Source organism: Leisingera sp. SA215 (assembly GCF_055902035.1).
In genome coordinates this window covers 1-57,253 of record NZ_JBVVXU010000022.1, presented here as the reverse complement: position 1 = coordinate 57,253, position 57,253 = coordinate 1, and the positions used below count along the sequence as shown (strand labels likewise).

Annotated in this window: 46 protein-coding genes, 3 pseudogenes and 1 riboswitch; of the genes and pseudogenes, 9 read left to right on the top strand and 40 right to left on the bottom strand. The window is 64.1% G+C overall.

The features are described from left to right. Positions 1-415 precede the first annotated feature (415 nt). The 3 genes from AC0KW6_RS18405 to AC0KW6_RS18395 all read right to left on the bottom strand — a co-directional run bounded on the left by AC0KW6_RS18405 (position 416) and on the right by AC0KW6_RS18395 (position 4,058). A complete protein-coding gene (locus AC0KW6_RS18405) occupies positions 416-2,257 on the bottom strand; it encodes a peptidoglycan -binding protein (protein WP_474035627.1) in 1,842 nt (613 codons plus the stop codon). Positions 2,258-2,260: 3 nt separating this feature from the next. Further along, positions 2,261-3,451 carry a biopolymer transporter ExbB gene (locus tag AC0KW6_RS18400; protein ID WP_474035626.1) on the bottom strand — a complete coding sequence of 397 codons (1,191 nt, stop codon included), beginning with the start codon at positions 3,449-3,451 and terminating at the stop codon, positions 2,261-2,263. Between the two features lie 76 nt (positions 3,452-3,527). Next, positions 3,528-4,058 (bottom strand): gamma-glutamylcyclotransferase, encoded by a 531-nt coding sequence (locus AC0KW6_RS18395; RefSeq protein ID WP_323775817.1) that lies wholly within the window; start codon positions 4,056-4,058, stop codon positions 3,528-3,530. A 67-nt stretch (positions 4,059-4,125) separates the two neighbouring features. Here AC0KW6_RS18395 and AC0KW6_RS18390 point away from each other — a divergent pair, with 67 nt between their 5' ends. Continuing rightward, the gene (locus tag AC0KW6_RS18390) at positions 4,126-5,124 is read left to right on the top strand and encodes a DUF2125 domain-containing protein (protein WP_474035625.1); all 999 of its coding nucleotides are present in this window, start codon (positions 4,126-4,128) and stop codon (positions 5,122-5,124) included. A 191-nt stretch (positions 5,125-5,315) separates the two neighbouring features. Here AC0KW6_RS18390 and AC0KW6_RS18385 read toward each other — a convergent pair whose 3' ends face one another. From AC0KW6_RS18385 to AC0KW6_RS18365, 5 genes are all read right to left on the bottom strand, one after another. Continuing rightward, entirely contained in the window at positions 5,316-6,137 is an 822-nt protein-coding gene (locus AC0KW6_RS18385) for an extensin-like domain-containing protein (RefSeq protein WP_323775819.1), read from the bottom strand. Beyond that, complete coding sequence (locus AC0KW6_RS18380; RefSeq protein WP_474035624.1) at positions 6,134-7,066, bottom strand: prephenate/arogenate dehydrogenase family protein; 933 nt, start codon at positions 7,064-7,066, stop codon at positions 6,134-6,136. Before AC0KW6_RS18380 ends, AC0KW6_RS18385 begins: the two co-directional genes overlap by 4 nt. Then, positions 7,063-8,148 (bottom strand): histidinol-phosphate transaminase, encoded by a 1,086-nt coding sequence (gene hisC, locus AC0KW6_RS18375; RefSeq protein WP_323775821.1) that lies wholly within the window; start codon positions 8,146-8,148, stop codon positions 7,063-7,065. Before hisC ends, AC0KW6_RS18380 begins: the two co-directional genes overlap by 4 nt. 126 nt (positions 8,149-8,274) lie before the next feature. Then, positions 8,275-9,921, bottom strand: a complete 1,647-nt coding sequence (locus tag AC0KW6_RS18370) for a peptidoglycan-binding protein (RefSeq protein WP_323775822.1) — start codon at positions 9,919-9,921, stop codon at positions 8,275-8,277. A 197-nt stretch (positions 9,922-10,118) separates the two neighbouring features. Next, positions 10,119-11,543, bottom strand: a complete 1,425-nt coding sequence (locus AC0KW6_RS18365) for an aminotransferase class V-fold PLP-dependent enzyme (RefSeq protein ID WP_474035623.1) — start codon at positions 11,541-11,543, stop codon at positions 10,119-10,121. Positions 11,544-11,647: 104 nt separating this feature from the next. On the opposite strand from AC0KW6_RS18365, the gene AC0KW6_RS18360 reads away from it, so the two are divergent. After that, on the top strand, positions 11,648-12,109 hold the full coding sequence (locus AC0KW6_RS18360; RefSeq protein ID WP_323775824.1) for an Lrp/AsnC family transcriptional regulator: 462 nt from the start codon (positions 11,648-11,650) through the stop codon (positions 12,107-12,109). Between the two features lie 85 nt (positions 12,110-12,194). On the opposite strand, the gene AC0KW6_RS18355 is transcribed toward AC0KW6_RS18360, so the two are convergent. The 4 genes from AC0KW6_RS18355 to AC0KW6_RS18340 form a co-directional block, all read right to left on the bottom strand. Then, a complete protein-coding gene (locus AC0KW6_RS18355; protein ID WP_474035622.1) occupies positions 12,195-12,764 on the bottom strand; it encodes a PA14 domain-containing protein in 570 nt (189 codons plus the stop codon). 150 nt (positions 12,765-12,914) lie between these two features. Continuing rightward, positions 12,915-13,535: a 30S ribosomal protein S4 gene (gene rpsD, locus AC0KW6_RS18350; RefSeq protein WP_024089222.1), complete on the bottom strand. Its 621-nt coding sequence runs from the start codon at positions 13,533-13,535 to the stop codon at positions 12,915-12,917. Between the two features lie 216 nt (positions 13,536-13,751). Then, positions 13,752-14,813, bottom strand: a complete 1,062-nt coding sequence (locus AC0KW6_RS18345; RefSeq protein WP_474035620.1) for a Hint domain-containing protein — start codon at positions 14,811-14,813, stop codon at positions 13,752-13,754. A gap of 196 nt (positions 14,814-15,009) precedes the next feature. Further along, positions 15,010-15,927, bottom strand: a complete 918-nt coding sequence (locus AC0KW6_RS18340; protein WP_474035619.1) for a LysR substrate-binding domain-containing protein — start codon at positions 15,925-15,927, stop codon at positions 15,010-15,012. Between the two features lie 208 nt (positions 15,928-16,135). Between AC0KW6_RS18340 and katG the strand changes: the two genes are divergently transcribed. Further along, positions 16,136-18,343, top strand: coding sequence for a catalase/peroxidase HPI (gene katG, locus AC0KW6_RS18335; protein WP_474035618.1), 2,208 nt, complete (start codon positions 16,136-16,138; stop codon positions 18,341-18,343). A 112-nt stretch (positions 18,344-18,455) separates the two neighbouring features. Here katG and AC0KW6_RS18330 read toward each other — a convergent pair whose 3' ends face one another. From AC0KW6_RS18330 to AC0KW6_RS18305, 6 genes are all read right to left on the bottom strand, one after another. Next, a complete protein-coding gene (locus AC0KW6_RS18330; protein WP_474035616.1) occupies positions 18,456-18,833 on the bottom strand; it encodes a cytochrome C oxidase subunit IV family protein in 378 nt (125 codons plus the stop codon). Between the two features lie 9 nt (positions 18,834-18,842). Beyond that, complete coding sequence (locus AC0KW6_RS18325; protein ID WP_024089217.1) at positions 18,843-19,559, bottom strand: heme-copper oxidase subunit III family protein; 717 nt, start codon at positions 19,557-19,559, stop codon at positions 18,843-18,845. A 12-nt stretch (positions 19,560-19,571) separates the two neighbouring features. Then, positions 19,572-20,270 (bottom strand): cytochrome c oxidase subunit 3, encoded by a 699-nt coding sequence (locus tag AC0KW6_RS18320; RefSeq protein WP_323775831.1) that lies wholly within the window; start codon positions 20,268-20,270, stop codon positions 19,572-19,574. Then, positions 20,267-22,039 carry a cytochrome c oxidase subunit I gene (locus AC0KW6_RS18315; protein WP_323775832.1) on the bottom strand — a complete coding sequence of 591 codons (1,773 nt, stop codon included), beginning with the start codon at positions 22,037-22,039 and terminating at the stop codon, positions 20,267-20,269. The genes AC0KW6_RS18320 and AC0KW6_RS18315 overlap by 4 nt, the downstream gene beginning before the upstream one ends. A gap of 190 nt (positions 22,040-22,229) precedes the next feature. Further along, on the bottom strand, positions 22,230-23,063 hold the full coding sequence (locus AC0KW6_RS18310; RefSeq protein ID WP_474035615.1) for a cytochrome c oxidase subunit II: 834 nt from the start codon (positions 23,061-23,063) through the stop codon (positions 22,230-22,232). Positions 23,064-23,281: 218 nt separating this feature from the next. Further along, complete coding sequence (locus tag AC0KW6_RS18305; RefSeq protein WP_474035614.1) at positions 23,282-25,747, bottom strand: CoA transferase; 2,466 nt, start codon at positions 25,745-25,747, stop codon at positions 23,282-23,284. A 108-nt stretch (positions 25,748-25,855) separates the two neighbouring features. On the opposite strand from AC0KW6_RS18305, the gene AC0KW6_RS18300 reads away from it, so the two are divergent. After that, complete coding sequence (locus AC0KW6_RS18300) at positions 25,856-26,791, top strand: LysR family transcriptional regulator (RefSeq protein ID WP_474035613.1); 936 nt, start codon at positions 25,856-25,858, stop codon at positions 26,789-26,791. 61 nt (positions 26,792-26,852) lie between these two features. Here the strand turns inward: AC0KW6_RS18300 and AC0KW6_RS18295 are convergent, their stop codons facing one another. The 6 genes from AC0KW6_RS18295 to AC0KW6_RS18270 all read right to left on the bottom strand — a co-directional run bounded on the left by AC0KW6_RS18295 (position 26,853) and on the right by AC0KW6_RS18270 (position 34,677). Continuing rightward, positions 26,853-28,682, bottom strand: a complete 1,830-nt coding sequence (locus tag AC0KW6_RS18295) for a BCCT family transporter (protein WP_323775836.1) — start codon at positions 28,680-28,682, stop codon at positions 26,853-26,855. Between the two features lie 77 nt (positions 28,683-28,759). Then, positions 28,760-29,770 (bottom strand): Ldh family oxidoreductase, encoded by a 1,011-nt coding sequence (locus AC0KW6_RS18290; RefSeq protein WP_474035612.1) that lies wholly within the window; start codon positions 29,768-29,770, stop codon positions 28,760-28,762. A 12-nt stretch (positions 29,771-29,782) separates the two neighbouring features. After that, positions 29,783-30,430, bottom strand: coding sequence for a DUF3726 domain-containing protein (locus AC0KW6_RS18285; protein WP_474035611.1), 648 nt, complete (start codon positions 30,428-30,430; stop codon positions 29,783-29,785). Next, a complete protein-coding gene (locus AC0KW6_RS18280; RefSeq protein WP_474035610.1) occupies positions 30,427-32,139 on the bottom strand; it encodes a hypothetical protein in 1,713 nt (570 codons plus the stop codon). Before AC0KW6_RS18280 ends, AC0KW6_RS18285 begins: the two co-directional genes overlap by 4 nt. Positions 32,140-32,144: 5 nt before the next feature. Continuing rightward, a complete protein-coding gene (locus tag AC0KW6_RS18275; protein ID WP_474035609.1) occupies positions 32,145-33,128 on the bottom strand; it encodes a membrane dipeptidase in 984 nt (327 codons plus the stop codon). A gap of 103 nt (positions 33,129-33,231) precedes the next feature. Continuing rightward, entirely contained in the window at positions 33,232-34,677 is a 1,446-nt protein-coding gene (locus tag AC0KW6_RS18270; protein ID WP_474035608.1) for an aldehyde dehydrogenase family protein, read from the bottom strand. A gap of 105 nt (positions 34,678-34,782) precedes the next feature. On the opposite strand from AC0KW6_RS18270, the gene AC0KW6_RS18265 reads away from it, so the two are divergent. Further along, positions 34,783-35,670, top strand: coding sequence for a LysR family transcriptional regulator (locus AC0KW6_RS18265; protein ID WP_323775842.1), 888 nt, complete (start codon positions 34,783-34,785; stop codon positions 35,668-35,670). 10 nt (positions 35,671-35,680) lie between these two features. Here the strand turns inward: AC0KW6_RS18265 and AC0KW6_RS18260 are convergent, their stop codons facing one another. Continuing rightward, positions 35,681-35,971, bottom strand: coding sequence for a type 1 periplasmic-binding domain-containing protein (locus AC0KW6_RS18260; protein ID WP_323775845.1), 291 nt, complete (start codon positions 35,969-35,971; stop codon positions 35,681-35,683). Between the two features lie 220 nt (positions 35,972-36,191). Between AC0KW6_RS18260 and AC0KW6_RS18255 the strand changes: the two are divergent. The 4 genes and pseudogenes from AC0KW6_RS18255 (at position 36,192) to AC0KW6_RS18240 (ending at position 37,551) form a co-directional block, all read left to right on the top strand. Next, positions 36,192-36,648: pseudogene (locus tag AC0KW6_RS18255) on the top strand (tripartite tricarboxylate transporter TctB family protein). Between the two features lie 8 nt (positions 36,649-36,656). Next, the gene (locus AC0KW6_RS18250; RefSeq protein ID WP_323775843.1) at positions 36,657-36,794 is read left to right on the top strand and encodes a hypothetical protein; all 138 of its coding nucleotides are present in this window, start codon (positions 36,657-36,659) and stop codon (positions 36,792-36,794) included. 224 nt (positions 36,795-37,018) lie between these two features. After that, positions 37,019-37,264: pseudogene (locus AC0KW6_RS18245) on the top strand (hypothetical protein); the annotation flags it as partial. Next, the gene (locus AC0KW6_RS18240) at positions 37,228-37,551 is read left to right on the top strand and encodes an AMP-binding enzyme (RefSeq protein WP_416361471.1); all 324 of its coding nucleotides are present in this window, start codon (positions 37,228-37,230) and stop codon (positions 37,549-37,551) included. The pseudogene AC0KW6_RS18245 and the gene AC0KW6_RS18240, both read left to right, overlap by 37 nt. A 440-nt stretch (positions 37,552-37,991) precedes the next feature. On the opposite strand, the pseudogene AC0KW6_RS18235 reads toward AC0KW6_RS18240, so the two are convergent. From AC0KW6_RS18235 to AC0KW6_RS18165, 15 genes and pseudogenes are all read right to left on the bottom strand, one after another. Next, a pseudogene (locus tag AC0KW6_RS18235) lies at positions 37,992-38,502 on the bottom strand (ABC transporter ATP-binding protein); the annotation flags it as partial. After that, positions 38,499-39,548, bottom strand: a complete 1,050-nt coding sequence (locus tag AC0KW6_RS18230) for a FecCD family ABC transporter permease (protein WP_474035607.1) — start codon at positions 39,546-39,548, stop codon at positions 38,499-38,501. The gene AC0KW6_RS18230 and the pseudogene AC0KW6_RS18235, both read right to left, overlap by 4 nt. Further along, entirely contained in the window at positions 39,545-40,555 is a 1,011-nt protein-coding gene (locus tag AC0KW6_RS18225) for an ABC transporter substrate-binding protein (protein ID WP_323780750.1), read from the bottom strand. The genes AC0KW6_RS18230 and AC0KW6_RS18225 overlap by 4 nt, the downstream gene beginning before the upstream one ends. 142 nt (positions 40,556-40,697) lie before the next feature. Continuing rightward, a riboswitch (cobalamin riboswitch) is annotated at positions 40,698-40,890 on the bottom strand. 126 nt (positions 40,891-41,016) lie between these two features. Continuing rightward, positions 41,017-42,066: a permease gene (locus AC0KW6_RS18220; RefSeq protein WP_474035606.1), complete on the bottom strand. Its 1,050-nt coding sequence runs from the start codon at positions 42,064-42,066 to the stop codon at positions 41,017-41,019. A 54-nt stretch (positions 42,067-42,120) separates the two neighbouring features. Next, positions 42,121-42,438, bottom strand: a complete 318-nt coding sequence (locus AC0KW6_RS18215; protein WP_323780747.1) for an ArsR/SmtB family transcription factor — start codon at positions 42,436-42,438, stop codon at positions 42,121-42,123. 247 nt (positions 42,439-42,685) lie between these two features. Next, entirely contained in the window at positions 42,686-43,492 is an 807-nt protein-coding gene (gene dmdD, locus AC0KW6_RS18210; protein WP_474035605.1) for a methylthioacryloyl-CoA hydratase, read from the bottom strand. Between the two features lie 56 nt (positions 43,493-43,548). Next, positions 43,549-45,321 (bottom strand): acyl-CoA dehydrogenase, encoded by a 1,773-nt coding sequence (locus tag AC0KW6_RS18205; protein ID WP_323780744.1) that lies wholly within the window; start codon positions 45,319-45,321, stop codon positions 43,549-43,551. A 308-nt stretch (positions 45,322-45,629) separates the two neighbouring features. Beyond that, positions 45,630-47,597 carry an oxidoreductase gene (locus tag AC0KW6_RS18200; protein WP_474035604.1) on the bottom strand — a complete coding sequence of 656 codons (1,968 nt, stop codon included), beginning with the start codon at positions 47,595-47,597 and terminating at the stop codon, positions 45,630-45,632. A gap of 26 nt (positions 47,598-47,623) precedes the next feature. Next, positions 47,624-48,241: a cupin domain-containing protein gene (locus tag AC0KW6_RS18195; protein ID WP_474035603.1), complete on the bottom strand. Its 618-nt coding sequence runs from the start codon at positions 48,239-48,241 to the stop codon at positions 47,624-47,626. A 326-nt stretch (positions 48,242-48,567) separates the two neighbouring features. Beyond that, on the bottom strand, positions 48,568-50,058 hold the full coding sequence (locus AC0KW6_RS18190; RefSeq protein ID WP_474035602.1) for an NCS1 family nucleobase:cation symporter-1: 1,491 nt from the start codon (positions 50,056-50,058) through the stop codon (positions 48,568-48,570). Positions 50,059-50,154: 96 nt separating this feature from the next. Then, positions 50,155-51,615 (bottom strand): dihydropyrimidinase, encoded by a 1,461-nt coding sequence (gene hydA, locus AC0KW6_RS18185; protein ID WP_474035601.1) that lies wholly within the window; start codon positions 51,613-51,615, stop codon positions 50,155-50,157. A 5-nt stretch (positions 51,616-51,620) separates the two neighbouring features. Next, positions 51,621-52,871: a Zn-dependent hydrolase gene (locus AC0KW6_RS18180; RefSeq protein ID WP_474035600.1), complete on the bottom strand. Its 1,251-nt coding sequence runs from the start codon at positions 52,869-52,871 to the stop codon at positions 51,621-51,623. Positions 52,872-52,926: 55 nt separating this feature from the next. Then, entirely contained in the window at positions 52,927-54,246 is a 1,320-nt protein-coding gene (gene aptA / locus AC0KW6_RS18175) for an omega-aminotransferase AptA (protein WP_474035599.1), read from the bottom strand. 32 nt (positions 54,247-54,278) lie between these two features. Beyond that, on the bottom strand, positions 54,279-55,718 hold the full coding sequence (locus AC0KW6_RS18170; protein WP_474035598.1) for an NAD(P)(+) transhydrogenase (Re/Si-specific) subunit beta: 1,440 nt from the start codon (positions 55,716-55,718) through the stop codon (positions 54,279-54,281). A 15-nt stretch (positions 55,719-55,733) separates the two neighbouring features. Then, positions 55,734-57,253: Re/Si-specific NAD(P)(+) transhydrogenase subunit alpha (locus tag AC0KW6_RS18165; protein ID WP_474035597.1), on the bottom strand; the 1,520-nt coding region annotated here is incomplete at its 5' end.

The following is a 57,253-nucleotide window of genomic DNA, read 5'->3' as shown; positions in this document are numbered from 1 at the left end:
GCCCGGCCACGCCGCCTCCCGCCTCCCCGTTTCCCGCCCCGCGGTGGCCGGTCTCAAAGGAGCAGGCCCTGTGAAGCTGCGCCGCCGCAGCGGCCGGGGCGCAAGCTCTGGCCGCTGCCGGGCCCAACGGGTGCGGCTGCCCTTGCGGCGGCCGGCGCCGGGCGGGAGCCGCCGCCTGCGGTTTCCCAGGCCGGGCCCGTGCCGCATGTTCCGGGGCCGGGATTTGATAACTCCCGAATTTGCAATAGATTTAAAGGGGCCCTGCTGCCCGGCGGGGCCGCAACCCGTGCGTAGCTAGTAGCTTGTCTCCATTGGTGAAGCGGGTTGCACCCTGCCGGGAGCGGTTTTGCCGGCAACGACGCGCAGATGACCGGCCGCAGCCGCCGCGGCGCATGCCCCGCAACCGCAGCCCCGCTTATTTTTCCGTGAACTTCAGCTCAATCCGCCGGTTCTGGGCACGCGCCGCGGGGGTGTCCGCAGGGTTCACCGGCTGATACTCGCCAAACCCATTCGCCGCCAGCCGCGACGGCGGCACGCCAAGCGCCTCCACCATATAACGCACCACCGACAGCGCCCGGCCCTGGCTGAGCTCCCAGTTGTCGGAGAATTTCGAGTGTCGCAGCAGCGGCGAGGTATCGGTGTGGCCATCCACCCGGATGATCCAGTTGATCTCCTGCGGGATCGCTGCCACCACGCTTTGCAAAATTGAAACCACCTTGGCAATTTCCACCTGCCCCGCAGGTGACAGGGTTGCACTGCCCGGTGCAAACAGCACCTCGGAGGCAAAGACAAAGCGGTCGCCCTGGATGCGCACACCCTCCTGATTGCCCAGCAGATCCCGCAACCGGCCAAAGAACTCCGAGCGGTAGCGCTCCAGATCCTGCGCCTTGCTGGCCAGCTCCGCAGCCTCTGCTTCCAGCCTCTTGCGCTCCTGCTCTTCCAGCAAGCGGCGCTTGCGCTCCTCCGAGGCCGCACGCGCCAGTGCAGCGTTCAGATCCTGGCCCAGGTTTTGCAACTGCACCTGCTGGGCGGTGTCGCGGGACTGATAGTCATCCAGAATGGCCTGCAGCCCGCCGAGCTGTTCGCGCAGCGCCGCAACCTGCTGGTTCAGCAGCGCGGTTTCGCGGCGGGCTTCTTCGGAAATGGCCTGCTCCTGCGACAGGGAGGCCCGCGCCTGCGCCAGCAGAGCCGCGCGTTCTTCGGCGAGGCTCAGCCGGTCCGCGGCGCTGGCCTCGGCGGTTTCCTGTGCCGTCACCGCCGCCAGCAGCCGCTGGCGCAGCACGTCCAGCTCGCCTGCCTGGATCTTCGCTGCTGCCAGGGCGGCCCTGGCTTCGGCCAGCTCTGCCGCCAGCTTGCCGGCCTCCGCATCGGATCCGGCGCGGGCGGCCTCCAGTTCTGACAGCTGCGCATCCAGCTGCTTTTTCGCAGCCTTGGCTGCCGCCAGCAGGGTCAGCGTATCCTCCGCCTCCTGGCGCTGCGCCTCCAGGGCCAGTGTCATAGCGGTGAGTTCGGCGTCGGCATTCTGCAGTTTGTTTCGCAGGGCTTCGGCTGCCGCGGCCTCGGCCAGGCGGGCGGATTCCTCGGCGCTAAGCTGCTCTTGCAGTTCGGAAATCCGGGCGGTCCGTTCGCTGCCTTCCGCCTCCAGACCTGCGATCAGCGCCTCCATTGCTTCGCGCTGCGCCGCCGCAAGCCGGGCGGCCTCCATCTGCAGATCAATCTCGCCGCGGGCTTGCGCCAGGGCACGGGTCAGGGCCTCCTGTTCGCTCAGCAGTTCGGCGCGCGCGGTCTCCAGGTTTTCGCGCTCGGCATTCAGGTCCGCAACCCGCGTCTCGGCGGCATTGCGGCTGGCGATCAGGGCCGCCACCTGCGCCTCAAATCCAGTGATCCGGCCGGCAGCCTCGGCCAGTTCACCTGCCTGCCGGTCGCGCTCTGCGGTCAGGGATGTGATCAGGCTGCGGGCCTGATCCAGATCCTGCTCAGCCGTGTTGAGGGTGGACGTCAGCGCCCCAAGCCGGGCGGTCAGCTGGTTGTTCTCGCGCTCCTCCAGCCCCAGCGCCGAGGCCAGCGCGCTGACCTCTTCCGACAGCTCATCCAGCTGGCTTTCCTGCCCGGTGATCGTCTCGCGCAGCACAAATTGCACCACCATGAAAATGGTCAGCACAAACATCAGCACCAGCAGAAGCCCGGTCATCGCATCGACAAACCCCGGCCAAATCGAGGCCTGGAACCGCTGTCCTGTGCGCCGGGAGAGGGCCATTGGTTATTCCTCCGCCTCGCGGCCGGATCGACCGCCGCGGGACAATCCGCGCGGGCGGGCAAAGGCCCTGACCATAAGGTCGATATCCTTGCGCAGCTCGCTCAGGCTTTCCTGGCGGCCAGCCGAGATTTCCTCGAGAATGCGCAGCATCTGCACGTCAATCGAGCGCAGCCGCATCCGGCTTTCGGCGTCGATGCCGCCCTGTTCGCTATGGGCGCGCAGGATCTCGGTCAGGGCTTCCTGCCCGACGGCCACCCGGTCAAGCGCTGCGGTGACGGTGCCGGTCCGCTCCTGGCGGCGGTTCATTTCCTGAATGGTTTCCACCAGATCGCCCAGTTTTTGATCCACCGCCGCGCGGCCTTCGGAGGTTTCGGCAAACATGACCTGCAGCGCGTCCATCTGCTCGGCCATATTGTCGAGCACCTGAGAGACCACGCCGCTGTCGCCGGCGCCATCCTCGCCCGAGGAGAAGCTGACGCGGGTGATCGACGACAGCCATTCCTCCAGCTCGCGGTAGAACCGGTTCTGGCCGTGGCCCGCAAACAGCTCAAGCAAGCCGACAATCAGCGAGCCGGCCAGGCCAAGGAGAGATGAGGCAAACGCCACGCCCATGCCGCCCAGCTGCGCCTCCAGCCCGGTCATCAGGCGGTTGAAAACGGTGATACCTTCCTCGCCCTCCTGCGGGGCCAGGCTGCGGATGGTGTCGACCACAGCGGGAACGGTGGTGGCCAGGCCATAGAATGTACCCAGAAGACCGAGGAAAATCAGCAGGTTGACGATATACCGGGTAATCTCGCGGTCTTCATCGATGCGGTTGGCGACCGAGTCCAGAATGGAGCGGGTGGAGGCCGACCCAAGCTGCATCCGCGCACTGCGCGACCCCAGCAGCGAAGCCAGCGGCGCCAGCATCGACGGCGGGCGGCGGTGCTCCTGGCTGTCGCCGGAGGCAAAGCGTTCGATCCAGCGCACCGAGCCGATCAGCTGCACCACCTGCCAGAAACAGGCCAGCACCCCGATCACAAAGACAAAGACGATAAAGCCGTTCAGCCAGGGGTTGGCCTCGAACACCGGCAGCACCCGCGGCAAGGCCACAAAGGCGCCAAAGGCTGACAGCGCCAATGCGATCAGCATCATGATGATCTGCCGCACCGGCTGGGAAAACTGCGGCCGGGTTTTGCGGTCTGGCTGCGCCATATTGCTTGGCTCCTGACACGTTGACTGCTCTTATTGGGTCGCAGCCTATAAGCAAAGTGTCAAAAGCGCCAAGGCTTTATGCGGTGATTTCCCGCACCCGGCTTGCCAGCCAATCCAGATCCTGGTCATGCAGGCCGATCTCGGCCAGATGGCTGGCAGTGTTATATAGATATTCGCTATTGGGACCGCGCCCGCCCACCGCATGGGCAATCATCTGCGCCTGTTTCTCCAGGCTGAGGCCGCCGCAATACTGCACATGGTGCGGGTCGATCACATAGGTGACGGCGGTGACAATGCTGCCATCCGCCAGTTCCACCTCCAGATCACGCTCAAGATACGCCGAGGAGATCAGCTCGCGCGCGCGCAGTTCAGCCAGGGTCTGTTCTTCGTGGCCGGGCTCAACCGACAGGGCCAGCCCCTTGCAGTGGGCGCCTTCGGTCTCGTCCAGCGCCAGCACCAGGCCGGGGTGGTCCTCGGTGCCGCGGTGATGGATCGAGGTCATGCAGAAGGACCGCGCATAGCGATGCAGCACCGCCACCTCGCGGCGTGCCACCGGGAAACCCGGGTTCCAAAGAAGCGATCCGTATCCGAATACCCACATGGTCATGTCGTCTGGCCCTTTCTGCTGCCCCTCTATAAACAGCAAACCTGATCCGGACAAAAGAGGCTAACCGATGCGCCTGGCAAAACTGGTGATTGCCGCCCTGATGATCTGGAGCCTTTATTGGGCGGCGGCGGCCTGGGGGCTGCGCAGCGGCGTTGCATCCTGGTTTTCCGAACAGGAGCGCCGGGGCTGGCAGGCTGAATTTTCCGCGCTTGAGACCAGTGGCTATCCGTTCCGCCATATGACCCGGATCCTCCGGCCCGTGCTGGCCGATCCCGGCACCGGCGCAGCCTGGCGGGCGGATTGGCTGGAACTGGCAAGCCCGGCTGCCTGGCCCGGCAAGCTGGACCTGCACTTTCCGGCCACGGCGCAAAGGCTGTCCTATTTCGACCAGACGGCGGTGATCACAGCGCGGGGCCAGCAAGCCAGCCTGCATCTGGCGCCAGGAGCGGCGCTGGAGTTGCGGGGGCTGTCGCTGGCCGCGGGGCCCTGGCAGATCGCCCGGAGCGGCGAGACGGTGCTGAGCGGCGCGGCGCTGGTTCTGCGCATGGTGCAATCAGACAGGCCCGAGATCTACCGGGTTACGGCAGAAGCTGCCGGGTTTGCCCCGCACGCCGCCTGGCGGCGTCTGCTGGCGGCCAGTTCGGCGCTGCCGGACCGGTTTGACACGCTGGCGCTGGAGCTGACGGCGGCGTTTGATGCGCCCTGGGACCGGGCCGCGCTGGAGCAACGGCGGCCGCAGCCGCGCCGGATCGATCTGAAACTGGCCGAGGCCCGCTGGGGCGATCTGCGGCTGAAGGCCGCCGGAGCGCTGACGGTGGACGCCCAGGGCCTGCCGGAGGGCGAGATTGCGCTGCAGGCGGAAAACTGGCGCGGGCTGGTGCTGATGGCAGAGCGCAGCGGCGCGCTTGCACCCAGCCTGCGCGGCACGGTTGAGCGGGTGCTGGGCCTTTTGGCCGAGACAAGCGGCAATCCGCGGAACCTGGATATCACGCTGGGGTTCTCCGATGGCTACGTGACGCTTGGCCCCCTGCCCCTGGGCCGCGCCCCGCAGCTGGTCATCCGCTGAAACGGCCCGCGCGCGCAGCGCGCCCGGCCCAAGGCTGTAATGTGCCCTTGGGCACCTTCAGGCACGGGAGCACGGCTGCGCATGTGCCCGGCTTCGTTTTCAGCAAGCGGGCTGTGCGAGGCTTTGCCGCGCGCTCCGGGATAATCTCCGGCCTGAAGCAAGGAAGGCGATACCGCATCCGGCTGATGGCTTCAGCGGCAATAAGATCCGCCGCGGTGCCGGGCCACGTCCAAGTGGAAGTGGTCGCGGTGATAGCGGTCCGCCTCCGGCCCCAGCACGGTTCCAAAGGGACCGCAGGCTGCGCGCCAGACTTTTTTCAAGGTCTTGCGGGTCTTGCGGGTCTGCCAGCCTTTCAGCACCGTCACTGTCTCGCCGCTGGCCAGGGTGAAACCGGAGATATCGATGGCCCGCCCCTTGCCATGCTCCGAAATCCTGGCACCGGGGCGGTTGTTGCGGGTGCGGCACGCATAATGCGCGGCCACCCGCAGGGAGACTACCTTGTTGCGGCGGCCGAAAGCGGTTTCCACCTCGCGGTTGATCCATGTCTTCAGCGCGCGGGCCGTGTTGCAGGTCATCAGCGCGGCCTGGCTAAGCCGCACCCCGGCAATTTCGCGCACCCGCACCGCATCCTTGGCGCCGCAGCCGGGCAGCGTGCCGGAGACATGGCCAACGCTGTCGCCCTGGATATCAAGATCGCCGCAGACCGATCCCTTGCGCCGCTTGCGGCGCTTGAACAGGGCCTGCTCTGCCAGGCTGTCCGGCCGCGCAAAAGGCAGCAGCGAGGCGTCCGGCCCCAGCAACGGCAGACCTGAGGGGCGCACCGCTGCCGCCAGGATCTGTTCGGATTGCGGACGCGCGGCCGGGCGGCTGCCGGGCGCGGGGGCAGTGGCGGAAATCCCGGCGCCTGGCGCTGCCGCCGGACGCGCGGCGGGGTGCAGCGATGTTTCCGGTGCTGCGGCCGGCGCGGCCCCGCCCAGCAGTGTTGCCAGCAGCAGGGTGCCCGCGCGGATCATTTCTTCTGGCCCCGGCCGAAGTCCGGCGCATCGGTGTCCTGGCCGGCCTCGATGATGCCGCGCCGGATGGCGCGGGTGCGGGTGAAGTAATCGTGCAGATGCGCGCCATCGCCGGTGCGGATGGCGCGCTGCAGGGCAAACAGTTCCTCGGTGAAGCGGCCGAGGATTTCCAGCGTGGCGTCCTTGTTGGTCAGGAATACGTCGCGCCACATGGTCGGGTCCGAGGCGGCGATGCGGGTGAAGTCGCGGAAACCGGCAGCCGAATACTTGATCACCTCGCTGTCGGTCACCCGGCGCAGGTCATCGGCCACGCCCACCATGGTATAGGCAATCAGGTGCGGCGTGTGCGAGGTGACGGCCAGCACCAGGTCGTGGTGATCGGCGTCCATCTCGTCCACATTGGCGCCCATGCCTTCCCACAGCGCGCGCAGTCGGGCGGTGGCATCCGGGTCGGTGCCCTCAACCGGCACCAGCAGCGACCAGCGGTTGTCGAACAGCTCGGCAAAGCCGGATTCCGGGCCGGAATGCTCGGTGCCGGCCAGCGGGTGGGCGGGCACGAAATGCACGCCTTTGGGGATATGCGGCTGCACGGCGTCGATCACATGGCGCTTGACCGAACCGACGTCCGACACCGTGGCGCCGGGTTTCAGCAGCGGCGCGATGTCTTTCATCACCGGGCCCATGGCGCCGACCGGCACGCAAAGCACCACCAGATCGGCGTCCTGCACCGCCTCCTGCGCGCTGTCGCAGACGCGGTCGCACAGACCGATGCGGCGGGCGGTTGTGCGGGTTTCTGCGCTGCGGGCATAGCCGGTGACCTCAGCTGCCAGCCCAGCGCGTTTCATTGCCCAGAACATCGAGGAGGCAATCAGGCCCAGCCCGATCAGCGCCACGCGGCCATAGACCGGCCCGTTATTCCGGCCGCTCATGCCTGCCGCTCTTTGAATGCTTTGACCGCCTGCGCCAGGCGGCGGCAGGCGTCTTCGTCGCCGATGGTGATGCGCAGTGCGTTCGGCAGGTTGTAGCCCGCCACCCGGCGCACGATCAGACCCTGCGACTGCAGGTAGCTGTCGCAGGCTTCGGCCTCGGCCTGGCTGGCAAAGCGCGCGAGGATGAAATTGGTGCTGGAGACATCCGAAGGCACGCCCAATTCACCCAGCGCATTGGCCAGCCATGTGCGCCATTTGGCGTTTTCTGCCCGGCACTGTGCGACGTAATCCGTATCCCGCACCGAGGCTTCCGCGCCGGCCAGCGCGGTGCTGGAGACGTTGAACGGCCCGCGCACCCGGTTCAGAACGCTGATGATCTCTTTGGGGCCATACCCCCAGCCGATCCGCGCACCGCCCAGACCGTAGATCTTGGAGAAGGTGCGGGTCATGAAGACGTTGCTGCGCGCGCCTGCCGCTGCAGCGCCGGCATCAAACCCTTCGACATATTCCGCATAAGCGCCATCCAGCACCAACAACGCGCCTGCCGGAATGCCTTCGGCCAGCCGGGCCACCTCAGCCTCGCTGATCATGGTGCCGGTGGGGTTGTTCGGATTGGCGATGAACACCAGCTTGGTCCTGGCGGTGCAGCCTGCCAGCAGCGCGTCCACATCGGTCACCCGCTCGCGTTCTTTGACCTCTACCGGTGTGGCCCCGGCTGCCAGCGCGCTGATGCGGTACATGGCAAAACCGTGTTCGGTATAGAGCACCTCGTCGCCCGGACCGGCATAGGCCTGGCACAGGAAGGCGATGATCTCGTCACTGCCTGCGCCGCAGATGATCTGCTCCGGTGCCAGCCCGTGCACCTCGCCGATTGCCTGCCGCAGTGCCGCGTGATCCGAGCTGGGATAGCGGTGCATGCCGGCCGCCGCGTCCTGCATCGCCTGGATGGCGCGCGGGCTGGGCCCAAAGGGATTCTCGTTCGAGGAGAGCTTCACAACATTGCTCACCCCTTTCACATGGGCAGCCCCGCCCTGATAAAGGGCAATGTCCATGATACCGGGCTGCGGTGTGAGTTGGGTCATAATACGGGCTCCTTAATTCCTGCCCGTTCTAGCGGCCCAAAGGCTTGTGGGGAAGCGCCAAGATGACGCTTCCCCCGTGCTGCCGTCCCCCCCGGGCAGCAGCCCCCAATGACGGAGCAGCCGGCGTTAATGCGCCGCTGCCGACTTGGGCATCTTGCGTTTGGCTTCGGCCATGATGATTTTCTGGATCTTCTTGCGCAGCTCCATGTCCTTGCGCATCGCCTCATTGGCCTGCTTCTGCATGGTCGAGGCCGATTGCGAGCCGTCCGAGCTGGTCAGCACCTCGCCTGCGTATTTGCTGAATGACTTGCCGGAGATCTGCTTGGCAATCTCGCCATAGATCGCGTCGCCGTGCAGCTTGATGAAATCCTCGGTCGCCTTGGTGCCGTATTTGGCGATCAGATCCTTCTTGACCGCGCCCTCCATGGCAGCGGGTGCCAGTTTGGTCTTGAGGAATTTTTCGGCCGCACCGGTGAAGCCCGAGGAGAATTTGTCCAATGCCTTGCCTGCACCTGCCGACATGATGCCCGCGGTCAGGATCTTGGCAACGCTTTCCTTGATCTCCTTGGTGTTCGGCGGACGGCCCTTTTCGATCAAGGGCTTGGCCAGGCCGATGGTTTCCTTCAGCGCCTCGGTCACCATGGCCTCGCCGGCCTTGGATTTCAGGAACTTCTCGAAGAAAACCTTTACCGCCTTTTTCGGGAATTCGCGCGAGAGTTTCGAGGCTGCGGCTTTGGCCAGATCGTCGGCGAGCCCTGCCGACAGCTTGGCGGTCAGCTTGCCGCCGGCAGCCCCCGCAAGACCAGCAATGAAACTGTCGATGAAGACTTTCTTGGCCGCCCCGTCCCAGGTCACCTTGTTGCCCGCCAGATGCTCGCCCAGCTGGCCGGCGCTGGATTTCAGTCCCTCGGTGCTGGCCGCGGCGATGGCGTGGGCCTTGGCCGGGGACATGCCCTTGGTCGCCACCAGACGGGCCGTCATATAGGTTTCGACCACGGCAAAGGAGACCTCGCGCACCACCTCCAGCTTCCAGACGATGCCGCCGGCCGTGGCGATCCGCTGATCGATGAATTTCTTGAAGGCCTTGCCGCCGGTGTTATAGGCTTTGGAAGCCTTAACATCCTGTTTATAGACTTTTTTCCAGTCCGGCTTCTTTTTGCTGACAAATGTTTTCAGCAGGCTGGATTCAGACCGCGCGTTCAGGATCGGCGTCCAGGGCGGGTCGGTCTTGTCGTTGACCACGCTGACCGCGAATTCCGTCAGCGCGTTCAGGAAGGTATCGTTGCCCTGGCGGGTGCTTTCGACCTCGTTGCAGAAATCAACCCAGGATTCCGCCTGGCCGTACATCATGTTGGCCTTGGCCAGCAGCTTGCGCCGCAGCTCCTCCTGCCCGGCTTCGAACTCGGCCACGGTGATCAGCTTGGTCTTGCCGTTCTCGACAACTTCAATCCGCTCCACCTTGGTGTCGGCGGAATGCTGCGCCGCCAGTTTTGGCAGGCCCGCATTCCAGGTGCGCATGCCGGGGTCGACAATGCCGTCGGGCTTTTTGAAACCCAGTTTCTTTTTCTGAAAATCCTTGATCGTGCTGATCAGCCCGGCGTCGCATTTGGTGCTGACTTCAATGGAATAGCCGTTTGCCTTAAGCATCAGGCGGACCAGCTCAACATCTGCGGGGGCGTTTTTGACCGGCTTGAATTTGCTCTCGCCGGTCTTGGGGTCTGGTTTGGTGATCCGTTTCTTGTCACCAACCGGGGCGGAAAGCTTAAGGGCCATAACAGTGCTCCAATCAATAAAGTACGGTTTCAGCGTGCCACGCATCCGTCCGCGCCGTCGCGGGGGATTTGACCTGCATATTCCCCTTTAATAACTGCGAGTCGATACCTACGTATTAACGGCATGCGAGGTGCTTTCCTGACCCGGTAAAGCACCCCGTTTGTTCGGGCCCAGGCGGCCAGCCCGTGTGTTTGAACCTAGGCGACCAGCGCCTGGAACCGCGCGGTTTCCGGATCGGCATCGTAGCGGGCGGCAAGCGCCCCTGCCCTTTGGGTCAGATCGTTGACGCAATCAATAACGTATTGCGCGGTCTCCTCCTCCATCAGATATGAGAAGTTGAGCCGGACCCAGCCGGGTTTCTTCATTTCCTCGCCGGCCTTCAGATCAGCAAACAGCCTTTCCGATTCCGGCTGGCCAATGCCCAGCAACCGGTGTGCATAGGGTCCTGCGCAGGCGCAGCCGCCGCGGGCCTGGATGCCGTAGACGTCGCTCAGCATCCGGGTGAACAGCTGCTGGTGCAGCGGCCTGCCCGCCCCGTCCGAAACCAGGAAGGAGAAGATCGGCAGCCGGTGCGCATCGCGGTGGCCCAGGATTTGCAGCTGCGGATTGCCGGACCAGCCCGCCCAGGCCATGTCAGCGAACTTGGCTTCACGGGCTTCGATCTGCTCCTGGCCGACGGCTTCTTTCACCAGAAAGGCCAGCGCTGCGCGGATGTCGCCGATCACATTCGGCGTGCCGGCCTCTTCGCGGGTCGCCAGGTCCAGGCTGTATTCATGCTGCCACGGCGACACAAAGCTGACGGTGCCGCCGCCCGGCCAGGACGGGCAGCGGCGGCGCACTGCGCCTGCGTTGACCACCAGCACACCCGAGGCACCGGGGCCGCCCGGAAACTTGTGCGGCGAGACCACAACGGCGTCTTTGCGCGCCGCCCCGCCCTGCCCCATGTCGATTGGCAGATACGGCCCGCCGCCGGCATAGTCCCAGACCGCCAGTGCGCCATGCGCGTGCAGCAGGCGGCTGATGGGATCGGGATCGGTCAGGATGCCGGTGACGTTGGAGGCAGCCGAGAAACTGCCGATTTTGAGGTCGCTGTCCGCGTGCTGTTTCAGGGCGCGTTCCAGAGCTGCCAGATCCGCGCCGCCCGCGGCGGCCTCGGGGATTTCCACCACCTCCGCCTTGCTTTCGCGCCAGGGCAGGATGTTGGAATGGTGTTCATAGGGGCCGATGAAGACAACCGGGCGGACGGCCTCGTTCACGCCGAACAGGCTGACCAGCCGGTTGAGCCCCGCGGTGGCGCCCGATCCGGTGAAAATCACCGCATCCTCCGCGGTGGCACCGGTCATGCGGGCGATCTCGCTGCGGGCCTCGCGGCGCAGGCGGGTCATCCGGGTGCCGCAATAAGACGCCTCGGTATGGGAATTGGCATAAAAGGGCAGCACCTGGCCTGCCACATATTCCTCGACCTGGCGCAGCGCCCGGCCGGAGGCGACATAGTCGGCATAGACCAGCGGCACCTCGCCATCGAGACCGGAAATCATCACCCCGTCGCCGATCACGCTGCGGCCCAGGGCGCCGCTTTGGGCCGCCTGCCGGATGGTGGTTTTGAATGCTGCCAGGGTCATATCGCGCCTCCGTAATCTGTTGAGGCATAATGAACTGGCTTTAGCGGATAAACTTAATCATTCACTGAATTGCTTACGTAATTTTTGTGTCATATGATCACCATATGAGAAAAAAATCAGATCAGATTGACATCGCCATCCTGCGCGCGCTGCAGCAGGACGCCAGCCTGTCGCAGCGGGAATTGGCCGACCGGGTGGGGCTGTCGCAGAACGCCTGCTGGCGGCGGCTGAAGGCCCTGAACGACAGCGGGCTGCTGAAGGGGTCCACCGCGCGGCTGGACCGCAAGCAGCTGGGGCTGGATCTGGTGGTCTTCGTTCTGCTGCGCACCCGGCATCATTCGGCGGACTGGCTGCAAAAGTTCCGCCGCCATGTGCTGACGATTCCCGAGGTGGTGGATTTTCACCGTATCGGCGGCGACTACGACTACCAGCTGAAAGTGGTGACCGAGGATATGGCCAGTTATGACAGGGTGTATCAGCAGCTGATTTCAGGGGTCGAACTGGACAGCGTGACCTCTTATTTTGCGATGGAGGCGATTGCCGAAGGGCGGCCGCTGCCGCTTTAGCCCGCGGGCCGGACAAGGGGGCGCTGCCCCCCTCGGCCTGCGGCTTCCCCCGGAGCATTTCAAACCAGAAAGACGCGGCGGCCGGTCAGTGCCCGAAGGCGCTGTCCTTCATCCATTTCGGCCGCTTGCCGTCCGGCCCCATGCGCATGTGCAGGCAGGCGGTGCCAAGGCGCTGGAAGTAAAGGATGTCCACCGGGTACCAGCCTGCCGAGGGCACCTCCACTTCGGTCAGGATGGTGCTGTCGCAGGACTGGCGGCCATCGAATTCGCCCACCACCTGGCCGCCGACCCTGGCGCGCAGCCCGTCATTGGTGAGAAAGTCGATAGTGTGGACGCCCGGCTGGTCGATCTTCACATAGCCGGTGATCCGGGCCACCACGTTCAGCGCCTGTTTGGAGGTAAGCGTTTTCTGCCCCTCTTGCGTGTCGCGGTTGTCGAGGCCCGCAAGGGGCCGGCCCGGCTCGCTGGAGATTTTCAGTGCCGAGGACGCCTCGGCCAAGGTTTTTACATCGTTCGGATAGGCATAGACGACGGCCAGCCCCGGCGTGACACTGGCGGGCTGCGGCTCTGCCGGCGTCAGCTTCAGCGGTGCAGCGCCTGCGGCGGCGGCGGTCAATACGGCAATCGCAGCGGCGGCTTTCAGATAGGTTTTCATCACTCACTCCCTGTCGCTTCACAGGCAGGATAGTGGCCGGCGGCGCGCAGGGCTACCGGGTTTCACCAAAACGGGCGCCGGGCCGGGGGAAACGGAAAAGGGCTGCCCCGCAGGACAGCCCTTCCGCCATGTGCCGTGACGGCAGCAGGCTTAGTTTTTGGCGTAGAATTCGACGACCAGGTTCGGCTCCATCAGAACCGGGTACGGCACGTCGCCCAGGGCGGGGGTGCGCACGAAGGTTGCCTTCAGCTTGGAGTGGTCGGCTTCGATGTAATCGGGAACGTCGCGCTCGGCCAGCTGGGTGGCTTCCAGAACGGCAACCATCTGCTTGGACTTGTCGCGGACTTCGATCACGTCGCCCTCTTTCACCCGGTAGGAGGGGATGTTGACGCGCTTGCCGTTCACGGTCACGTGGCCGTGGTTCACGAACTGGCGGGCCGCAAAGACGGTTGCAACAAACTTGGCACGGTAGACAACGGCGTCCAGGCGGCGCTCGAGCAGGCCGATCAGGTTTTCACCGGTGTCGCCGTTCACACGCACGGCTTCGCCGTAGATGCGGCGGAACTGTTTTTCGGTCAGGTCGCCGTAGTAGCCCTTGAGCTTCTGCTTGGCGCGCAGCTGGATGCCGAAGTCGGACAGTTTGCCCTTGCGGCGCTGGCCGTGCTGGCCGGGGCCGTAGTCGCGGCGGTTGACCGGGGACTTCGGACGGCCCCAGATGTTTTCGCCCATGCGGCGGTCGATCTTGTACTTGGCAGACGTGCGTTTGGTCACGGCTGATCTCCTTCGTTTATAGTTTCGAAGGGCGTTGTCCTCTTGCCTTGCGGCATGACAGGAAACCCCTTACGGGGTCCACCAACACCAATGAAGCCGCGCTTATATAGGGGGAGGGGGCAGAGTCAACATGGCTTGGGCAGGCCAGGTGTGAAAACTTGCACCCAGGGCGGCTCCAGGCCTGAAATAGCGCTTAGGCCCCCTGCGGCCAAGGGCTCAGGCTGCCTCGCAGCCCAGAATCGCAGCCTCGGAGGCGCTGAGGTTGCGGCGGGCATAAGCGCCGTAGGCGAGCGGGTTGCGTTCCAGCCCGGGGTGCAGATGGAACAGCCGCGCCCGGTCGCTGCTGCTGAGCGCCGTCAGGGCTGCATTGGAGGGGTGGAAGCTTTCGGTTTCGACCCCATTGGCCCAAAGCACCTGGTGGTTCGCCAGCATGATGTGGATATAGGTTGCCTGCCGCACCGAGGCATCGGGCAGGATTGTGCGGCCATTGACCAGATCGCCGGCCGCCACCAGAACTTCGGGGGTGTTGAACAGCGCCCGCACCCGGTCGCCGCGCAAGAGCATCCGGTGATCCGGCGAGACCAGCAGCTCCTGTTCCGGCCGGTCGATGCCCAGGGCGCCGGCATGAATGCGGATCGGGCGCAGCTGCGGCATCACATACAACCGGGCGCCGCTGATCCGGCGGGAGCCGATCCACAGGATTTCCTGAGCGCCGTTGTCGCGGGTCTGCACCTTTTCACCCTCGCGCAGCGCCTCGACCCGTTTCGGGCCGCCAGGCGTTGCAATCAGGGTGCCTGGGGTAAAGCAGACCACACCGGTTTCGCCTTGCGGACGGTCCGCGCCGGCGGTGCTCAGCGAATGATGCACCACCCACAGGTCAGTGCCGCGCGGCGGCAGGGCGCCGACGAACATCAGCAGCGGCGGTTGACCCGGCCCCGCCTCTATCAGTGTCACGGTGAAACTTTGGACCCCGTTGGTCACGGTAAAGCTGCTGTCCATCAGCGGCTCGTCCACCTCGGCCGCATCGGCATCGGTCCGGTTTTGGACCGCCGCACCGACCAGCCGCCGCACCGAGCGCGCTGCCCGGCGGCGCAAATCTGCCTCGCCATCTGCAATCTCCAGCCGCAACAGCTCTAACGCCCCATCCACCCGCACAGCATCGCCATGCCAGGACCAAACTGCCCCCACATCAAGAGCCTCAACCGGTGCCGCCGGAAGGCCGTCAATCTCGGTTTGCGACCAGGAAACGACAAACGTGCCACCAAAGCCCGTCTTCATCTGCCTGCCTGCCTATGTTCACCTTTATTAACGAAGGATTAACAACGCATCTTCCGGCCTGAAACAGCAGTGCCGTAAAATGGCTGTGAACGTGCCCTTTACGCACCAATCCTCATCCGGTAGCGGCGGATTTGACGGTGCTCAATTGTTGGAAAACGGGGCGGATGTTTACCCTCGAACGCGCGACAAAGCGGTTTCAGATCAGCGGGCTATAGCTGGAGCGCAAGGCCTGCGCGGCCTGGCGCACCACCTCTGCCACCTGCAGCAGCTGCCGCGCAAGCGGGTTGCTGCGGCGCCAGATCATGCCAATGCTGCGGGCCGGCTGAGGGTCCTGGAAGCGCGCGACCGAGACAACGGCCGAGCGGGTCTCGACCGGGACGGCCATTTCGGGAATCAGCGTGACGCCGATTCCGGCGCTGACCATCTGCACCAGAGTCGACAGCGAGCTGCCGTCCAGCAGCTCGCGCGGGGCCGCTGATTGCATGTTGCAGAACGACAGCGCCTGATCCCGGAAGCAATGCCCCTCCTCCAGCAGCAGCAGCCGCATTTCGCGCAACCCCTCGGGTCCGGGAACCGGCTTGCCGCTGTCCTCGCCCGGGCGCACCAGCACAAAGTCCTCCTCGAACAGCGCGACTTCCTCAAAGGCGGGTTCGGAAACCGGCAGCGCCACGATCGCGGTATCCAGCCGCCCCTCGCCCAGTTCCTCGAGCAGTTTCGGTGTCACGGTTTCGCGCACACGGATGTCAGCCTCCGGGTACTGGCGGGTCAGGTTGGCGACGATGGACGGCAGCAGATACGGCGCGATGGTGGGAATCACCCCGATCCGCAGCCGCCCCGCCAGCCCGTCGCGGGACGCCCGCGCCAGCTCGCCCAGCTCATCCACCGAGCGCAGGACACCGCGCACCCGCACCGCCAGATCCTCGCCCAGGCTGGTGAGCCGCACCTGGCGGGCGCCGCGCTCGACCAGCTGCACCCCCAGCGCTTCCTCCAATTCCTTGATCTGAACCGACAAAGCGGGCTGCGACACGGCGCAGGCATCTGCCGCGCGGCCGAAATGGCGGTGCTGGGCCAGCGATTCGAAATAACGCATCTGGCGAAGGGTCACGTTTATCATAGGATTTCATTATCACTGCGATGAATAAATGCAACTTAATCCAATGGGATTTCCCTGCTAGCCTCCTCTGCAGGAAGACAGGGAATCCCGGCAACTGCAGACTTGGCGCCAAATGCATTTGCAGGCGGCGCGCCGGCTGCTGGAGCGATCCGGGAACGTTACTGCCGCGAGGCAGTTCAACAATTTGAAGCCACGATCGGAGACACAAATGGACGGAAATACACCTGCAGGAAAATGCCCGGTGTTTCACGGCGCAGCCGCAGCCGGCGGCACCAACAACAAACATTGGTGGCCGAACCTGCTGAATCTGAATGTGCTGCACCAGCATGCGCCCAAGTCGAACCCGATGGGGGCTGATTTCAACTACGCCGAGGAATTCCAGAAGCTGGATCTGAAGGCGGTGAAACAGGATCTTTTCGCGCTGATGACCGACAGCCAGGATTGGTGGCCCGCAGATTACGGCCATTACGGGCCGCTGTTCATCCGCATGGCCTGGCACAGCGCCGGCACCTACCGCAGCGCCGATGGCCGCGGCGGCGGCGGCACCGGCAACCAGCGCTTTGCGCCGCTGAACAGCTGGCCGGACAATGGCAACCTCGACAAGGCCCGCCGCCTGCTGTGGCCGGTGAAGCAGAAATACGGCAACAAGATCTCCTGGGGGGATCTGATGATCCTGGCCGGCAACTGCGCCATTGAATCAATGGGCGGTCCGGTGTTCGGCTTTGGCGGCGGCCGCGAAGACGTTTGGGAGCCGGAGGAAGATGTCTACTGGGGCTCTGAAACCGAATGGCTGGCGACCAGCGATCAGCCGAACAGCCGCTATTCCGGCGAGCGGGATCTGGAAAATCCGCTGGCGGCGGTGCAGATGGGGCTGATCTACGTGAACCCGGAAGGCCCTGACGGCAATCCGGACCCGATCGCCTCGGGCGTGGATGTGCGCGAGACCTTTGCCCGCATGGGGATGAACGACGAGGAAACCGTGGCGCTGGTTGCAGGCGGCCATACCTTCGGCAAGGCGCATGGCGCCGGCGATCCCGAGCTGGTCAGCGTTGAACCGGAAGGCGCGGATATCGAACACATGGGGCTTGGCTGGCTGAACTCTCACGGCAAGGGCAATGCGGCCGATACCACCACCAGCGGCATCGAAGGCGCCTGGAAGCCGAACCCCACCAGCTGGGATATGGGCTATTTCGACGTGCTGTTCGGCTATGAGTGGAAGCTGGTCAAAAGCCCGGCGGGCGCCAATCAGTGGCAGGCGCAGGACGTGAAGCCCGAGCATATGGTGGCCGACGCCCATGAGCCCGGCAAGACGCACCCGCCGATGATGACCTCCGCCGACATGTCACTGCGCATGGACCCGGTCTATGAGAAGATCTCCCGCGGTTTCCACGCCAATCCGGAAAAATTCGCCGACGCCTTTGCCCGGGCCTGGTTCAAGCTGTGCCACCGCGACATGGGGCCGAAATCGCGCTATCTGGGCAGCGAGGTGCCCGCTGAAGACCTGATCTGGCAGGATCCGCTGCCGCCGGTGGATCACGCGCTGGTGGACGAACAGGATACCTCTCAGCTGAAGGCGAATATCCTGGCAACCGGGCTGTCGGTTGCTGAGCTGGTCTCCACCGCCTGGGCCTCGGCCTCGACCTTCCGCGGCTCGGACAAGCGCGGCGGGGCCAATGGCGGCCGCATCCGCCTGGCGCCGCAAAAGGACTGGGAGGTGAACCAGCCGGAGCAGCTGGCCAAGGTGCTGAACACCCTGGAAGGCGTCCAGTCCGAGTTCAACGCAAGCGCAGCCGGCGGCAAAAAGATCTCGATGGCGGATCTGATCGTGCTGGCGGGCGGCGCCGGCGTGGAGGAGGCTGCCAAGGCGGCAGGCCACCCGGTTTCGGTGCCGTTCACACCGGGCCGTACAGACGCATCCCAGGAGCAGACCGACGCCGAGGGCTTTGCCGTGCTGGAGCCGGAGGCCGATGGTTTCCGCAACTACCAGAAGGCCGCCTATAGCGTCCCGGCTGAGAAGATGCTGGTGGACCGGGCGCAGCTTCTGACCCTTGGCGCGCCGGAAATGACCGCGCTGATCGGCGGCCTGCGGGTGCTGGGTGCCAATCACGGCGGCTCCGGGCACGGCGTGTTCACTGACCGGGCCGGCGTGCTCAGCACCGACTTCTTCACCACTATTGTCGATATGGGTGTGGAGTGGAAACCGGCAGAGGACGGCACCTATGAAGGCCGTGATCGCGCCAGCGGGGCGGTGAAATGGACCGGCACCAGGGCCGATCTGGTGTTCGGCTCCAACTCGCAGCTGCGGGCATTGTCGGAGGTTTATGCCCAGGCGGATGGCGAAGCCGCCTTTGTGCAGGACTTTGTGGCGGCTTGGGTCAAGGTGATGAATGCGGACCGGTTTGATCTGGCTGCGTAAGCCGGTTCATGGTTAGGAAATCAGGCGCTCCGGGAAACCGGGGCGCCATTTTCGTTGCCATCTCTTGAACACAGAACGGAGGGCAGCGCCTGAGCTTGGCCGGGCGGTTCAATTACTCTTCTGCAGCAGGGACCGCCCCCTGCCCGAATTCGATCACCCGGGTTTGAGCCGTATAGTCCGACTCGATGATCAATATTGCCAGCAGCCCGATCACCGCCAGCGGCGGCAGCAGGATTGCATAGATCAGCGCCAGACGCTCCCAGGCCATATGCATGAAAACGGCAATGATCAGCCCTGCCTTCAGCGTCATGAAGATCAGGATCAGACTCCAGCGCAGCAACCCCTGCAGCTGGGCATAATCCACCCAGTAAGAGGCGGCGCTGAGGACGAACAGCAGCCCCCAGACAACGAAGTAGAGTTTGATGGGATGCTGCTGGCCTTCTTCGTGCGCCATCTCTCCGGCCTCGATGGTTTGCGGTGAATGTGTCATGGCTGCCCCCTACCACAGATAGAAGAATGCAAAGATGAAGACCCAGACCAGGTCGACGAAGTGCCAGTAAAGCCCCATGATCTCCACCGCCTCGTAATCGCCGTTGCCTGCCGACATCCAGCTGCGCTGGTCGCGGTCGAAATCGCCGCGCCAGACCCGGCGGGCGACGATGATCAGGAAGATCACCCCGATGGTGACATGGGTGCCGTGAAAGCCGGTGATCATGAAGAAACTGGCGCCGAATTGCTCGGCCCCCCAGGGGTTGCCCCAGGGGCGCACGCCTTCGGAGATCAGCTTGGACCATTCAAACGCCTGCATGCCGACAAAGGCCGCCCCCAGCGCGGCGGTGGCCAGCATCAGCACGGCGGTGGCCTTGCGCGCCTTGCGGTAGGCGCAATTGACCGCCATCGCCATGGTGCCGGAGGAGGAGATCAGCACAAAGGTCATGATGGCAATCAGGATCAGCGGCAGGTTCGCACCGCCGATATGCAGCGCAAACACCTCGCTGGCGTTGGGCCACTCCACGGTGGTGGAATTACGGGCGTTCAGATAGGCGACAAGGAAGCAGGCGAATATGAAAGTGTCGCTAAGCAGAAGGATCCACATCATCGCCTTGCCCCAGGAGACCTTCTTGAAGGCGCGCTGGTCCGACCCCCAATCGGCGGCAAAGCCGCTGTGGCCCTGCTGCTGCAGCGTCTGGTCCTGGCCTTGCAATGGGTGTTCCATCGGTTTCCCTCCTCAACTCACAACCGCGCGGCACAGCGCCAGAAACGCATTGCCCCAGCCCTGCAGCAGCGCAAACAGCATCAGCCAGAAGGCCAGCAGCGCGTGCCAGTAAAGCGCGCAAAGCCGGACCCCCGGCAGCAGCGCCCTGACGTTGCCGGTCCCGGCATGGCGCGCGCAGATCACCGCCAGCGCAATGATACCGCCCAGCATGTGCAGCCCGTGCAAGCCGGTGATCAGATAAAAGAAGCTCGCCGCCGGGGTGCCATCCAGCGGGTAGCCGCCATCGGTCAAGGTGATCCACACCTGCACCTGCCCCGCCAGAAAGGCGACTGTGGCGATGCTGGCGGCAATCAGGCTGCCGCGCAGCCAGCGCTGCGTGCCTGCCCGCGCAGCAATCACCACAAATTGCAGGCACAGGCTGGCCAGCAGCAGCAGCGCAGTGTTCAGCCAGACCCGGCCCGGCAGCGGCACCAGCTCCCACGGGGTTTCTTCGATCTGCATGACAAAGGCGCTGCCCAGCATGGCAAACAGCCCGCCGATCACCGTTACAAAGACCGCGATGAAAATGATGCCCGGCGCCCGGCCCGGACCATGGCCCGCCAAGGGCGCAATTCCGGTTTCCAGCCAGGGCTTGGAGGCCAGGTGCTGCTGCGACAGCCATAGCCCCGCGGCCAGCGCCACCAGCGCCAGGAAGGCAAGGATGACCGTCACAGCCGCCGCCCCGCGCCATCCGGCACCCAGGGATCATTCTGGGCAACATAATCCTCGGCCGCGCCGGGCACGCTGTAGTCATAGGCCCAGCGGTAGACATTGGGCAGCTCGTCCCAATTGCCATGCCTGGGCGGGGTTTCAGGGGTATGCCATTCCAGCGAGGTCGCCCGCCAGGGGTTGCCGCCAGAGACGCGCCCGTGGCGCAGGCTCCACAGGATGTTGAACAGGAACAGCAGCTGCACCGCGCCGACAATCAGCGCGGCGGAGGAGATGAAGGCATTCAGCCCGCCCACCGGCGCGGTGAGGAACTCCGGCTCGCCGATCTCAAAATAGCGCCGCGGCACGCCGACAAGGCCGACATAATGCATCGGAAAGAAGATTGCATAGGCGCCGATGAAGGTGACCCAGAAATGGATCTGCCCCATTGCCTGGTTCAGCAGCCGGCCGGTCATAAGCGGATACCAGTGATAGATCGCACCGAAGATCACCATGATCGGCGCCACCCCCATCACCATGTGGAAATGGGCCACCACAAACATCGTGTCCGACAGCGGCACATCAACCACCACATTGCCCAGGAACAGCCCCGTCAGCCCGCCGTTCACGAAGGTCACGATAAAGCCCAGCGCAAACAGCATCGGGACGGTCAGATGGATGTCGCCCTTCCACAGGGTCAGCACCCAGTTGTAGACCTTGATCGCAGTTGGAATGGCGATGATCAGCGTGGTGGTGGCAAAGAAGAAACCGAACCACGGGTGCATGCCGCTGACATACATATGATGCGCCCAGACGATAAAGCTGAGCGCCCCGATGATCACGATCGCCCAGACCATCATCCGGTAGCCGAACACAGTCTTGCGCGCATGCACGGCAATCAGATCGGAGACGATGCCAAAGGCGGGCAGCGCGACGATGTAAACCTCGGGGTGGCCGAAAAACCAGAACAGATGCTGAAAGGCGATCGGGCTGCCGCCGCCGTAGCTGAGCTTCTCGCCCAGCTCCACCAGCGTCGGCATGAAGAAGGAGGTGCCCAGAAGCCGGTCGAACAGCATCATGACACAGGCGACAAACAGCGCCGGAAACGCCAGCAGCGCCATCACGGTTGCGGTGAAGATCCCCCAGACCGTCAGCGGCAGCCGCATCATCGTCATGCCGCGGGTGCGGGCCTGCAGCACGGTGACCGCATAGTTCAGCCCGCCCATGGTGAAGCCGATGATGAACAGGATCAGCGAAAGCAGCATCAGGATGATGCCGCCCTGCGCCCCGCCCGGAGTGCCGGACAGCACCGCCTGCGGCGGGTACAGCGTCCAGCCCGCGCCGGTGGGGCCGCCGGGGACAAAGAAGCTGGCCACCAGCACCAGCACCGCCAGCAGGTAGATCCAGTAGCTGAGCATATTGACGAAGGGAAACACCATGTCCCGCGCGCCGACCATCAGAGGGATCAGGTAGTTGCCGAACCCGCCTAGAAAGATCGCAGTCAGCAGATAGACCACCATGATCATCCCGTGCATGGTGACAAACTGGTAATAGGCCTCGGGCGTGATGAAATCGAACACGCCGGGAAAACCCAGCTGCAGCCGCATCAGCCAGGACAGCACCAGCGCCACCATGCCGATTGCAATGGCGGTGCCGGAGTATTGGATGGCGATGTATTTGGCATCCTGCGAAAAGACGTACTTGCCGATCCAGCTGTGCGCATGCGGCGGCATCACATCGGCAACTTCACGCGGCGGCAGATTGCTGTCTGGCTCAGGCAAGTAGTCGGTCATTGCGGTCCTCCCGGGGCGTTCAGGTCAATTCCGTGCAATCCTTGTATCGTTCCATCCGGCGGCACACCGGGCCGCGCCCGTCCGCCCCGTCAAACCGGAGGGTTGCCTCCGGCACACCGAAGCGGGCGCTTTGCTTCCGGCCGCGGTCTGCCCCGCCCTCAACCCATCCAGGCCTGTTCGGCCTTGGCATCTATTGGCGTTGCGCAACGCGGGTTGTTTCCATGCCCTGCGCAGTGTTTGCGTATTCTTCAAAAGTCAGCTGCTCCTGCAGCCACTCCTGGTACTCCTCCTCCTCCACAACGCTCACATAGCCGCGCATGAAGGGATGCGCCGTGCCGCAGTATTCGGCGCAAAGCACTTCGAACGCGCCGGTTCGGGTGGGGGTGAGCCAGATGTAGGTGACCATGCCCGGAACCATGTCCATCTTGGCGCGGAACTCGGGCACGTAGAAATTGTGCAGCACATCAATCGAGCGCAGCAGCAGTTTCACCGGTTTGCCGACCGGCAGGTAAACCTCGCCGCCCTCGATGATGAGGTCATCCTTGCCGAAACGGTCATGCGGATTGACGCCCAAGGGGTTTTCGCCGTTCACCCATTCCGCATCGGCGGTGCCCAGCACCCCGTCAGCGCCAGGCAGGCGGTAGGCCCAATTCCATTGCTGGCCGAAAACTTCAAGTTCAGTGGCGTCTTCGGGCACGGTTACGAACTGCTTCCACACAAACAGCCCGGGCACCAGCATCGCGGCCACACCCACAGCGGTCACCCCGGTCAGCCACAGCTCCAGCCGCTTGTTTTCCGGGTCGAATTCCGCCTTGTGCCCGGGCCGGTGGCGGAATTTCCAGACGCAATAGGCCATGAACAGGACCACCGCGGCAAACACCGCGCCGGTGATCCAGAAGGTTATAACCAGCGTATCGTCGATATAGTCCCAATTCGACGCGATCGGCGTCCACCACCACGGACTTAACAGGTGGAACGCAACAGATCCCGCCACGATCAGCACAAGCACGACCGCAATCAGCATCCCGCCCCCTTTCCCCGCTGCCCGGACTTTTCCGCTGGCCCGGCACACAGGTTCATTTGGCATGAGAGGCCACTATATTACGGTTTCACAAATTAATCCAGAATCCGGTCGTTTTACGCCTTTTGCGGCAGAGGAATTCCATTTCCCCGCATTTCCGGCAGGGACAATGGGCGCCCGGCCCGGGCCCCCGATCCCCTGCAAGACCGCGGTTCCGGGGCCTATTCCGGCAGGTAATTTTCCGACCACGCCTGCCCCGCGGCACCGCAGGCAATCATCGCATCGGCTTGTTCGGGCCTGTATCCCAACCGCGCCAGCACGGCCCGGGTGTGCGCGCCGTATTTCGGCGCAGGCCCCGGAATGGTGATCCGGCCTGCGTGCGGGCGCACCGCATTCGGCGCCACCAGATCGCACCAGCGGCCCATCGGATGCCGGTCATGGCGAATCACCCGGAAGGTCGCCTGCTTCAGATCGATGCTGCCGGCGCTTTCCAGCTGCAGCGCCGCGTCGCGGGTCTCGTGCAGCGACGACAGCGGCACTGCGGCGGCAGAGGTTCCGGCAAAGGCTGCGCGCCAATAGGCCAGCGGCTGGGCGGCAAAGCGTTCGGACAAGGCGCCATGCAGCTGATCCTCCGGCAGCGCGGCCAAATCCGCCAGCTCTGCCACCCGCGCCAATGCGGTGCCGCGGTCAGTTGGAGCAGCAAAGAAGAACCAGCCGTCCGCAGCCTGATAGCAGTGATAGAACGGCCCCCAGCCCAGCGCCGCGCGGCCGGAGGGCTCGTCAAAGGGCGCCCTGCCCTCGTAATCATACATGAACGGCGCCTGAATCAGGTTGCCGGCCGCTGCCAGCGATGCCCGTGCCACCCCGCCCTTGCCGGTCCGCTTCAGCCGCAGCAGCGCGCCGCCAAGCGCCACGCAGGCGCAGAAACCTGTCAGAACATCGATGGTGCCGAAATGGGCGTGCTCCTCGGGCGTGTCCATACCGCCGCCAAAACGCAGCATCACGCCGGTTGCCGCCTGCGCCAGGTCGTCATAGCCCAGGTGATCCGATTTCGGCCCGCGCATGGGGCCGCCAAAGGCGTCGAGCTGCACCAGGATCAGGCGCGGGTTGATTGCGGCCAGCCGCGCCGGAGACAGGCCCAGCTTGTCCCGCTGCCCGTCCGTGCCATTCATGGTGATCACGTCAGCTCCGGCAATCAGCTTGGCCAGCGCCTCCTGCCCCTCATCGGTGCGCAAGTTCAGCAGGATGCTCTCCTTGCCGCGCTGCGCGTGGATGCCGAAAACAACAGTGTTCCATGGATCGACCGACGGCTCCACCGGCTGCACCAGCGTCACCTCGGCGCCGAACCGCGCAAGCGTCGAGCCGATGGTCGGCCCGGCAATCACATTGGTGAGATCGACGACCTTCAATCCGTCGAGCCACCCCTTGCCCGCCCCGCCGATGCCATTGCCGCGCACAGGCTCCGCCAGCAGCGCCGCCAGATCAGCTGTGGCTGCGCCGGCCTTCTGCACCGCACCGGTGTCACCGGCCAGCCAGGCCACATTGCCCATCTGTTGCATAAGCCCGTGTTTTGCGTCCGCCACTTGCAGGATCAGCCCGGAGGCCAGCGCATGCGGGTCACAAAGCCATTCCCTGGTGAACCGCTGCGCCGTGGCAGGTGCCTTGGCGGCGCCAAACAGCTCTTCCCATTCATGCGACGGCTTCGTCAGGAAGGCGGCCTTCATTGCCGAAGACACCCGCGCGCGGTCAGACGGCCCCACCGGGTAATTGCGCATCGACCATTCTGCGGGCCAGTCCTTGGTATCCAAGTAAGCCGGGAAATCCGGCAGCTCGTCGGCCAGATCCTTCAGACCCAAAGTCTCCAGCACCCGCCGCGGGTGGGTGGCGACCGAGCCGGCCACCACATAGAACCCGCGCCCGTCGGCGCAAGTATAGGTACGGTAGAACGGGTCGAGGAACTCCGACAATTCCTCAAACTTCATGTTCATCGGCAGGCCTTCGGCCGTGCGGCGGTCCAGCTCCACCTCGCGCGGGGATTTGTAGCGTTCGGGATAGTCTTCGATCTGTTCGCAGTTATAAACCAGCCCTTCCAGCAGGGCGGCGGCCAGCGGCACCTCGATATGGTCGCCGCCGTTCTGTTCACGCGCGTTCAGGGCAAACAGCACCGACATAGCGCCAAAGCTGGCGCCGTAGGCCGAGGCCAGCGCCAGCGGCGAAAACGACGGGTTGATGCCCATCAGGCGGCGGTTCAGCCCCATGTCGGTGAACTGGCCGGTATAGGCGGCGATCACTGCCTCCCAGGCCGGCAGGTCCGCCAGGTCCGCATCGGTGGAGGCAAAGCCCGGCAGGGACAGATAGACCAGCTGATCATTGGCAGCCCGCAGCACCTCCGGCCCCAGGCCGAGACGGTCCATGACGCCGGGGCGGAAATTTTCGATCACCGCATCGGCGCGTTTGGCGAGCGCAATTGCGGTGGCGCGGCCCTCCTCCGATTTCAGGTCCAGCTCCAGCACCTGCTTGCCCCGTGACAGCATATCAAAGGCCGGGCCGTCAAAACCGGTGCCGCCGGGCGGGGTGATGCGGATCACCTCAGCCCCCATATCGGCAAGCATCATGCCGGTCAGCGGGCCGGCTAGGTAATGGCCGAAGTCGAGAACGCGAATGTGTGAGAGGGGGCGCTGCGGCATGGGAGTGGTCTCTGTCTGTTACCGTTCGAATCTCTGTCCGCCACAGGTTATCTTTGCTCCGGCCTTTATCCACTGGCCAAAAACGCATGCAGTCCATAACATTTCCCTATGGAACGCGCGATACGCCCCACTGCTGGTTCGCTGAATGCCCTTTTGGTGCTGGAAGTGGCCGTGCGCCATGCCAGCCTCTCGCGCGCCGCGGCGGAACTGGGGCTGAGCCAGCCTGCCGTCTCACGCCATATTTCCACGCTGGAGGACCGGCTGCGTCAGCAGTTGTTTGAACGCAATAACAACCGGATCACCCCCACAGCCAATGCGGACCGGCTGGCGGCAGCCGTAGCGCTGGGTCTGGGCCATGTGGATCAGGCCTGGAGCGAGGTTCTGGCCGCGCCGGAGACCAACGAGGTGACGCTGGCCTGCACCTTTGGCTTTGCCGATCAATGGCTGATGCCCCGCTATTCGGACCTGCGCGCCTGTTTGGGCGGCGGCCGGGTGCGGGTGGTAACCACCGATCAATTGGGTGACATCGACCTCAGCCGCTTGGATGCAGCGGTGGTCTGGGACCCGGCGCGGATGCCGGAGCGGCCGTATTTCCCGCTGATCGCGGCAGAAACCTTCCCGGTCTGCAGCCCCCGGTTTCTGGAGGCCCATCCGGAGGCAGCGGCGGATATCACGCTGCTTCCGCCGGAGCTGTTTCTGCACTTCGACACCGGCAGCTCCGGTTTTTTGACCTGGGAGGGCTGGTTCGCCAAGGCCGGCCTGCCGCAGCCGCAGTTCGGCACGGCGGCAGAATTCGACGCCTACCCGTTCCTGCTGCAGTCGGTGCGCCGCGGCGAAGGCATCGGGCTGGGCTGGAGCGGCATCGCCGACCACGCGCTGGCCTGCGGCGAGGTGCTGCGGCTGGGGCCTGTGGTCTCGGACCGGCCGCACAGTTACTTCCTTCAGCACCGTGTGCCCGGTGCCGCCGGCAGCGCGCTGGCGCGGATGCTGGAGTGGTTCAAGCAACAAGCGGATCCCCGTTACGTCCCGCCCGGAACGAACTGAAAAGGGCCGGAGGGATTTCTCCCTCCGGCCCCTTTACCACCTTGTTGGGCGGCTAAAGTTTTTACTCGGCAGGTGCGCGCTCTCCAGCGTTCTCACGCTGACCGTCACGGAACAGCGCCTTGGCCAGCGAAACACACATCAGGCCCATCACCATGGTGAACGGCAGGGCGCCGATGATCATCGCGCTTTTCAGCGCTTCCATCGGGTCGGCCCCGCTGTTCTGCTTGCCAGCAAACAGCAGCGTGCCGATCACAGCAGTCAGGATCAGGCCCCAAACGATCTTATGCTTGTTGCCGACGTTCTGGTCGCCGCCGGACATGATGGTGTTCATCACCAGGATGCCGGAGTCTGCCGAGGTGACCAGGAAGGTCATGATCAGCACCACGCACATGATGGTGATGCCCGACAGCAGGCCGCCGTCGATCATGCTCTGCAGGGTCACGAACAGCTTGGCCGTGTTGGAGGCACCGATGATTGCGCCTTCTGCCGCACCGTTCAGTTCCAGGTCGATGGCGGTGCCGCCGAGGATGGCCATCCAGGCAAAGCAGACCATCGCCGGTGCGAACACGCAGCCGATGATGAATTCACGCACCGAACGGCCGCGGGAAATGCGGGCCAGGAACAGGCCGACAAAGGGCGAGAACGCAATCCACCAGGCCCAGTAGAAGGTGGTCCAGCCTGCCTGCCAGCCGAATTGACGCTGCGGTTCGCCCGCTGCATAGGCTGCCGACAGAACGTCATCGGACAGCGCCGCCGCTTCGCCTTCCAGGCCGGACTTGAAGCCGTCGAAAGAGCCCCAGGCGTTGGTCGCACCGCCGCGCAATGCATCCGCATACGGGGCTGCCTCGGCAGGCAATGCCGCCGCGAACTCAGCTGCCGGCTGCGGGCCATAGGGACCGAAGCTGAGCGATGTGAAATGCAGGATGTAATCCACAAAGGCCGTCGCATAGGTGGTCATGGCAAACATGAACGAGCCGAACACCACGAAGGTCAGCAGCAGGACGATCGACAGCACCAGGTTCAGGTTCGACAGGTATTTCACGCCGCGGCCAACGCCGGAGACAGCCGAGATGATCGACAGGCCCATGATGGCAAAGAGACCTGCCAGCAGGCCGACAGTGCTTGGTGCCGGCGCGTCGCCGGTCATGTCCATCATCCATTCCATGCCGGTCACGGCATAGACGCCGTCAACAAACTGCGACACGCCGAAGCCGATGGTCACGGAGACACCCAGGATGGTGGCAACCACGCCCAGCACGTCAACGACATGGCCCAGGAAGCCGTTCATCAGCTTGCCGAACAGCGGTGTCAGCGCGGTGCGGATGGTCAGCGGCATGTCGCGGGTATAGGCGTAATAGGCCAGCGACAGGCCGGTCACCACATAGATCGCCCAGGCATGGAATCCGTAATGCAGGAACGTGTAGCGGAAGCCGGACTGAATGGCTTCTTCGGTGTTCGGAACCACGTTCTGCGCCAGCACTTCCGGGTTCGAGCCCCAAAGGCCAAGCGGCTCGGCGGTGGCGAAAACCATCAGGCCGACACCCAGGCCGGCGCCGAACATCATCGAGAACCAGGAGAAGTCCGAGAACTCCTTGCCCTGGCCCGGCGTCCCCATGATCCGCTTACCGGTTTGCGGCAATGCGGCGACCACAAACAGGAAAAAGGCGAAGAAGCCGACGATGACGATATAGAAGGCGTTGAAGTCTTCCAGAATGCGCCAGTTCAGGCTGCCCAGAACGCCGGTGGCGTTTGCCGGCCAGACCAGTGCCCAGAGAACCAGAGCGACCATGATCCCCTTGCTGAGCAAGGCGATCTCAAGGCTGTGCCCCTTATAAAAGCCACCGTCGGAGGTCTTAATCTCCAGATCGGTGAACGGTTGCTTAATTGACATGCGTTTCCTCCCGTTTCGCACGTGCCGCACCGAAGTGCGGATTTTCCGGCGGTTCGCGCAACCGCCGGAGTCTGGCGTCAGCCCAGCAGGGCTTGGATCCTGTTCAGCGTTGCTACGCTGACCGCGACGCCATCTGTCCGGGCCTTGAGCCGCTTGCCGCGGCGCCCGTCGCCCGGCAGATGTGCGCCTGTCTGCGCGCGCACTGCTTCCACGATTCCGACCATTCCTGAACGGAAACTGTCATTTGAGGTGGCAACCGGGTCGATTGCGATGAACATTTGGCCGGTTTTGGGCGGTCCGCCTGCGGTGCCGGAAAACGGCGAGGCGTTGATACCCAGGGTCGCACCGGTCAGGGCGGCGGCCATGATTTCGGTCAGCAGCGCGACACCAACGCCCTTGTAGCCGCCCGACGGCGCCATCGAGCCCTTGAGGCCCGCATCCGGGTCGGTGGTCGGGTTGCCATCGGCGTCCAGCGCCCAGCCCAGCGGGATCGCCTTGCCTTCGCGGGCGTGTTTCATCACTTCGCTCTTGGCGATGGTGCTGGCGCTCTGATCGATCAGCAGCTCAGGCTCGCCGTCTTCGCCCGGCACCGCCACCGAAAACGGATTGGTGCCGACAACCGGCCTGGCGCCGCCCGAAGGCGCAATCGAGGCCGGCGCGTTGGTGAAGCCCAGCCCCACCAGCCCGGCGCGGGCCAGGCGGGCGGTGTGATAGCCCAGCACGCCGCAGTTATAACTGTTGCGGACTGCCAGAACTGCGGCACCCTGTTCGCGGGCCGCCGGCCTCAGCGCCTCGAACCCCAGGTCGATGGCGGAATGGGCAAAGCCGGTGGCGGCATCCACCGCCACCACACCGGGACGCGGGCGCGCCAGTGCCGGAACCGCCTGCCCGTCCACCTTGCCGCATTGAACATGCTCGGCATAGATCGGGATATAGGCCAGGCCGTGGCTGGCGACGCCATCCGCTTCGGTTGCCGCGGTGGCAACAGCCAGCGGCCGGGCGTTGGCCTCGGAGGTGCCGGCCGCCACCAGGGCGCGGAAGGACAGATCCTCGATCTCGGCAAGGGTCAGGGTTTTGGTTTCGGTCATAGCGGCGCCTTTTCAGTCGTTGTCGGACAGCCCGGCACCTGCGCCGCGCAGTCGCGAAGCTTCGGTGGCGGGCGCATAAGTGCGGTGGGCAAGAACGCCAAGGCGGTCCCAGGCCGCGGCCGGGGCGCTGCCGCGCAAGACCGGCTTCCGGCGTTCTGTCATTTCAGCAGGGGCGGTAAAGGCCACCCTATCCGCCAGCATGGCGGCATAGGCATCCGGGGCGCCCTGGGCGCAGAGCTGGCGGCCATCCGTTGCCAAACGGGCACCGGCCCATTCCACGGCAACCGGCGTTTTCAGCCGCAAAGCGGCCCCCGCCGCAAAGGGAACCAGCAGCAGCGGCACGCAGACACGCTCCATTTCGATCCGGCCCGCGTCCATCAGCTGCACCGCGCAATCGCTCAAGGCGGCGCCGGCGATCAGCGGGCTCATCCGTCCCGAAGGCGCGGTCCACACGCCGGCCAGCGCCGAGGGGGCGAAATCGGCAGGCGGCAGCCGGTCGTTCAGCTCCAGAAGCGCCGCCAGCAGCTCCGCCCCCGGAAAGCCGAAGGCAGACAGCCAGCGTGTGCCTTTGGCGGCTTCCTCGGCCAGACCCCAGGACAGGCCGGCGCCGCGGGCAGCGCGTTTGCACATCGCTTCGATTTCATTCAGCGAATGGTTCATTCCGGTGCCCCCTCTTCGAGCCTGGGATAAACCCAGAATTCCGCATTCTCCTGCGAAAGATCCTGCGGATAGGGCGCGTTGCCGTACATGCAGATCCGGACCCAGCGGTCAGAGCGGGGATCAAACTGCGTGGCGCCGAAAAAGGCGAGTTTGCAGCGCAGCATGTCAATCGGCAGCACGTCATGCGCGATCGTGTTGTCGCGGATCTCGGCATAGGGTGCGCGGCCCGCGATCTGGGCGCGGCGTACCGTATGGCGGTACTCAGGGTGGCGCAGCAGAAACTCGGCGACGCGGGTGCCGCCCTGCCAATGCGCCAGCGCGTTGAACAGCGCCGCAGCATCCCGGCCGGGGGCCAGCGGCTGCTCGTATTCTTCCACCGGCTCCTCAAACCGTTCGCCCAGGCGCGGCTCCAGCTTTTCTTCCGACACATACCAGGCGCGGGCGCGGTTTTCCGGCTTTTGCCAATCCATGCCAATGGCCCATTCATAGACCCGCGTCAGAAGCCCGCGCAGTTCCTCAATGGTCATCGCCCCCGAGATACGGAACGCCGGCGTGTTATCCGCCGCCATGCCGCCGCTCAACCCGTCGATCAGGCTGCCATAGGGCTCCAGCATCAGCGACGCGAGCCATTCCTGGCCTTCCAGCGACAGCGTTTCCTCGGCCCAGCGGTGCATCTGATCCCATGGCTGGCTGACAGTCAGCACCTGCGGATCTGAAAGGTAGCTGTCGATCTTGTCCAGGTCACTGCGCAAATCAGCAAGCTTGCGCAGCTGAATCTCATGCTCGGACGTCCACAAGGCGACATTCTTCTTGCTGCGCTGCAAAAGCTGCAGGAACAGGGAGATGTCCTCATCAGACGCGCTGTCGAGACTGCGGACGGTCCGGATCGCTTCCTCGCGGGAGGCGATCCAGTTGTTGAACAGGACCGGATGGTTCAGCAGGAACGGCGCCATGCCCAATCCGGTTGAATTGCCGATCCCCAGCGAACGGGCCAGCTCCGGGTCCAGCTGCGCCGCCGTGCGCCCTGCCGCCTTGGCGCGCAGGCCGGCCATATGCTGCACCAGATCGCGCACGAACCAGCGGGTCAGGAAAACCGACAGCATCTCGGCCTGGAAGGGAACCTGGAATTCCGGGCGCGTTGCGATCATCTCGCGGTCGGCGGCGCCTAGCTTGCCCGAGCCATAGACGGCAGTGGTCCGCATCAGATAGCCAACGGCGTCAAGCTGGCCGGCATCCGGCTGACGGCCTTCGGACAGGGCATTGACCACATGTTCCCACAGGCGCACGGACCGGTTTGCCCGCGAGACCGAAATCTCGCGTTCGCTGACCCGGCCGGCTTCCTGATAAGGGACATTTTTCGAAAGGCGTTCGATATCTTCGTCATCCGGGACGCCATCGAACAAGGCAAAAGTGGCATCCCAAGCAGTTGCAATCACACGATCCGACCGCATTTCAGGCGGCAGATCGTGTGCAAAGGCGATCAGGGAATAGGTCCGCGCAGGGCCGGTGGCGGAGAAAACCGCAACGCCGACGCCGTTTTCATCAATATCGAACCTGGGGCGCGAAAAGCTCCAGTTTTCGCGGGCCATGCGCCGTGTCAGAATCCGCATAAAGCTGAGACGGCACTGGTGCAAAGAGCCGAGACGGCTCAGGCGCATGACCTGAGCCGGGTCCCGCAGTGATATTGATGTCTGCGCGGTTGTTTCCATTTAGGTTATCCTTTGGCGCCAAAGTTCTCGGCAAAGAACCGGTACCAGTTCCCGCCCATGATGCCGCTGACCTCATCATCGTTCATGCCCGTCGCGCGAAGGCCCTCTTCGATGTTTCCGAAGTCGCGGTTGTCCTTGAACCAGGCGGGCATTTCCGGGAAGCCCGGCGCGGCGGCTGATCCCTCGCCGTAGTCGATTTCCTTGCTCCAGCGGCCGACACGCATCCACTCAACCACGCTGTCGGGCTGGTCCTGGCAAAGGTCGGTGCCTATGCCGAGATGCCCCACCCCGTATTTGTCGGCGGTGCGGGCAATCATCTCGCAGAAGCTTTGCAGGGTGCAGGCGCTCTTGTCCTTCAGGTGGTGCGGATAGACCGAGAAGCCCAGCATGCCGCCGTGGCCGGTCACCGCGCGGATCACATCGTCCTTCTTGTTGCGCAGGGCCGGCGACCAGTCATGCGGGTTGGCATGGGTGATGGCGATCGGGCGGGTGGACAGCTCGGCCGCTTCAATGGTGGAGCGGTCGGCCGAATGGCTCATGTCGACCACCAGGCCGACGCGGTTCATCTCTTTGATCACCTGCTTGCCCATCCGGGTCAGCCCCATGTCCTCGGCCTCGTAACACCCCGTGGCCAGCAGCGACTGGTTGTTATAGCTGAGCTGCATGAAACGCGCACCCAGGGTGTGCAGGATCTCCACCAACCCGATGTCGTCCTCCATCGGCGAGGGGTTCTGGAAGCCGAAGAACACCGCGGTGCGTCCGGTTTCGCGGGCCTTGTCGATGTCGGAGGCCCACTGCCCCTTCATGATCAGGTCCGGGTACTGCTCGAACCAGCGGTTCCACTGCTCGAAGTTCAGAACCGTCTCGCGGAAGTTCTCGTGATAGGCAATGGTGACATGGATCGCGTCCACATTGCCTGTCCGCAGCTGGCGGAAAATCTTTTCCGACCAGTTGGCATATTGCAGGCAGTCGATACGGTATCCGGTCATTCTATCCCTCCAATTGCGCGGAACTGCGCCCGGCCCGTGGGGGCGGGACGGGTGCAGCTATCGGCGCTTGCGCCGATAGCTGCCAAGTTCTTCGGCCTTTGCATCAGACCGGCTTGCCGGCGCTGATGTAGGCGGTCTTGACGGTGGTATAGAATTCAGCCGCCGCCTTGCCCTGCTCGCGCGGACCATAGGAGCTGTCGCCGCGGCCGCCGAACGGCACGTGGTAGTCGGTGCCTGCGGTCGGCAGGTTGACGGTGACAACACCGGTGCGCGCATTGCGGCGGAAGTGGGTGGCGCGGGCGAGGCTCTGGGTGACGATGCCCGAGGTCAGGCCGAAGTTGGTGTCGTTCACCACGCTCAGCGCCTCGTCATAGCTGCCGACCTTGATCACCGATGTCAGCGGCGCAAACATTTCCTCGCGGTTGATCCGCATGGCGTTGGTAGTGTTCAGGAACACGCCGGGGGACATGTAAAAGCCCTCGTGCGGCATCTCCAGACGCTGGCCGCCGCAGGCAAGTTCCGCGCCTTCGGATTTGCCCAGATCGGCATAGGCCAGGTTCTCGTTCAGCTGCTGCTCGCTGACCACCGGGCCCATCTGCACGCCCTCTTCCAGTGCGTGGCCCACTTTCATCGCCTGTGCACCGGCCACCAGTTTTTCAACAAAGGCGTCGTGGATGGCGTCCTGCACCACCAGCCGCGAGGAGGCGGTGCATTTCTGACCGGTGCCGCCAAAGGCGCCGCCCAGCGCCAGCGAAACCGCCAGATCCAGATCAGCGTCGTCCATCACCGCCAGCGCGTTCTTGGAACCCATTTCCATCTGCACCTTGGTCAGGTTCTGGATCGCCGCCGCCGCAATGCCCTTGCCCACCGGCACCGAGCCGGTGAAGGAAATGGCGTTCACCTTGGGGCTTTCGACCAGACGCTGGCCGATCGAGCGGCCCGAACCCATAACCAGCGAGAACAGGCCCTTGGGGATGTCCTGACGCGCGATGATCTCGGTCAGCGCCACGGCAGAGGCCGGGGTGATGTTGGCCGGTTTCCACACCACCGCGTTGCCATAGCAAAGCGCCGGAGCGATTTTCCAGGACGCGGTTGCGGTCGGGAAGTTCCAGGGGCTGATGATCGCCACCACGCCCACCGCCTCGCGGCGCACGTCCACCTCGATGTCGGGGCGCACGGAGTCGGCGTTTTCACCGATCTGGCGCAGGCATTCGGCGGCGTAATAGGTGAAGAACTGGCCGGCGCGGAACACTTCGCCCTTGCCCTCGGCCAGCGGCTTGCCTTCCTCGCGCGACAAGAGCGTGCCCAGTTCTTCGGCGCGGGACATCAGCTCGTTGCCGAGGTTCATCAGAACCGCCTGCTTGCGCTCCAGCCCGTAAGCCGCCCACTCGGCTTGCGCAACCTGTGCCTGGTCCAGCGTTGCCTCCAGCTGATCGGCGCTGGCCTGGGCAAACATGCCGACCAGATCGCTCAGATCCGAAGGGTTGCGGTTTTCGATTTCGCTTTCGCCAGCCAGCCATTCGCCGGCAATCAGGTTCAGTTTGGTCACGGAGAAGCCCCAGATGCTGATTTTCAGGTTTACGGCAGGATGGACTTCCGGGTTCGCATCAGTCAAACTCAATTAACTGAACTTAACTACAGAAAATTTGAAGTTGTGGCGCTGAAAATAGAAATGCTGCGCGCCTTTTGCACCGTGGCGCAAACCGGAAACCTGTCAGAAGCGGCCAACCGTCTGGGCCGCACCCAGTCGGCTGTTTCCATGACGCTGAAACAGATGGAGGAGCATCTGGGCAAGAAGCTGTTCGAGGGCGAGCGCAAGAACCAGCTGTCGCCGCTGGGGGAGCAAGTCTTTGACCTGGCCCAGAAACAGGTGCGCCAGTTTGACCAAACGGTGCAGAGCATCGAGATGGCGGCGGAGGCGCTCCACGGTCTGATCCGCATCGTCTCGGTGCCGTCGGTGGCTGCGCTGGTGTTCCCGCCGGTGCTGGAGCACATGACAACCCGTTATCCCGGCATAAAGGTTGAACTGCGCGACACCGACACCCAGCAGGTGCTGGACGCGCTGGCCGAAGGAAAGGCGGATATCGGCATCGCCTCAGGCTATCATCCGCTGAACGGGGTCAAGGCGGTGCCGCTGTTCGAGGACCGCTTCGGCCTGGTCTGCTCAGCCGGGCACCCGTTGGTCCAGCAGGACAGCCCGCCCTCCATCGCGGATGTCACCGGCGCCGGATTTGTCCGCAATGCGCTGTGCGATCTGATCCGCAATGAGCGTTTTGTCGAGGCCAGCAGCGGTGCCGATGTGACAATCCACAACACCCATTCGCTGATCACCATGGTGCGCACCGGCAAATGGGTCACGGTGCTGCCGCAGACGGTGGCCCGCTTCATGCCGGAAACCACGGCCTTCCGCCCGATTGCAGATCTGCCGGACAGGCGCGAGGTCTACCTGTACCAGCGCGACCGCTCCCGCTTTGCGGCGCTGTCCGAGGAATGCTGCGCCTTTATCCGGGCCTGCGACCTGTCCAACCGCCTGCCCGGCTGAACAAAGCCGCCTAGGCCGGCCCGGCCAGCAGGTCCAAGGCCGCCTGCTTGGCCTGCGCCACGCTATAGGGCGCTTTGGATGTTCTGTCCTGCGGCACGGTGATGCCTGCAGCTTCATGGGTTTCCAGAACCTCCGACAGCCGGTGCCGCGCCCGGTCATTGCCATCTGTGACGGGAAAGATCAGGCCGATGTCGCGGTGCCCCAGCGTCAGCAGATGCTCCGCCGCCACCCGGCCGGTCTGCCTGTTGTCAGCCCCGGTACAAGGCCACGCCGCATCCTCTGCATAATTCCAGATTGCCATCGCCGGCATTTCCTGCTGCTTCTGGGCGGCACGGTCGGCGGGCTGATCCTGGGGGCAGCCCCGGGGGTTTCCCCGCAATGGCGGTGGCGCTGCTGATCTCCTTCACCTGCCATCTGGAGGCGGTGCAGGGCCTGATCCTTTTGGGGGCGGCCTCCATCGCCTATTCGGCCTGGATGGAACTCCGCAGCCGCCGCTGCACCACCAAAGAGGAGGCACAGGCATGCACCAGTCTCAGCACATCTTCGGCTCCGGCGTGGTTTTTGCGGCCGGCATCCGGGTCGCCTGGATCAGCTATACTCAAGCCCCTGCCGAGGTCTTGCTGTTCCTGCGCCTGATCGGCTCCGTTTTTGTGGTGCTGGCAGGCTGGACCTTCGGCAAGGCGGTGCTTGGTCTCAGCAAGGCCGGCTCGGGTATTTCCCGCTCGATGTTCCTGAACATACTGCCCGGACTGGCGGTGATGCTGATCTATGTCTTCCGCGCCGCCAAGGCGCTGGGGTTCTATACCGCGACCGCCATTGCCTTTATTATTCTGCTGTCGCTTTACTGCCCCGCGCCGCATTCCAAAACCAGGACCTGGGTTAAAACGCGCGCTGACCACCGCCTGCTTTTTTGTGGTCATGTACGGTCTCTTTGCGCATTTGCTGAGCGTCTACACACCGCGTGAAATTCTGTTCTGACCGCTGGAATGCGGATCGGAACCCTAAGGGAAGAGAAGAAGATGCAGACCGGCGGCTCACCCATGCACATCATGACCCCCGACGAGGTCAAGGCGATGCGGGCCGCCCGCGAACAGGCGCTCAAGGAACCTCTGGCCGGGCTCTGATCCCGCGCGCCCTGGCCGAAACTCTCCGGGGCAGCGTCCCTGCCCCGGACAATCAATCAAGGTAAGACATGACCGCTCAGGACGCACTCGCCTCCGGCATCGCCGAGGTGGAACAGATCGTGGCGCGCGCACGCACCGTCCACCGCACTCAGTCCTGCGGCACTCCTGCGGTGGCGGTGGGCGCCGGCAATGTGACCGTGATCATGGGCGAAACCGCGGACCTGGCCGATGCGGCGGCCATCGGCGGCGCCTTTACCAATGGCATGCCGTTTTCCCTGTCGATGGGCTGCGGCAACTGGGGCGGCAATTCGGTCGGCACCAACCTCAACTGGCGCCACTTTGTGCAAACCACCAAAATCCTGCGCGAAATCCCGCCCCGCGAACCGGCACTAAGCGGCATCTTTTCCGCTTACTGGGCAGAGGCAGGTGAAAGATGCAACCGCCTAAGGGAACTGTTCGCGACTGGCTGAACAAACGCGCCGGGGACGGCGGCACCGGTTTTGTCTTCCCAGATGGCGCGCCGGACCATTCGTGGCCCGAACTGCGCTGCACCGCCGAGGCCAGCGCCCGCTCACTGGCCGCGGTCAAGATCCGCGATGGCTCCAGCCTGACGCCGCTGGAGCTGATCGGAATCTGCCGCTCCATGCTGGGCCGGTTCAAATCGCCGGACGAGATCCACATCCTGCCGGATCTGCCCAAGGGGCCGTCAGGAAAGATCCAGCGCAACAACATCCTTGCAGAGCTCCCCGGCGGCTGAGCTTCGTAAGGGCCGTCATCCGCCAGTTCACATGAAGGTCAGCCCTTTTGACCCAATGTTTCGCGCGCGAAACATCCGGTCAGCATTGCTGACCGGTTCGCCGCGCTGCGGCGCGGCGCCGGGCCCAACGGGCGCCGGCTGACCGTCAGGGCATCCGGCAACGGGCGGGAGTGTCCGGTTGCACAGGTGTCAGCGCAGATGAAAGGACAGGAACGGCTCTGCCTCTTGCGCGTCACGGATCCAGCGGGCCGCGATCCCGAAGATCTCCGCAACCGTGTCCGGGTTCAACGCCTGCTGCGGCGGGCCCAGCGCCACCAGGCGTCCGCCCGACAGCACCGCCACCCGGTCGCATGTCAGCGCTTGGTTCAGATCGTGCAGCGCCACCACGGTGGTCACCTTCAGGTTCCGGATGCAGTTCAGGATCGACAGCTGATGGTGAATATCCAGATGGTTTGTCGGCTCGTCCAGCAGCAGCAGCCCGGGCCGCTGCGCAAGCGCGCGGGCGATGTGCAGCCGCTGCCGCTCGCCGCCGGACAAGGTGGTCCATTCGCGGCTGGCAAAAGCTTCCATTTCCACTGTCTTCAGCGCGTTATCCACATGCAGGCTGTCTTCGCCGCTCCAGGGTCTCAAGGCTGACAGCCAGGGTGTCCGCCCCAGTTCCACCACCGAGCGCGCGGTGATGCGCTCCGCGGTGTCGGCCTGCTGTTCAACAATCGCGGTCCGCTGGGCAACCTCTCTGCGCGTCAGCTGCGCCAAGGGTTTCTCTGCCAGCAGAACCGCCCCCTGCGAGGGGCGCACCAGTCCCGCCAGAAGCCGCATCAGAGTGGATTTCCCGGACCCGTTCGGGCCGACCAGCGCCAGCGTCTCTCCCGGCTCCACCACCAATGAGACATCTGACAGCAGCGGCCTGCCGCGGATGGAATAAGACAGGCTGCGGGCTTCGATCTTCATCGCGCAGCCCTTCTTCCGCGCACCAGGATCACCGCAAAAGACGGTGCGCCGATCAGCGCCGTGACCACCCCGATGGGCAGCACCTGACCGGGGATGATAATGCGGGACACGATGTCGGCGCCGATCAGGAACACCGCCCCGGTCAGCGCTGCGGCAGGCATCAGCCTGCGGTGGCCGGGCCCGACCAGGAACCGCGCCGCATGGGGAATGACCAGGCCGACAAAACCGATGGACCCGACAATCGACACCATCACGGCAGTGGTCAGCGCGGTGGCACAGATCAAAATGACCTGCACCCGCCGCACCGGGATGCCCAGCGACGCCGCGGAGTCGGTGCCAAAGGTGAAGGCATCCAGCGCCCGCGCGTGAAACCGGCAGATGACCCAGCCGGCCAATGCCAGCGGCACCGCCAGCCACACATCCGGCCAGCGCACCCCGCTCATATTTCCCATCAGCCAGAACATGATGCCGCGGGCCTGATCCGCATTGGCGGATTTGGCGATGATAAAGGCGGTCAGCGCGTTGAACAGCTGCGATCCGGCGATGCCTGCCAGCACGATCTGCGCCGCCGCCGCCCGGCTGCCGCCTGCCCCGGCGGCCCGGGCCAGAATGGCCACGAAGCCAAACGCCAGCAGCGCCCCGTTGAAGGCGCCAAAGGACAGCGACAGCGCGCCGCCGCCCAGCCCTGCGATGGTGACAGCCACCGCCCCGGTCGAGGCGCCGGCCGAAATGCCAAGTATGTAAGGATCCGCCAGCGCATTGCGCAGCAGCGCCTGCAGCACCACGCCCGCCACCGCCAGCGCCGCGCCGCAGGCCCCCGCCACCAGTGCCCGCGGCAGCCGGTAGCTCCAGATGATGCCCTGGTCCACCGGGTCCACAGGCAGGCCTGCACCGGCCAGCTTGTTGGCCAGAACAGACAGCACCAGGTCCGGCGCAAGCGGGGTTTCCCCGATCATTGCGCCAGCCAGGACCGCCGCAATCAGTACAGGCAAGGCCAGGCAGGCCCCCTTGAGGCCCTGCCATGTGATTGCGGCGGCTGCGCTCACTGGTTGCTGCCGATCACGCTGAGTTCGGCAGCCAGATCTTCCAGCGCCGGAATGGCGCGGATGGTGGCATCCATCCCCTGGGCGTCCATCACCACAATGCGGTTATTCCTGACCGCATCCATCTGGCTCGCCACCGGGTCCTGGCGCAGGAACTCCAGCTTTTTCTCGTAGTCGTCCGCGGCAAAGCGGCGGCGGTCCATGCGCGCGATGACGATCACCGTGGGGTTGGCCTTGGCGATGGTTTCCCAGCCGACGGTCGGCCATTCCTCGTCGGTTTCGATGACGTTGCGCAGGCCAAGCTGCTGCATCATGTAACCCGGCGCGCCTTTCTGACCGGCGACAAAGGGATCGCTTTCCATTTCCGGCGAGGAGAACCAGAACAATGCGGAGGCGTCTTCCAGCGCAACCTCCTGCGCCTTGGCAACCGCCGCGGCCTCGCGGGCCTTGTAATCGGCAACCAGCGCGGCGCCCTTATCTGCTTCGCCGAAGATTGCCGCCAGCTCCTCGATGCCCCGATACAGGCTGCCGGTGGTGAACATCCGGGTGCGGGTGCCGTCGCCGCCGGTGGTGTTGTCCTTGCCGGCGCAATCGGCGGGCATCACATAGGTCGGAATGCCCAGATCATGGAACTGCTCACGCTGAGCCACGACGCCTTCGGGGCCGACATGCCATTCATACTGCGCCGCCACCAGGCCGGGACGTTTGGCCACCACGCTTTCAAAGCTGGGATCATTGTCGGCCAGCCGCTCGATCTTGTCGTTCAGCTCAGCGTATTCCGGCAGGACGTCGTTGAACCAGACCGAGGTGCCCAGCACCTTGCCGCCCAGCCCCAGCGCATAAAGCACTTCGGTCGCCGCCTGGCCAACCGTCACCGCAGACGCCGCCGGCGCCTCGAAAGTGACCGACTGGCCGCAGTTTTCAATTGTGAGCGGAAAGGATTCACCGGCAGCAGCACTATGTGCCGCAAGGATGAAGGACAGGCCGATCAGACCGGAACGCAGAAACATGATTTTCGATCTCCTAGTGTCAAGGACCGGAGAACGGGTGAAAGGGCATTGACCGGTAAGGCTGAGGGCCTGGCCCCCGCTTGCGGCACCGGAAAGCGGCGGCGCATCCTACCGGCAACCTCCCCGGACAACCCCGCCCGGTGTGTTTCGGTTATCACCGGCAGGTCTCCTGACTGGCGGGTCAATGACTGTGCCGTCTTCCCGGACCATTCCGGCCCAGTGACGCCATGGCACAGCTCTCGCCGCCTACAGTTGCGGGGGCAGTTCCGTTTGGTGCCGGCAGGCACCGCGGATTCCCTCTTAGCCCTTTCGGGACCGGTCAGGCGCGGGTAGCGCATCACCTCCGTTGCGGCAAGGAAAAGTTTCGCTGCGGCCGGAATTCCCCGACCCGCGCGCCGCCGCTCTGCCTCCGGTTTCAGCCCGGCCGCCCGGACCCGAGCGGGCCCGGGCCCCGGATCGGATCAGACCGCGTGCCAAAGCTGGAACAGCAGCCCCGCGGAAAAGGCGCCGGTGAGCGATAAGCCGAGGTACAGCGCAAAGACCTGCGGACGGGCCAGCGCCCAGACGGCCATAGCCGCGGGGATCGAGGTCACACCCCCGGCCACCAGAAAGGCGAGGCCCGCCCCCGGTGCCATGCCCTGCTCGATCAGCCCGCCGACCAACGGCAGCGCCGCATAGCCGTTCAGATAGGCAGGGACACCAACCAGTGTTGCTGTGATGATCGGCAGCACCCCCTCACCGCCTAGGGCGGAGGTCACGGTCTCGGCCGGGATCCAGGCCAGCATCAGGCTTTCCAGAATGAAGGCCAGCAGCAGCCACTTGGCCAGGAACAGCGTCGTGGTCCAGGCGGTTCCGGCAAATTTCGCCCGGCGCTCTGCCTCGCTCCAGAAGCGCCAGACCACCGGCTTGGGCGCGCGCATTTTCGCCCCGCCGCAGCCGCCGTTTCCGACACCGTCGCGCAACGCGTCCTGCAAGGCGCCGCCCTGGTTCAGCAAATGGACAACCAAGCCGCCAAAAAGGCCAAGGCCAACCGCGGCGCCAGTCTTGGCCACCGCGAATTCAATGCCCAGAACGCCGGCAGTCAGAAAGAACATCGAGGGATCCATGATCGGCGACGCCAGCCAGAAGGCCATGACGGCGGACAACGGCACCCCCATAGCCAGCAGTGCTGCGATGAGCGGGATCACTCCGCAAGAGCAGAACGGCGACAGCCCGCCCGCCAGGGCGCCAAGCGCAATCATCAGAAGCGGTTTACCGGTGAAAGCCTTTGCAACCAGATTGTCCGCGCCAGTGGCGCCGGCCCAGGCCGCGACGGCAATGGAGAACAGAAGATAGGGGGCCGTATGCGCCAGCGCAGCTCCGGCAAAGACAGCACTTTCTGCAGATTGTGCCGGATCGAAAATGACCAGCAGCAGCAGGATTGCGGCAGAGGCCAGCCAGACCCGCTGCTCTTGCAAGAACCGCCAGACGGATGCGCCTGGTCTCGGAGGAAGGTTGGTTACGTTTGTCATTTCCATATCACCAGATTTATAGTTGTTTCAAGTCGAAGTGGACGGCTTTCCGCCTCATGCGCTCTCCTCTCTGACAGTCAGGGTCACACCTGTGCAGCATTCGGATGTCAGGAAATTCACCACGCCCTGGATGACGGGGTAATCGACCCGGTTGAACACTTCACGGCCGCGCTTTTCCTGCACGACCAGCCCGGCATCCACCAGTGCCGACAGATGATGCGCCAGGGTGGAGGGCGCCAAGCCCAGATGCCCGGCGATCTCGCCGACCCGCAACCCGTCCTCCCCGGCTTTCACCAGCAGGCGGAAGATGGCCAAACGGGCATCGTGGCCAAGGGCAGCAAGGGCGCGGGCGTTGTGGCTTGATATCGTCATGACGCTAAAATAACCACAAATCCGGTTATGTCAAGATGTCGCCCGGCATGAGACACCAAGCCAAGCTGCCCGGCCGCAGGGCGCCTTGCCCCTAAAGTTGCGGCATTGCCCGGGAATTCCAGCCGAATGCCGCAAATGGGTGGCAATTACCCGCAGCAAACGCAGGTTCTGCCTCCCCCCTGCCCGCCACTGTCCAGCAGCATCAGGCCAGGCCCCAAGCCACGGCCTGACGGCTGGTTTGCGCGGCTTAGCTGTTGGGCCGCACGCGGGCTGCGGTTTTGTTGGCAAAGGCCTCCAGCCGTTCGCGCGCCGCTGGCTGGGTGTTGACAACACCAGCCACGACAGCCTCGGCATAGGCCGCATCCATGCCCGACATGTTGTTCAAATGGCTGATCGCCGAACAGATGGCATAATTGGTCAGCGGCAGGTTCTGCGCGACCTTGTCGGCAAGCTCGACCGCCTTTTCGAAACTGGACCCTTCGGTGATATATTGCGCCAGCCCCAGATCGACGGCTTCCTGCCCCTGATACACCCGGCCTGTCAGGATCATGTCAATCATCCGGTATTTGCCGATCATGTCGGAAACCCGGATGGTGGCGCCGCCGCCGGTGAAGATGCCGCGCTGGCCTTCGGGAAGCGCGAAATAAGTGGTCTGATCCATCACCCGGACATGGGCTGCGCTGGCCAGTTCCAGCCCGCCGCCGACAACGGCCCCCTGAAGCGCGGCGATGATCGGGACCCCGCCGTACTCCATCTTGTTGAAGGCTTCGTGCCAGCGCAGGCAGACATGCATGAAGTCATCCGGGCTGCGGTCTTCCTTCCAATGCTCCACCAGATCAAGGCCGGCGCAGAAATGGTCGCCTGCGCCTGCCAGCACCACGGCCTTGACGCCATTGCCGCGCGCAGCGCTGAAAAAGCGGATCAGCTCTTCGATCGTGGCGGCATCCAGCGCATTGCGCTTGGACGGCCGGTTGAGCGTAACAATGCAGACGCCATTGTCCCTTTGTTCAAGGGCGAGCTTTTCGTAGGAGTGCGAACTGGCTTCTTGCGGCATTGTTCCGACCTTTTCCTTATTGTCCGGCACCGATCCGTGCCATGAATTTCCGTTGTTCAGTTTTCAAACCCTGCATCGAACAGGCTTTCGCTGCCGTCGATGACCCGGGCGCTTTCCGTTCCGCATTCCACAAGAACATGCTGCGCGTAAAACACTGCGGTGGCGATTTTCTGCGTCATGAAGGCTGTATCTTCACCCTGTTCCAGCTTGGCTTCGGCAGCCAGGACAGACCTGCCCAGCTGCCAGCCCGCGGCAAGATTGCCTGCCAGCATCAGAAAGGGAACACTGCCGGCATATGCCGCATTCGGATGGTCGGGCGCGGTCTTCAGAAGCCAGGCAAGGCTGGCCTCAAAGGCGCGGCGCGCCTGCCGCAGCCGGTCCGCAACCAGCTGTGCCTTTGCGCTGCCCTTGCGCAGCTCCGCCTCAGCCGCTGAGACCATTCCGGCAAAGCGGCGGGCGGTCTTGCCGCCGTCCCGCAGCACTTTGCGGCCCAGCAGATCATTGGCCTGGATCGCCGTCGTGCCTTCGTAGATCGGCAGGATCCTGGCATCCCGGTAAAACTGCGCCACCCCGGTTTCCTCGATGAAACCCATGCCGCCGTGAACCTGCAGGCCCATTGAGGCGACCTCCACGGACCGTTCCGTGCAGCACCCCTTGACCAGCGGAACGAGGAATTCGGCCATCTCCGCCGCCTCGCGGGCCGTTCCGGCCTCGGCGTGCTGGGCCAGATCAAGCCATCCTGCGGTGGCCATCGCCAAAGCCCGCCCGCCTTCGACCAAGGCCCGCATCCGCAGCAGCAACCGCCGCACATCCGGGTGCTGAAGGATCGGCACGGCCTCTTTGGAGCTGCCATCAACCGGGCGGCTCTGCACCCGCTCCTGGGCGTAACGCAAGGCGTGCTGATACGCGCGTTCGGATACGGCAACCCCCTGCACGCCGACTGAAAACCGCGCAGCCCGCATCATCACGAACATATATTCAAGGCCCCGGTTCTCCTCCCCCACCAGAAAGCCGGTGGCGCCTTGGAATTCCAGAACCGCGGTCGGGCTCGCCCTGACGCCCAGCTTGTGCTCAATGCTGACACATTGAACGGTGTTGCGGCGGCCAAGCGATCCGTCTTCCTGGACCAGGAATTTGGGCACGATGAACAGGCTCAGCCCCTTTGGGCCAGCCGGGGCGCCAGGGGTTCTTGCCAGGACCAGATGGACGATGTTTTCGGTCAGGCTGTGCGCGCCATAGGTGATGAAGATCTTTGTTCCGCTGATCGAATAGGCACCATCCGCACCGGGTTCCGCCTTACATCGCACCCGCCCCAGATCGCTGCCGGCCTGAGGTTCCGTCAGGTTCATAGTGCCGGACCATCGGCCGGAAATCATCGGCTCGAGGTATCGCTGTTTCTGCGCGCCGGACCCGGTAAGCAGCAGCGCCTCAACCGCCCCGTCGGTCAACAGCGGGCACAGGCCGAAGCTCATATCCGCTGCGTTCAAAATCTCCGTTGCGGCGGCTCCGGCAGCCCGCGGCAGCCCCATCCCGCCGAACTCCTCCGGGTGCGGCAGGCTTTGCCAGCCCATCCCGGCGTATTGCGCATAAGCCTGCAGATATGGCTCGGGCATCACCACCTTTTCACCGTCGAACCGGGCGCCGGTTGCGTCGCCCGGGGCAGAAAGCGGGGCAATAACCTCCGAACAGAAGCGCCCGAACCCTTCCAGCGCGGCCTGGACATCGCCGGTTTCAACCCCGGAATACGCCGCCAGCGATGAGACCCCGGGCCAGTCAGACAGATGCTCGATGTTGAACATGATATCGCGAACCGGCGCCTGATAGGTCATTTCGTTGCTCCGAATTTAAGTTCCTTCACGCCAGCTACACCTTGGCTGGCAACCGATCCATGTGCATACGGGACAAATTCCTATCCGAAAGTGACAAACGGCGGATCGTGCCCGGGAAATGGCATGACGTTGATCATCGGACCCGGCTGGACCGCAGTCAACAGGCGGTGAGTGCCGCAGATGGCCGCGGCAATTTCCAATGCCATGCAGCGCCGCGGGAACGGCCGGGCGGTCCTCCCAGTTGGCGAAGGCACGTGCATTGCGCAGGCCCCGGCAGCGCAGCACGGCATGCCCACTTGCAGATTTTGTTAAACGGCACGGCCTGCGTGAAGACCTTCCAGCACCGCCTCTTCGGCTGTCCGCGGTGCAATGCAATCGCCCGCGAGGTGGAGCTCGATGCCCAGGTCCCGCACAATGCCCTCGATTGCATTGTCAGGGGTGTGACCCTGACACAGGACCAGCGTTTCGACCCCTTCGCAAATCACCGGCTCATCGTTCATGATATGCTGTAGATAGACGCTGTCTTCGTCGGCTCCGAAAAGGCGCATATAGGGCAGTGTTTCGACTCCGAGGCTGTGCAAACGTCCGATGCCGGCATCGCGGACATACATCTGAATGGTCTGGCCGGGCATATAGCCGTTGACGGCAAGCCGGACCGAATGGCCATTCTGCGCGAGACGTTCGGCCACCCCGATACCGATCCAATCGGCGCGCCAATCCGCAACCACGACGGACTTGCCGATCTTGGCTTCACCCCGCAATACCTGCCAGGCGTCGACAACATGCATGTCGTCGCGCCCTTCGAAGTCAGGCCAGCGGGGTGTCGCACCTGCAGCAAGGATGATCGCGTCCGGCCGGTGATCCCGGATTATGTCCGCATCCACGGCCACTCCCTTGCGCACATCAACTCCGGCGAGGTCCAGTTCGCGCGTCAGATTGGTGATGATCCCGCCGAATTCCGCGCGATGCGGAAGCAGCTGAGCAAGCCGCGCCTGCCCGCCCAGCTGGGTGTCGCGTTCAAACAGCGTGACAGCATGGCCCCGCTCCGCGGCTGCCGCTGCAGCCTTCATGCCAGCGGGGCCGCCTCCAATAACCATCACACGGCGCTTGCCTGAAATAACGGGCGCTTCCCCCAAACGCAGCTCGCGGCCGCTCACCGGGTTCTGGATGCAGGAAATCGGATAGCCCGCGTGAAAATGGCCGATACAGGCCTGGTTGCAGCCGATGCAGGCGCGGATATCGTCGGTGCGCCCCGCCTCGGCTTTGCTGGAGATCAGCGGATCGCAGATCATCGCCCGTGTCATGCCGCACATATCCGCCTGACCAGACCTGATGATCCTCTCCGCCTCCTGGGGCTGGTTGATCCGCCCCGTGACAATGGTCGTGATGCCGGTGCGTTCCCGTATGCCCTGCCCCAGCGGTGCCGTATAACCGGCCTCCTGATACATGGGCGGTGCGATATGAACAGACCCTGCAAGCGTCGCCGAAGATCCCGCGACAACGCTGAAATAATCGGGCGCATTGTCTGCCGCGATGAGTGCGCATGCGTCGAGCATCCCCGGCTGATCGGCCCCGTCGTGGCTCATCTCGTCGCCCGAAAGCCGCAGCCCGACGGCAAAACCGGGGCCGGTTTTGCGCCGGATATCCTCGATAATTTCACGGATGAACCGTGTCCGGCCGGCCAGCGTGCCGCCACCGTAATGATCGTCGCGTTTGTTGACATGAGGGTTCAGAAACTGGGCCGGCAGGTATCCGTGCGAGCCGACGATCTCCACACCATCGAGGCCTGCGGCCTGCATCCTGCGCGCCGCATCGCCATAGGATGCAATCACTTCCGCGATCATTTCGAGGGGCATCGGGCGGGGCATGACGTGGAACCGCTCGTTCGGAACGGCCGATGCGCTGTAGGAGACCGGCGCAGTACCGTCTTCCGAGGCCAGCATTTCCCGGCCGGGGTGAAACAGCTGCGCGATCAAACCGGTATCGTGCCGGTGAATGGCCTCGGCCAGCCGGGTATAGCCGGGGATGCACTCATCGGTATCCACGCGGATCGGATCGGCAACGAAAACCGCGCTTGGATGAACAAGCGCAACCTCGGTCACGATAAGCCCGGCGCCGCCCTTGGCGCGTGCTTCGTGATAGGCAATCAGGGCGTCGCCTATCTTGCCATGTTCACTGAGATGGGTTTCGTGCCCTGTCGAAACGATACGATTGCGGAGGGTCAGATTGCCAATCGTAATCGGCGAGAAGAGTGCGGGGAAACGGGACTGGCTCATGCTGGTTCCTTGCAAATGCACTGTGCTTAAAATCCGGATGGGGCAATCGCCCAAATGACGACGGTTTTCTCATTGGATGGATTGCGGTAACGGTGCGGCGTGGCGCTGTCGAAGCCAAAGCTGTCGCCGGCATTGAGCCGGTACCGGGTGCCCCCCACCCAGAGATCAAGCGTGCCGCTGATCACGACCCCGGCCTCTTCGCCCTGATGGGCATAGACGGTCCCGACACCGCTGCCGGGAGCGAAGACACAGGAGAGCAGCTCTAATCCGCCACCCAGGGCCGGGGTAAGAAGTTCATCCTTGATACCGTCGCTATACGCGATGGACCTGCGATCGCCTGACCGCACGATTGCCGACTTCCGGTCCCCGCTGGAGGAGGCATTGAAGAACCAGCTGACCGATACGCCCAGTGCCCGGCTTATCTTGAAAAGCGCGGTGACAGAGGGCCGGTTTTGGCCGCGCTCGATCTGGCTGATGAAGCCGGTCGACAGGCCGGTGAGTTCCGCGAGCTTTCCAAGCGTCAGCCCCTTCGACTTACGCAGATCGCGGATATCCTCGCCCAGCCCCGGATCGAGGCGCGAACTCTCCACCTGATCTATGTCGATGGCGTCGCAGACGACGCCGCCTTCGTGATGGTTGGGCATACAAAGCTCTCAGCTGTTCAATTTTATCCCAATAATTATACTCTCATAAAATCTGTCAAGAAGTTTCAAACTGCAGGCACGTCCTCTTCCGGCCGTCAACGTTCCTGAGTGAGCCTGCAGTTCAAGGCGCTGTACATAGTGTTGGCCGAGCAGTTTCATACTATTCGTTTTGCTCTCGGCACGGCGCTGGCGGTGTCACCGCGCTGCCGCCGCCGGATTGCACGGCCCTGGTTACAGTGACGCGGGCAATCCAAATGGCTTTGGGCAAGACTGTTCCCCCTGATTACGGATGAAAACCGGGGCAGAAGAGCCGCCCCGGTCTGCACTCACTTGTTCAGCACTTTTGTCAGCAGCAGATAGGCCGCTCCAGCCACAAACAGGCCCACAAACCATGCGTAGGTATAGACTGTGGCGAAGAAGTCCGAGGTGCCCGCGGTGACGCCGACACCGGCGAGGAAGCCCGGCAGGTTTGGCAGGATTCCGAGCACCAGCGCCAGAATGCCGGCCCAGTTGGTGCCGTTCTTGCCGGAATAGATGCCGTTCAGCTTGAACAATTCGGCCACTTCCAGCTTGGTCTTGCGCAGCAGGTAGTAGTCCGCCAGCATCACGCCCGCGATCGGACCCAGAAGCGCAGAAAAGGCGATCAGCAGGCCGACGATGTGGTTCACCAGGATCCAGGGGAACATGGCGACGCCGATGCCCGCGGTGATGTAGCCGCCGCGCTTGAGGTTGATCTTGCTGGGCGCGAGATTGGCAAAGCCGTGCGCCGGGGCCACCACATTGGCCGCCAGGTTGGTGGTCAGTGTCGCCACGATCAGCGCAAACAGCGCGATCACCACCGACAGGCCGCCCATCTTCTCGGACAGCTGGATCGGGTCCCAGATCGCCTCGCCAAAGATCACCACGGTGGCCGAGGTCACGGCTGAGGCGATGAAGGCAAACAGCGCCATCGGGATCGGCAGGCCGACCATCTGGCCCAGAAGCTGATCCTTCTGGCTGCGGGCGTGGCGGGTGAAGTCGGGGATGTTCAACGCCAGCGTCGCCCAGTAACCGATCATGCCGGTCAGACTGGGCCAGAACACCATCCAGAACTGGCCTTCCTTGGGCTGGCCGGGATCAAAGGCGCTGGGGGTCGAGAGCATTTCGCCAAAGCCGCCGGCGTTGACATAGGCCCAGCCCAAGAGCGCCAGACCAATCGCCAGCAGGAAGGGTGCCGCATAGGTTTCCAGCCAGCGGATCGATTCCGTGCCGTTTTTGATGAAGTAAAGATGCAGGCCCCAGAAGGCGAGGAAGCAGATGAACTCACCCGCGCTGATGCCGAGAATGGCCAGCGGCTCACCCGCCAGCGCACCGCCGGTCAGCGTGTTCAGGATCACGAAGATCGCCGAGCCGCCGACCCAGGTCTGAATGCCGAACCAGCCGCAGGCGACGATGCCGCGGGCCACCGCCGGGATTTTGGCACCGGTGGGGCCAAAGGACGAGCGCAAGAGCACCGGGAAGGGGATGCCGTATTTGGTGCCGGCATGGCCCACCAGCACCATCGGGATCAGCACGATGGCATTGGCGGCCAGAATGGTCATCACCGCCTGATCCCAGCTCATGCCGGAGCCGATCAGGTAAGAGGCCAGCAGATAGGTCGGGATACAGACTACCATGCCCACCCACAGCGCCGAGATCGCCAGCCAATCCCAGGTGCGTTGCTCTGCCGTGGTGGGCAGCTGGTCTTCGTTGTATAATTCGGGATCAATCCCGCTCAGGTCTATCTGCTGTGGCGCCGCGGCGCCCTGTGCGGTATACCCGCTTGTTATATCAGCCATTATCAGTTTCCTCCCTGTTTATTTGGCGAACTGCGATGCCTGTCCTCCCAAACACCGCAGATGAAAAAACACCCCGGTCGAAGCCGGGGAGTTCCGTCAGACGCAAGCGGGCATGTTCTCCGCCGAGCGCTGCACCTGACGAGGTGCGGTAAGCTCCTTCCATTTCGACAGCGCCTTGTTCACCTCTGGGAAAGGCGCGCGTTCGACAAAACGCCCATGCCCGGGGGTGGCGCAGACGGTGCCATCCTCCACCGCCACTTCGCCGCGGCTGAGGGTGTAGCGCGGCAGGCCGGTCACTTCGCGGCCCGTAAAGACGTTGTAGTCGACCACCGACTGCTGGGTTCCGGCCGAGATCACCTTGGATTTCATCGGATCCCAGACCACCAGATCGGCGTCGGAGCCCTCAACAATCGCGCCCTTCTGCGGGTAGATGTTGAGGATCTTGGCGATGTTGGTGGAGGTGACGGCGACAAATTCGTTTGGCGTCAACCGGCCGGTGTTAACGCCCTCGCTCCACAGCACAGGCATCCGGTCTTCCAGACCGCCGGTGCCGTTGGGGATCTTGGTAAAATCATCGATGCCAAAGCGTTTCTGCTCCACCGAGAAAGCGCAGTGGTCGGTGGCGACCACCTGCAAGGATCCCGCCTGAAGGCCGGCCCAGAGGCTGTCCTGGTGGGATTTGTCGCGGAACGGCGGCGACATCACCCGCTGCGCGGCGTGGTCCCAGTTGGGGTTGCGGTATTCGCTGTCGTCCAGCACCAGATGCTGGATCAGCGGCTCGCCAAAGACGCGCATGCCCTTCTGGCGCGCCCGGCGGATCGCCTCATGCGCCTGTTCGCAGGAGGTATGCACCACATACAGCGGCACCCCCGCCATATCGGCGATCATGATGGCGCGGTTGGTAGCCTCGCCTTCGACCTCGGGCGGGCGCGACAGGCCGTGGCCTTCGGGACCGCGGATGCCGTCGGCCAGCAGTTTCTGCTGCATGGTGGCAACCACGTCGCCGTTTTCCGCATGCACCATCGGCAGCGCGCCAAGGGCGGCACAGCGGCGGAACGAGTCGAACAGCTCGTCATCCTCCACCATCAGGGCGCCCTTGTAGGCCATGAAATGCTTGAAAGAGTTGATGCCGAGATCCACCACCTGCTGCATCTCGTTGAAGACCTGCTCGCTCCACCAGGTCACCGCCATGTGGAAAGAATAGTCGGCGCAGGCGCGTTTGGACTTGGCGTGCCAAGCCTCCAGCGCCTCCAGCATCGACTGGCCGGGGCTGGGCAGGCAGAAGTCCACCACCATGGTGGTGCCGCCCGCGAGACCGGCACGGGTGCCGGATTCAAAATCATCCGCCGAATGGGTGCCCATGAAGGGCATTTCCAGATGCACATGCGGGTCGATGCCGCCGGGCATCACGTAACAGCCCTCGGCGTCCAGCAGTCTGTCGCCGCTGAGGCCTGTGCCGATCTGCACGATCTTGCCATCCTCGATGGCAACATCGGCGGCATAGCTGCGGTCGGCGGCGACGATGGTGCCGCCCTTGATTACGGTTCTGCTCGTCATTGTCTTCACTCCACGATTTCTGCGGTTTCCAGCACGGCATGCAGCAGCACATCGGCGCCTGCCGCCGCCCATTCGCGGCTGATGTCCTCGTCCTCGTTGTGGCTGAGACCATCGACGCAGGGGCACATCACCATCGCGGTCGGCGCCACCTTGTTGATCCAGCAAGCATCATGCCCCGCGCCGGAGATGATGTTGCGGTGCGAATAGCCCAGCTTTTCCGCCGCACGGCGCACGGCCGAGACGCAACCTTCGTCAAAGGTTACCGGGTCGAAATGGCCGGCCTGTTCGATCTCGAGGCCCAGTTCCAGTTCCTCGGCGATCTTGGCAGCCCCCTCGCGCAGGCGGCGTTCCATGTCTTCTTGCGTGTCGAAGCTGGGCGAGCGGAAATCGATGGTGAAGACCACCTTGCCCGGCACGATGTTGCGGCTGTTGGGGTAATAGTCGCAATGGCCCACAGCGCCCACCGCGCCGGGCTGGTGGCTCATCGCGATTTCATGCACCAGATCGGTGATCCGCGCCGCACCCAGGCCTGCGTTGCGGCGCATCGGCATCGGGGTGGAGCCGGTATGCGCCTCCTGCCCCGTCAAGGTCACCTGAAGCCAGTTCAGACCCTGGCCGTGGGTGACCACGCCGATGTCCTTGCCCTCGGCCTCCAGGATCGGGCCCTGTTCGATGTGCAACTCGAACATCGCGTGCATCTTGCGGCCGCCCACCGGCTCGTCCCCGACGTAGCCGATGCGAGCCAGCTCCTCGCCGAATGTCTTGCCCTCCGCATCCTCGCGGGCATAGGCCCAGTCCTGGGTGTGGACGCCGGCAAAGACACCGGAGGACAGCATCGCAGGCGCAAAGCGCGTGCCTTCCTCATTGGTCCAGTTCACCACCACGATCGGGCGGCGCGGGGTGATTCCCTGATCGCGGATCGAGCGCACGACCTCAAGGCCCGCCAGCACGCCCAGCACGCCGTCGTATTTGCCGCCCGTCGGCTGGGTGTCCAGATGGCTGCCCATCATCACCGGATCCAGATCCGGCTCGGCGCCTTCGAGGCGGGCAAACATGTTGCCCATGCTGTCGACGCCGACAGTCATGCCGGCCTCTTCGCACCAGCGTTTGAACAGGCCGCGGCCTTCCTTGTCGGCGTCGGTCAGCGTCTGGCGGTTGTTGCCGCCGCGCAGGCCGGGGCCGACCTTGGCCATTTCCATCAGCGAATCCCACAGGCGGCTGCCGTTGATGCGGGCGTTGCTTTGCACGTCTTTCATGGTGTCTCTCCCTATTGGCAGCTGCCGCCCATGCATGCGGGCGGCAGCAGACAGGTCACGCGCTGAGCGATTCGGCCAGGATGCCGATCAGCGTGTCGATTTCGGATTTCTCGATGATCAGCGGCGGCGACATGGCGATGATGTCGCCGGTGGTGCGCAGATGCGCCCCCTTGTCCCAGGCGCGCAGATAGGTGTCGAAGGCACGTTTGGTGGGCTGGCCCGCAACCGGTTCCAGCTCCACCGCGCCAACCAGACCGGCACAGCGGATATCCCGCACATGCGGCAGCCCCTTGAGGCTGAACAGCGCCTCCGCCCAGTAGTCTTCCAGCGAAGCGGCACGTTCGAACAACTCCTCCTCGCGGTAGGTGTCCAGCGCCGCCAGCGCCGCCGCACAAGCCACCGGGTTGCCCGAATAGGTATAGCCGTGGAACAGCTCGATCATGTGTTCGGGGCCGGTCATGAAGGCATCGTGGATCTCGCTGCTGATCATCACCGCGCCCATCGGGATGACGCCATTGGTCAGACCCTTGGCGGTGGTGATCATGTCCGGCTCGACGCCGTAATAGTCCGCGCCAAAGGCCCGGCCCAGGCGGCCATAGGCGGTGATCACCTCATCAAAGATCAACAGGATGCCGTGTTCGCGGCTGATCTCACGCAGCCGCTGCAAATAGCCCTTGGGCGGCAGGATCACCCCGGCGGAACCCGCCATCGGCTCGACAATCACCGCGGCGATAGTCTCGGCCCCGTGCAGCTCGATCAGCCGCACCAGATCTTCGGCCAGTTCCACGCCATGCTCGGCCTCGCCCTGGGTGTAGGGATTGCGCTCGGGGTCATGGGTGTGGCGCAGATGGTCAACGCCGGTCAGCAGGCTGCCGAAATGGCGGCGGTTGTTGACGATGCCGCCTACTGCGATGCCGCCGAAGTTGACCCCGTGATACCCCTTCTCGCGGCCGATCAGCCGGGTGCGGCCCGCCTCGCCCTTGGCCTTGTGATAGGCCAGCGCGATCTTCAGCGCGGTTTCCACCGATTCCGAACCTGAGTTGGTAAAGAACACGTGGTTCAGATCGCCCGGCGCCAGCCCGGCCAGCCGATCCGCCAGCTCAAACGCCTTGGGGTGGCCCATCTGGAAAGCGGGTGCATAGTCCAGCTCCGCCACCTGTTTCTGCACCTCTTCGGTGATCCGCGGCGCGGCGTGGCCTGCATTGACGCACCACAGGCCCGCGGTGCCGTCCATCACCTTCTGTCCGTCGGCGGTGGTGTAATACATGCCCTCCGCCGCGGCGATCATGCGGGGGCTCTGCTTGAACTGCCGGTTGGAGGTGAAAGGCATCCAATAGGCACCAAGGTCGTTCCTGCGTGCGGTGTCTGATGTCATGACGTGATTTCCTTTTCCATTAAACTGCGGATTCAGGCGGCCGAAAGGCTCAGCAGGGTGTCGAGGCTGGCCTTTGCGTCGCCGTAGAACATGCGGGTGTTTTCCTTGAAGAACAGCGGGTTCTCGATGCCGGAATAGCCGGTGCCCTGGCCGCGTTTGGAGACGAACACCTGTTTCGCCTTCCAGCATTCCAGCACCGGCATGCCGGCGATGGGCGAGTTGGGATCCTCCTGCGCTGCCGGGTTCACGATGTCGTTGGAGCCGATCACGATCGCCACATCCGTCTGCGGGAAGTCCTCGTTGATCTCGTCCATCTCCAGCACGATGTCATAGGGCACCTTGGCCTCGGCCAGCAGCACGTTCATATGGCCCGGCAAGCGGCCCGCCACCGGGTGGATGGCAAAGCGCACGGTCTTGCCTTTGGCGCGCAGGCGGCGGGTGAGCTCGGCGACGTTCTGCTGCGCCTGCGCCACCGCCATGCCGTAGCCGGGGATGATCACCACAGAGTCGGCCTCCTCCAGCGCTGCCGCCACGCCGTCGGCGTCGATGGCGATCTGTTCGCCGTCGATCTCCATCGCCGGGCCCGCCGCGCCGCCGAAACCGCCAAGGATCACGCTGACAAAGGAGCGGTTCATCGCCTTGCACATGATGTAGCTGAGGATCGCACCCGAAGAGCCGACCAGCGCGCCGACCACGATCAACAGGTCATTGCCAAGGCTGAAGCCGATGGCGGCGGCGGCCCAGCCGGAGTAGCTGTTCAGCATCGACACAACCACCGGCATGTCGGCGCCGCCGATGCCCATGATCAGGTGGTAGCCGATAAACAGCGCCGCCAGGGTCATCAGCAGCAAGGGCAGGAAGGCACCGGAGTTGAAATACCAGATCAGGCTGAGAAAGGAGAGGCCTGCGGCGCCCGCGTTCAGCATATGGCCGCCCGGCAGCTTGGTTGCGGCGGATGTGACCTTGCCCGCCAGCTTGCCGAAGGCAATGACCGAGCCGGTAAAGGTGATCGCGCCGATGAAGATGCCGAGGAACAGCTCAACCCGCAGAAACGCGATCTCGGCCGGGGTCTTCTTGGCAATCAGCTTGGCAAAGGTGCCCAGATCCCCGGTGCTGCCCGCGGCCAGGGTCGCCGCCGCATTGCCGATCTCGAAATGGGCGATGAAGCCCACAAACACTGCGGCCAGGCCGACCAGCGAGTGCATCGCCGCAACCAGCTGCGGCATCTCGGTCATCTGCACCTTTTTCGCGACATAAGTACCGATCAGGCCGCCGCCCGCGATCAGCAGGACCGACAACAGCCACAGGCCGGAGCCGGGGCCGATCAGGGTCGCAAAGACCGCCAGAGCCATGCCGGCAATGCCGTACCAGACCGCGCGTTTGGCGCTTTCCTGACCCGACAGACCGCCCAAGGACAGGATGAAAAGAACAGCCGCAACAACGTAAGCGGCGGTGGTGAAACCGTAATCCATTGTACCTGCCTCGCTTTAAGATTTCTGGAACATGGCGAGCATGCGCCGGGTGACGAGGAAGCCGCCGAAGATGTTGATCCCGGCCATGAAGACGCTAAGCGCCGCCAGCAGGATCACCAGCCAGCTGCCGGAGCCGATCTGCATCAGGGCGCCCAGGATGATGATCGAGGAGATCGCATTGGTCACCGCCATCAAGGGCGTGTGCAGCGAGTGCGCGACACCCCAGATCACCTGGAAGCCGACAAAGCAGGCCAGCGCAAAGACGATGAAATGCTGCATGAAGCTCGCGGGCGCAAACAGCCCCACCAGCAGCAAGAGCGCGCCGCCGCCTGCCAGCAGGGTGACCTGGCTTTTGGTCTGCGCCTTGAAGGCCTCGACCTCCTGGGCGCGTTTTTCCTCCGGCGTCAGCTCCGGCACCACCTCCTTGGGCTTGGCCGCAATCGCCTGAACTTTCGGCGGCGGCGGCGGGAAGGTGATCTCGCCCTCAAAGGCCACGGTGGCGCCGCGGATCACGTCGTCTTCCATGTCGTGATTGACCAAACCGTCTTTTTCCGGCGTCAGGTCAGTCATCATGTGGCGGATGTTGGTGGCATAAAGCGTCGAGGCCTGCGCCGCCATCCGGCTGGGGAAATCGGTGTAGCCGATGATGGTGACGCCGTTGTCGGTCACGATCTTCTCATCCGCGACGGTCAGCTTGCAGTTGCCGCCCTTTTCCGCCGCCAGATCGACGATCACCGAGCCCGGCTTCATCGCCGCAACCATGTCCGCGGTCCACAGCTCGGGCGCTTCGCGGTTGGGGATCAGCGCAGTGGTGATGACGATGTCCATTTCCGGCGCCAGCTCGCGGAACTTGGCCAGCTGCGCTTCGCGGAATTCCGGCGAAGACACAGAGGCATAGCCGCCGGTGGCGGCGCCGTCCTGCTGTTCTTCCTCGAAATCGAGATAGACAAACTCGGCGCCCATCGATTCCACCTGCTCGGCCACTTCAGGCCGCACGTCGAAGGCATAGGTCACCGCGCCCAAGCTGGTCGAGGTGCCGATCGCGGCAAGCCCCGCGACGCCTGCGCCGACCACCAGCACTTTTGCGGGGGGCACCTTGCCCGCCGCGGTGATCTGGCCGGTGAAGAAACGGCCGAAGTTGTTGCCCGCCTCGATCACCGCGCGGTAGCCGGCGATATTGGCCATGGAGCTGAGCGCGTCCATCTTCTGCGCGCGGCTGATCCGCGGCACCATTTCCATCGCGATCACATTGGCGCCCTTGGCCTTGGCCGCGTCCATGCCCGCGTCATTGCCGGCCGGGTTGAAGAAGGAGATCAGCGTCTTGCCCTTGGTCAGCCGTTTCAGCTCAGTCTCATCCGGCTGGCGCACCTTGGCGACAATATCGCAGGCTTTCCAAAGCGCTGCCGGCGTCTTGATGATCTCGACCCCCGCCGCCGCATAGGCCGCATCGGAAAAGCCCGCCGCCGCACCGGCCCCCGCCTCGATCGCGCAAGAATACCCCAGCTTCTGCAACTGCGTCGCGGACTCCGGCGTCA

Excerpts from the sequence above, each read along its gene's own strand:
- AC0KW6_RS18405 (WP_474035627.1), bottom strand. The coding sequence starts at position 2,257 with ATGGCCCTCTCCCGGCGCACAGGACAGCGGTTCCAGGCCTCGATTTGG.
- AC0KW6_RS18400 (WP_474035626.1), bottom strand. The coding sequence starts at position 3,451 with ATGGCGCAGCCAGACCGCAAAACCCGGCCGCAGTTTTCCCAGCCGGTG.
- AC0KW6_RS18395 (WP_323775817.1), bottom strand. The coding sequence starts at position 4,058 with ATGACCATGTGGGTATTCGGATACGGATCGCTTCTTTGGAACCCGGGT.
- AC0KW6_RS18390 (WP_474035625.1), top strand. The coding sequence starts at position 4,126 with ATGCGCCTGGCAAAACTGGTGATTGCCGCCCTGATGATCTGGAGCCTT.
- AC0KW6_RS18385 (WP_323775819.1), bottom strand. The coding sequence starts at position 6,137 with ATGATCCGCGCGGGCACCCTGCTGCTGGCAACACTGCTGGGCGGGGCC.
- AC0KW6_RS18380 (WP_474035624.1), bottom strand. The coding sequence starts at position 7,066 with ATGAGCGGCCGGAATAACGGGCCGGTCTATGGCCGCGTGGCGCTGATC.
- hisC (WP_323775821.1), bottom strand. The coding sequence starts at position 8,148 with ATGACCCAACTCACACCGCAGCCCGGTATCATGGACATTGCCCTTTAT.
- AC0KW6_RS18370 (WP_323775822.1), bottom strand. The coding sequence starts at position 9,921 with ATGGCCCTTAAGCTTTCCGCCCCGGTTGGTGACAAGAAACGGATCACC.
- AC0KW6_RS18365 (WP_474035623.1), bottom strand. The coding sequence starts at position 11,543 with ATGACCCTGGCAGCATTCAAAACCACCATCCGGCAGGCGGCCCAAAGC.
- AC0KW6_RS18360 (WP_323775824.1), top strand. The coding sequence starts at position 11,648 with ATGAGAAAAAAATCAGATCAGATTGACATCGCCATCCTGCGCGCGCTG.
- AC0KW6_RS18355 (WP_474035622.1), bottom strand. The coding sequence starts at position 12,764 with ATGAAAACCTATCTGAAAGCCGCCGCTGCGATTGCCGTATTGACCGCC.
- AC0KW6_RS18345 (WP_474035620.1), bottom strand. The coding sequence starts at position 14,813 with ATGAAGACGGGCTTTGGTGGCACGTTTGTCGTTTCCTGGTCGCAAACC.
- AC0KW6_RS18340 (WP_474035619.1), bottom strand. The coding sequence starts at position 15,927 with ATGATAAACGTGACCCTTCGCCAGATGCGTTATTTCGAATCGCTGGCC.
- katG (WP_474035618.1), top strand. The coding sequence starts at position 16,136 with ATGGACGGAAATACACCTGCAGGAAAATGCCCGGTGTTTCACGGCGCA.
- AC0KW6_RS18330 (WP_474035616.1), bottom strand. The coding sequence starts at position 18,833 with ATGACACATTCACCGCAAACCATCGAGGCCGGAGAGATGGCGCACGAA.
- AC0KW6_RS18325 (WP_024089217.1), bottom strand. The coding sequence starts at position 19,559 with ATGGAACACCCATTGCAAGGCCAGGACCAGACGCTGCAGCAGCAGGGC.
- AC0KW6_RS18315 (WP_323775832.1), bottom strand. The coding sequence starts at position 22,039 with ATGACCGACTACTTGCCTGAGCCAGACAGCAATCTGCCGCCGCGTGAA.
- AC0KW6_RS18310 (WP_474035615.1), bottom strand. The coding sequence starts at position 23,063 with ATGCTGATTGCGGTCGTGCTTGTGCTGATCGTGGCGGGATCTGTTGCG.
- AC0KW6_RS18305 (WP_474035614.1), bottom strand. The coding sequence starts at position 25,747 with ATGCCGCAGCGCCCCCTCTCACACATTCGCGTTCTCGACTTCGGCCAT.
- AC0KW6_RS18300 (WP_474035613.1), top strand. The coding sequence starts at position 25,856 with ATGGAACGCGCGATACGCCCCACTGCTGGTTCGCTGAATGCCCTTTTG.
- AC0KW6_RS18295 (WP_323775836.1), bottom strand. The coding sequence starts at position 28,682 with ATGTCAATTAAGCAACCGTTCACCGATCTGGAGATTAAGACCTCCGAC.
- AC0KW6_RS18290 (WP_474035612.1), bottom strand. The coding sequence starts at position 29,770 with ATGACCGAAACCAAAACCCTGACCCTTGCCGAGATCGAGGATCTGTCC.
- AC0KW6_RS18285 (WP_474035611.1), bottom strand. The coding sequence starts at position 30,430 with ATGAACCATTCGCTGAATGAAATCGAAGCGATGTGCAAACGCGCTGCC.
- AC0KW6_RS18280 (WP_474035610.1), bottom strand. The coding sequence starts at position 32,139 with ATGGAAACAACCGCGCAGACATCAATATCACTGCGGGACCCGGCTCAG.
- AC0KW6_RS18275 (WP_474035609.1), bottom strand. The coding sequence starts at position 33,128 with ATGACCGGATACCGTATCGACTGCCTGCAATATGCCAACTGGTCGGAA.
- AC0KW6_RS18260 (WP_323775845.1), bottom strand. The coding sequence starts at position 35,971 with ATGGCAATCTGGAATTATGCAGAGGATGCGGCGTGGCCTTGTACCGGG.
- AC0KW6_RS18250 (WP_323775843.1), top strand. The coding sequence starts at position 36,657 with ATGCGGATCGGAACCCTAAGGGAAGAGAAGAAGATGCAGACCGGCGGC.
- AC0KW6_RS18240 (WP_416361471.1), top strand. The coding sequence starts at position 37,228 with ATGCAACCGCCTAAGGGAACTGTTCGCGACTGGCTGAACAAACGCGCC.
- AC0KW6_RS18225 (WP_323780750.1), bottom strand. The coding sequence starts at position 40,555 with ATGTTTCTGCGTTCCGGTCTGATCGGCCTGTCCTTCATCCTTGCGGCA.
- AC0KW6_RS18220 (WP_474035606.1), bottom strand. The coding sequence starts at position 42,066 with ATGACAAACGTAACCAACCTTCCTCCGAGACCAGGCGCATCCGTCTGG.
- AC0KW6_RS18215 (WP_323780747.1), bottom strand. The coding sequence starts at position 42,438 with ATGACGATATCAAGCCACAACGCCCGCGCCCTTGCTGCCCTTGGCCAC.
- dmdD (WP_474035605.1), bottom strand. The coding sequence starts at position 43,492 with ATGCCGCAAGAAGCCAGTTCGCACTCCTACGAAAAGCTCGCCCTTGAA.
- AC0KW6_RS18205 (WP_323780744.1), bottom strand. The coding sequence starts at position 45,321 with ATGACCTATCAGGCGCCGGTTCGCGATATCATGTTCAACATCGAGCAT.
- AC0KW6_RS18200 (WP_474035604.1), bottom strand. The coding sequence starts at position 47,597 with ATGAGCCAGTCCCGTTTCCCCGCACTCTTCTCGCCGATTACGATTGGC.
- AC0KW6_RS18195 (WP_474035603.1), bottom strand. The coding sequence starts at position 48,241 with ATGCCCAACCATCACGAAGGCGGCGTCGTCTGCGACGCCATCGACATA.
- AC0KW6_RS18190 (WP_474035602.1), bottom strand. The coding sequence starts at position 50,058 with ATGGCTGATATAACAAGCGGGTATACCGCACAGGGCGCCGCGGCGCCA.
- hydA (WP_474035601.1), bottom strand. The coding sequence starts at position 51,615 with ATGACGAGCAGAACCGTAATCAAGGGCGGCACCATCGTCGCCGCCGAC.
- AC0KW6_RS18180 (WP_474035600.1), bottom strand. The coding sequence starts at position 52,871 with ATGAAAGACGTGCAAAGCAACGCCCGCATCAACGGCAGCCGCCTGTGG.
- aptA (WP_474035599.1), bottom strand. The coding sequence starts at position 54,246 with ATGACATCAGACACCGCACGCAGGAACGACCTTGGTGCCTATTGGATG.
- AC0KW6_RS18170 (WP_474035598.1), bottom strand. The coding sequence starts at position 55,718 with ATGGATTACGGTTTCACCACCGCCGCTTACGTTGTTGCGGCTGTTCTT.